This is a genomic window from Micromonospora sp. DT53 (genome assembly GCF_049841535.1).
In the GTDB taxonomy this organism is placed as follows: domain Bacteria; phylum Actinomycetota; class Actinomycetes; order Mycobacteriales; family Micromonosporaceae; genus Micromonospora.
Window position 1 is genome coordinate 229,115 of record NZ_JBNCKM010000011.1, and the last position, 57,671, is coordinate 286,785.

The following is a 57,671-nucleotide window of genomic DNA, read 5'->3' on the forward strand; positions in this document are numbered from 1 at the left end:
CAGCCGCTCGGTGGCGGTCGCGAAGGTGCCGGACCGCCCGCCCGCCGCACCCTCGGAGCGGGGGAAGAACTCGTACCAGGCCGAGTAGAGCGCCCGCTTGCGGTCAACCCAGATCGAGTACGTGTCACCGGCGGTGACGAACTCCCGCACCGGGTGCTCCCAGAGCAGGTCGGCCAGGGTCAGCGCCGGGTCGACCCGCTGCGCCAGCGGCAGGTCGGTGTCGACAAGCGCGGCGAGCGCGTCGGCGACCCGGGGCCGGTCGGCGGCCGGGACGAGGCCCCGGGCGGCGGCGAGCACCCGCGCGCCCTCGGCCAGGTCGTTGGCCAGGTCCTCCGGCCCCTGCCCGGCGGCGATCTTCTTGGTCACCGCGTTCTGCCAGGTCAGGTACGGGTCCTGGAACGCCTCCACGGAGAAGGCCCACGAGCCGACGGCGTCCGGTGCGATGGTGGCGTGCCAGCGGTCCTGGCCGGGCTCGCCGGGGCGCATCCGGGTGAACGGCCGGCTCGCGCCGTCCGGACCGGCCCACACCACGTTGCAGCCCAGCGCGTCGTGCCCCTCCCGGTAGGCGCGCGCCGACACCGGAACCGGCTCGTCGACCACCGCCTTTGCCGGGTATCGCCCGCACGAGACGACGGGGGAGACGTCTTCGATCGGGAACCGTCCAGTCACTCCGCCAACCTACTGCGCGAGATCCGTTCGCGCGCGGCCAAGCACCCTGGTCCATCCCACCCGCTGCGAGCGCTCGGCAAGATCCGCGCACTTCCGGGGAAGTTGCTGCCTCAACGCTCGTCGACCCAGCAACTTCCCCGAAGTTGCGCGGATCTCCGCGCTTGTCGGCCCCGCGTTTTGGGCAGCCCGGCAGGGACCCGATCCGCGCGCGCCCCACAAACGGGGCAGGTCGACAGCGCACACTCCAGCAGCAGGCAGCAGGCAGCAGGCAGCAGGCAGCAGGCAGCAGGCAGCAGGCAGCAGGCAGCGGGCAGCACGCCGAGGTGCCGTAGCCTCCGGCCATGATCGAACGGGTGAGGGTCGCGGTTGTCGGGGTCGGCAACAACACGTCGGCATTGCTGCAAGGGCTTGCCCTCTACCGCCAGAGCGGCAGCCTGGTCGGAATCCGCAGGCCGGTGATCGACGGCCTCGGGGTGGGGGATATCGACATCGTCGCCGCCTTCGCCACCTCCGAGGAGAAGATCGGTCGGGACCTGACCGAGGCGATCTTCCTGGCGCCCAACAACTTCCCCCGGCTGGACTGCGACCTGCCCACATCGGGTGTGCCGGTCACGAAGGGCCTCGTCGACGCGACCGAGGTGCGGCGGGTGGCAGCGGTGCTGGCCGGGGCGGAGGTGCTGCTCTACTCGGCGCCGAGTGGCCGGCCGGAGACCGCCCAGGCGTACGCCGAGGCAGCTCACACGGCGGGTGTCGCGTTCATCAACACCACGTCCGACCCGGTCGCCCGCGATCCCCGCCGGATGGCGAGGTTCGAGGCGGCCGGCCTGCCGCTGCTCGGTGACGACCTGGCCAGCCAGTTCGGCACCTCGGTGCTACACAAAGCGCTGTTGCGGTTACTCGAGGAGCGGGGCCTCACCCTGGTCAGCTCGTACCAGGTCAACCTGGGCGGCACCGAGGACTTCCGCAACCTGGTCGAGAACCCCGACACCAAGAAGCAGTCCAAGCTCAACGCCCTGTCGACGGCCGACAAGGCTGCGGCCGACACCGTCGCGGTGGCCCCGCTCGGCTACCTGCCGCATCTCGCGTCGCAGAAGATCGCCCACCTCAACGTCGAGGCACAGGGTTGGGGCGGGACGGCGGTGAGCCTCGACGTGAAGCTGACCGTGCATGACCCGAGTGGCGCTGCGGGGGTCAACATCGACCTGATCCGCATCGCCGCGAGCGCTCTCCGGAACGGGCGCGGTGGTCACTCCGCCGAGGCGACGTCGTTGCTCAAGTCCCCGCCGGGGACGGCGATCTGAGACCGGCGGTGAGTAGGTGCCTGATCCGCGCGTACTCGGCGGCCATCTCCGGGGTGGCGAGGACGTCGTCGAGGTCGGCCGAGACCTGGATGTCGACCTCCTCGACGGAGCGGATGGCCAGCTCGTAGATCTCGCCGCGCTGGCCCTCCTCCAGGTAGGTGGTCCAGTGTTCGAGCGCGGTGAGGACGATCAGGATGCCCTGATCCAGGTCGCCGTCGGCGAGCACGCCCGCGTCGATCCGCTCCAACTGGGCCCGGAGTTCCGCCGCGGTGGCCGTCTGGACGGTCTCGCGGGCGGCGGCCAGCGCCGCCCACGCGTCCTCGTCCAGTTCGTCGTCCACGGCGCTGTCGAGCAGCTCGCTGCGGACCAGCCGGCTGACCGTCTCCAGGCCGAAGACGCGCAGCGCGTTCTCGTCGGCCGCGACGACCAACTCACGGATCGCCGCTTCGAGTTCGTCGTACCGCATGTCGTCGGTCTCCCTCAGGCCGCGCCGACGGAGCGGTAGACCTCCAGGGTCTGCCGGGCGATGGCGTCCCAGGAGAAATGCTGCACCGCGCGCTGCCGGCCGGCCAGGCCGAACCGGTCGGTGCGCGCCGGGTCGGCGAGCAGCGTGTTGATCGCCGCGGCCAGGTCGGCGACGAACTTCTCCGGTGCCAGCGGCCGGCCGGACCCGTCGGTGGCCTGCTCGATCGGCACCAGCAGACCGGTCTCGTCGTCGGCCACGACCTCGGGGATGCCACCGGTCGCGGTCGCCACCACGGCCGTCTCGCAGGCCATCGCCTCCAGGTTGACGATGCCCATCGGTTCGTAGACCGACGGGCAGACGAAGACGGTGGCGTGCGTGAGCACCTGGATCACCTCGGGCTTGGGCAGCATCTCGGCCACCCAGACCACGCCGGAACGGTTGGCCCGCAGCTCGGCGACCAGCCCCTCCACCTCGGCGGCGATCTCGGCGGTGTCCGGCGCACCGGCGAGGAGCACGAGCTGGGTGTCGGCCGGCAACTCCCGGGCGGCCCGCAGCAGGTACGGCAGCCCCTTCTGCCGGGTGATCCTGCCCACGTAGACCACGCTGGGGCGGGACGGGTCGACGCCGAGCCGGTCGAGCACGTCGGTGTCCTGATCCGGGGCGTACTGGATGGTGTCGATGCCGTTGTAGACCACCCGGACGCGGTCGGGGTCGATCTGCGGGTACGCGGTGAGCACGTCGTTGCGCATCCCGCCGCTGACCGCGATCACCGCGTCGGCGGCCTCCATCGCGGTGCGCTCGATCCAGGAGGAGAGCGCGTAACCGCCGCCGAGCTGCTCGGCCTTCCACGGCCGCAGCGGCTCCAGGCTGTGCGCGGTCACCACGTGCGGCACCCCGTGCAGCAGCTTCGCGGTGTGGCCGGCCAGGTTCGCGTACCAGGTGTGACTGTGCACCACGTCGGTGCCGGCCGCGCCGGCGGCCATCTCCAGGTCCACGCCCATCGTGCGCAGCGCGGCGTTCGCGCCGGTCAGGCCGGGCGGTTCGGCGTACGCGGTGACGCCCGGCTCGGTGCGCGGCAGGCCGAAGCAGTGCACGCGTACGTCGGTGCGGCGGCGCAACTCCCGGGCCAGGTACTCGACGTGCACGCCCGCACCGCCGTAGACCTCCGGTGGGTACTCGCGGGTGAGCAGATCGACGCGCAGGGATCCGGTGGCCGGGGAGGAGTCGGTCATGTGCGCACCCTAGTGCAGAAGACTCCCCGTACGAGTGGTGAAGTGCGACGCGGATGGATAGCGTCGGGGCATGGCTGCCAAGGTGCTCGCGATCGTCCTGGCGGGTGGGGAGGGCAAGCGCCTGATGCCACTCACCACGGATCGGGCCAAGCCGGCCGTCCCGTTCGGCGGGATGTACCGCATGGTCGACTTCGTCCTCTCCAACCTGGCCAACGCCGGCTATCTCAAGATCGTCGTGCTGACCCAGTACAAGTCCCACTCCCTCGACCGACACATCACCAAGACCTGGCGGATGTCCACGCTGCTCGGCAACTACGTCACCCCGGTGCCCGCGCAACAGCGTCGCGGCCCGTGGTGGTTCGCCGGCTCGGCCGACGCCATCTACCAGAGCTTCAACCTCATCAACGACGAGCAGCCCGACTACGTGATCGTCTTCGGCGCCGACCACATCTACCGGATGGACCCGCGGCAGATGGTGGAGGACCACATCGCCTCCGGCGCGGCGGTGACCGTCGCCGGCATCCGCCAGCCGCTGTCGATGGCCGACCAGTTCGGCGTCATCGAGGTCGGCGAGGACGGCAAACGGATCCGGGCGTTCCGTGAGAAGCCCACCGACGCGGTCGGCCTGCCCGACGCACCGGACGAGATCTACGCCTCGATGGGCAACTACGTCTTCACCACCCGGGCGCTCTGCGAGGCGGTCGAGCGCGACGCCGAAGACAAGACCAGCAAGCACGACATGGGCGGCAGCATCATCCCGATGCTCGTCGAGCGCGGCGACGCCAACGTCTACGACTTCCGCGACAACGAGGTGCCCGGCAGCACCGACCGTGATCGCGGCTACTGGCGGGACGTGGGAACGCTCGACTCGTTCTACGACGCGCACATGGATCTGATCAACGTGCACCCCGTCTTCAACATGTACAACTTCGACTGGCCGATCTACACGGAGCAGCCGCCGTGGCCACCGGCGAAGTTCGTCCACCAGTGGGGTGAGCGGGTGGGCCGGGCGGTCGGCTCGATGGTCTCCCCGGGCGTGGTGATCTCCGGCTCGCTGGTGGAGAACTCGATCGTCTCGCCGAAGGTGCGCGTGCACTCCTGGGCCCACGTCGAGGGCTCGGTGCTGATGGAGGGTGTGGAGATCGGCCGACACGCGGTGGTCCGGCGGGCCATCCTGGACAAGAACGTCTTCGTCCCGGAGGGCGCCGAGATCGGCGTCGACCTGGAGAAGGACCGGCAGCGCTACACCGTCTCCGACAACGGCATCGTGGTGATCGGCAAGGGCCAGAAGGTCGAGCCGTGACCGATCCGTACTCCCCGAGGAGGTTCCCGCAGTGACCCACCCCCGTGCCGGCCAGCCCGCCGAGCCCGCCGACCTGGTCGACGTGCCGCGCCTGGTGACCGCCTACTACGCCGAGCATCCGGATCCCGCGGACCCGGCGCAGCAGGTCTCGTTCGGCACCTCCGGCCACCGCGGCTCCAGCCTGCGCAACGCGTTCAACTCCGACCACATCCTGGCGGTCACCCAGGCGCTCTGCGACTACCGACGCGAGCAGGGGCTGGACGGGCCGCTCTTCCTCGCCCGGGACACCCACGCGCTCTCCGCGCCGGCCGCGGTGGACGCCCTGGAGGTGCTCGCCGCCAACGGGGTCACCGTGCTGGTGGACAGCCGCGACGGCTACACCCCGACCCCGGCGCTGTCGCACGCCATCCTCACGCACAACCGGGGGCGGACCAGCGGGCTCGCCGACGGCATCGTCATCACCCCGTCGCACAACCCGCCCGACGACGGCGGTTTCAAGTACAACCCCACAAACGGCGGGCCGGCCGACACCGACGTGACCCGGTGGATCCAGGACCGGGCCAACACCATCCTCGCCGCCGGGCTCAAGGAGGTCCGCCGGATCACCTACGCGCGGGCGCGGGCCGCCGACACCACCGGGGAGTACGACTTCCTCGCCAACTACGTCGACGACCTGCCGGCGGCGATCGACATCGACGCCATCCGCGACGCCGGGATCCGGATCGGCGCGGACCCGCTGGGCGGGGCGAGCGTGGCGTACTGGGGTGAGATCGCCGAGCGACACCGTCTGGACCTGACCGTGGTCAACCCGACAGTCGACCCGACCTGGCGGTTCATGACCCTGGACGGCGACGGCAAGATCCGGATGGACTGTTCGTCGCCGAACGCGATGGCGTCGCTGATCGCCGCACGCGCCGACTACCAGATCTCCACGGGCAACGACGCCGACGCCGACCGGCACGGCATCGTCACCCCGGACGCCGGGCTGATGAACCCCAACCACTACCTGGCGGTGGCGATTCGTCACCTGTTCCGCACCCGTACGGAGTGGGGGCCGGCCGCCGCGGTGGGCAAGACCCTGGTCTCGTCGTCGATGATCGACCGGGTCGCCGCCGACCTGGGCCGGCCGTTGTTGGAGGTGCCGGTCGGCTTCAAGTGGTTTGTGCCCGGCCTGCTGGACGGCGCGGTCGGCTTCGGCGGTGAGGAGAGCGCCGGGGCGTCGTTCCTGCGCCGCGACGGCTCGACCTGGACCACCGACAAGGACGGCCTGCTGCTCTGTCTGCTCGCCGCCGAGATCCAGGCCACCACCGGCCGCAGCCCGAGCGAGCACTGGGCGGAGTTGGCCGAGCGCTTCGGCGCGCCCGCGTATGCCCGGATCGACGCCCCGGCCACCCGGGAGCAGAAGGCCGTGCTGGGCAAGCTCTCCCCGGAGCAGGTCACCGCCACCGAGCTGGCCGGTGAGCCGATCACCGCGACGCTGACCACCGCACCCGGCAACGGCGCACCGATCGGCGGCCTCAAGGTCAGCACCGAGTCCGGCTGGTTCGCCGCCCGCCCGTCCGGCACCGAGGACGTCTACAAGATCTACGCCGAGTCGTTCCAGGGGCCGGAGCACCTTCGCCGTCTCCAGCAGGAAGCCCAGGATCTGGTCACGCAGGTTCTCGGCTGAGCGACCGCGCCTCGTCTCGACCCGCAGCGGGGCCGACGCCACAACGGCGTCGGCCCCGTTTGCAGCGAGGTCAGCGGGCCAGCGGTATGCCCGGGCGCCGTTGTGGGAGCGGGCTGTGCAGGATGCCGCAGAGCCGGGCGAGCTGATCGACGACCTTGGCAGGTTCGGCGAACGGATCCAGTCCGGTGACCTCCAGGGGGTCCAGGGCCGGAACGGTCACCTGCGAGATCAGCGGGTGCAGCGGTCGGTGGTCGGCCTCGCCCTTACCGAGCAGGTCCTCGTGCAGCTTCTCCCCGGGGCGCAGCCCGGTGTAGACGATCGGGACCGGGCTGGCCGCCTGCTCGACCATGCGGCGGGCAAGGTCGTCGATCCGGACCGGCTCGCCCATGTCGAGCACCAGGGCCTCCCCGTCTCGGCCGATGGCTGCGGCCTGAAGGACCAGGTGCACCGCCTCCTGCACCGTCATCAGGTACCGGGTCACGTTGGGGTCGGTGACGGTCAGCGGCTGCATCGCCTCGATCTGCCGTTGGAAGGCGGTCACCACCGAGCCCCGGCTGCTCAGGACGTTGCCGAACCGGACGCTCAGGAAGGTGCCCGGGTAGGTCGCCGCCGCGTGCGCGGTCAGCATCTCGGTGATGCGCTTCGAGTAGCCGAGCACGCTGATCGGGTCGGCGGCCTTGTCGGTGGAGATGTTGACGAAGCGGGCGACGTCCCGGCACGCGTCCAGGACGGTGAGCGTCCCCCAGACGTTGGTCTTGACCGCCTCGCCCGGGTGACGTTCCAGCAGGGTCAGGTGCTTCAGCGCGGCGGCGTGGAAGACGATCTCGGGGCGGCGTTCCCGCATGATGCGTCGGATACCTTCGTCGTCCCGAAGGTCGGCGAGGATGAGTTCGGGCCCGTCCAACAGCGCGCGTCCGGTGAGCGACATCTGGAGGCTGTGCAGGGCCGACTCGTCCCGGTCCAGCATCATCAGCTCACCGGGGTTGGCGCGCATGATCTGCCGGCACAGTTCCGAGCCGATCGAGCCGCCGGCGCCGGTGACCAGGACGCGTCGACCGGTGAGCCCGTTGTCGTCCAGGGTCAGGTCGCCGACCACCTGACGTCGGCCGAGCAGGTCACTGATCTGGACATCCCGCACGTCGCTGACCGTGATCCGGTGATCCACCAACTCCCGGACCGGAGGCAGGACCTTGAACGCGGCACCGGTGCGCAGGGTCGCCTCCCGCACCTCGCGGATCAGCGTGGCGTCGGCGTTGGCCACGGCGAAGATCACCGTGGTGGCGCCGGTGCGGCGGATCACCTCGACGAGGTGCTGCCGGCTGCCCAGCACCGGGACACCGGCGATGCGCAGGTCGTGTTTGCCCGGGTCGTCGTCGAGCGCGCCGACGGGCAGGTAGCGGCCCTTCGGGTCGCTGAGCATCGCGCGCACCAGCCCCTGCCCGGCCTCGCCGAGACCGAAGAGCAGCACCGGGGTCGCCGAACGGGCGTCCGGTCGCATCGCACGGTCCCGCCGGTGGCGGTGCAGGAGACGACAGCTGAGCATCAGTAGCAGCGCCAGCGCACCACCGATCACGGGGGTGCTGGCCGGCACCGGGCGTTCGCCCAGCGCGAGAAGGGCGACGAGGACCATTGCCGCAGTGGTGGCGGTGGTGCCGGCGAGGCCACGAACCTCCTCGACGGTGCCGAGGGGCTGGCGACCGGAACGAATGCGACGCAGTGCACTGACGCCGACGTGCAGCACGGCAGCCCCGCCGCCGAGCATTACCGCGTTGATCGCCTGGTCGATGGTGAGAGCTAGCTCGTACCTCGCCCAGCCCGCGACCGTGAACCCGCCGACCCAGCCGAGGGCGTCGGCGGCGAGGAAGATGGCGGTCCGACGACGACTCACCCTGGCCCGGCCGACGGCCGTTGATGTCGTTGGCTCAACCCGTTGTATCTCCGGCGGCATCTACGACTCCCTGTCCTGTCCGTGGCCGGCAGTGACCCAGGGCAGGTCAGGGAGCCACGTACGTCCCCTAACTGCTTAGCGGAATATGCTCCCTAGAATCCGGTTTTCACGTTTGTATGGCCGGTTGTCTGATTTCGTGTCGGCAAACCAGACGAGAGCGCCGCTACCGGCGAGGCTCCTCGCGGCGGCCGAGCTGGCGACGCAGGCTCTCGGGGAGCAGCTCGCGAAGCTGCTCCGGCAACAGGGGCAGATCCAGCAGCCCCAGCTTGAGCTGATTGCGTTCCTGGTGGCGGCGCGGATCGAGGCGGACCACCAGGCCGGCGTCGGGGCGGTAGTGCACCTCCACCGCGCCCGTCGTCGACCTGTTGCGGATCACCCGCCCGTCCACCTCCACCGAGACCGGTCCGGACCCGGGGCGCAGGTCCAGCCGTACCGTCTCCTCCGGCGAGAGCACCACCGACCGGGAGATGCCGGCCATGGGAGCGCTCGGCGTCACCACCACGGCCCGCGTCGCCGGAGAGATCAGCGGCCCACCGGCGGCGTAGCTGTAGGCCGTCGACCCGGTCGGGGTGCACACGACCACCGCGTCACAGCGGTAGTAGCCGTACTGTTGCCCGTCCACCGCCAGGGTGACGCTGACGAAGCCCTGACCCGGATGGCGGACCAGCGCGATGTCGTTGAACGCGACAACGTCGTCGCCGCAGACGGTGCAGGCCAGGCAGCTGTGTGCCTCGAGGGTGTACTCCCCGGTCAGCAGTCGGGCCAGCGCGGCAGGCAGGTCCGGCGGTTCGACCTCCACGAGGAACCCCAGCTTGCCCAGGTGCACGCCGAGCACCGGTTTCGGGTCGCGGACGGCCATCCGCAGCGCGCCCAGCATCGTGCCGTCCCCGCCGATGGCGATCAGCATGTCCGACCCGGAGGCCAGCTCCTCCTCCGGCACCCCCCGGACCACCTCGGGCACCCGGTGCCGGTCCTGTTCGCGAACCGCCAGGGCGGCGTGGTGCTGGGCGGCCCAGGCCACGATCGTGCCCACCACCGGGGACACGTCCCGGGTGGGATGGAGCACCAGCCCGAGCCGGAACTGATCCATGTGCCCAGCTCATCACAGTTTGGGCGGCCGGCACGGCCCTACGCGCAACGACCGCAGACGTAAGGGCGTTTCGCCCGGTCGGTTGGTTCGTTGGGTCAAGAGCGACCAACCACATGCCAAAGGGGGCGCGCGCGATGACCTGGCCCGGGGCTGCCCTCGACCCCGGCGGAGCGACCGGTGCGACCGAGGAGCGGATGGATCAGCCAACCGGCGACGGGGCGTCAGGCGCCCAGCGGGATCTCGTCGGTCGGATGCTCCGCTGCTATCCGGTGACCGTGGTCGTACTCGCCCCGTACGCGCTGATCATCCTGCCGATGGCGGTCTTCTACCAGAATCCCGAGACCGGCTTCATCGCCTCGCTGGTCGGGCTCGCGTTGCTCGGCAGCGTCGCCGTGGAGACGATCGGCCTGCTGTTCGGACGTCCCGACCCGCGCTGGCGGGAGAGCTTCCGGCGTGCCCACGCCCGGTATCCGTGGCTCTACCCGATCGCCGTCGTGATCACGCTGATCAGCATCACCGCGAAACTGCTCGCTGCCCACCTTGGCCGCGGCACCATCGAGAACCAGGTCTCCGGTGACCTGTCCGACGGGCCGCTCGCGATGGTGAGCACGCTCTTCTCGGGTTGGACAGCCCTGAGCTTCGCGTTGCTGGTGGCCAGCCACCTGAGCGGTCGACTGTCGCGGGCGAAGCTGTACGGCTGGCTGGCCGTTCTCGTCGCCGCGGAGTTCTACGTCTCCGTGCTGACGGCTGTCACCGCGCCGCTGATCGCGCTGGTGTTCTTCATGGCGGCCACCGGAGCGCTCTGTGGCGTCTTCCGACTGCGTTACCTGGTGTTCTGCGCGGTGGCGCTCCTGTTCGCGTGGCCGGCCGTGTTCGAGCAGCGCAACGCCATCCGGGCGGATCGCGGCGTCCGGGTGGATAACCAGGTCACCGCCACGGACCGGCTGCGACTGGACAGCCAACTCAGCGCGGTGACGGGCTTCGACACCCCGGTCGACCTGGGGCAGCCCGGGGTCGCCGACTATCTGCGGTACGGGCTGGTGCCCCGGGTGCTCGATCCGGACCGGCCGGCGCTCTCCACCGGGCAGCGAATCAACCAGTACATCGGCGGCGGCTCGACATCGGCCTACACCTTCCTGCTGCTGGGCAACATCTGGTTCTTCGACGGCGCGGTCGGCGTGATCGCCGTGCACGCCTTCTGGGCCGCGGTGGCAGCGGTGCTACTGCGCCGGCGGGGTCCGCCCGGCCCGATCCGGCTGAGCCTCTTCTGCCTGGTGCTCTTCGACCCGCTGCTCTGGTCCAACACCTATCCGGACTCCACGATAAGTTTTCTGCAACACGTGGTGGCGGCGACACCGGTCTTCGCTCTTCTGGCGCTCAGCCGCCGCCCCCTGCACGGGGCTCCCAAGAGTTTGGACACCGGCTGGTCGCCCACCGCCCCCGGTCTGATCCGGTGACCGTACGGGTAGGTCGGCATGCGGTAGGTCGGCATGCGGTAGGTCGGCATGCGGTAGGTCGGACCGGCGCTCCGGTCGGTCCGCGCACCGGTCGCCGTGCTCTGCTCGCGCTGGTCGTCGGCGGGCTTTCCAGCGGCGGCAACCTGCTGTTGGCGATCACCGTGACCCGACTGGAGTCGGTCGGCGGGCTGGGTCAGTTCGCCCTGGCGTTCTCGTTCTACATCGTCGGTTCCGGGATGGTACGGAGCACCGTGACCGACACCGTGCTGGCCACCGGGGTCGGGGTCGCGTCAGCCGCCCGGCGGGCGATCCTGCTCGGCCTCGTCGGAGGCAGCCTCGTCTGCGCGGCCGGCGCGGCGTACAACTCGCCCTACCTGCTGTTCGCGGGCCTCGCCCTGCCCGGGTTGGTCCTCTACGACTACACCAAGGCGGTCGCCGTCGGCATCGGCGCTCCCTCAGCGGCGATGGCCCAGGAGATCGCCTGGGCGGCGCTCACCGGCTGTGCCGCGCTGGCCGGCCTGCTCCGAATGATCGACATGCCGTACGTCTTCGCGCTGTGGGCCGTCGGCGGCGGTCTGATCGGCGTGGTCGTCGCTGCCCGACGCCGGTACGCGCTGGTGCCCGGCTGGCGGGTCGGGCGAGCCGAGACGCGCGTCGCGGCGGGGTTCGGTGCGCAGTTCCTGCTGACCACCGGGTCGGCGCAGCTCGCGCTGACCGCGGTGGCGCTGGTCGCCGGCACGGCCGTTGTCGGCGCGTTGAGCGCCGGGCGCACGCTGCTGGGGCCGGTCAACCTGGTGCTGTCGACGGCGGCCACGCTGATCCTGCCGCAGTTGGCCGGCACCCGAGCCGAGTCCCGCGCGGTGCGGACGCGGGTGGCTGTCCGGCTGGCACTGCTGGTGGCCGCCGCCGTCCTGCCGTTGACCATCGCGGTCGCGCTGCTGCCGGACGCAGTGGGGAAGGAACTGCTCGGCGCCAACTGGACCGTCGCCCGGAGCCTGCTGGTGCTGCTCGCGCTGGAGAGTCTGCTCGCCGTGCCCGCCATGATCGGTTTCGCCGGGCTGCGGGTCGAGCAGGCGAGCCGGCGGGCGATCGTGCTCGGCATCCTGCTCGGCGCGCTCCGCGTGCCGGCGGTCGTCGCCGGGGCGGTCCTGTTCGGCGCGCCCGGCGCGGCCGGCGCGCTGGTCCTGCTGGCCCTGTTCAGCGCGGTCGCCTGGGGCGGCAGCTATCTCCTGCTGCTCTCCGACCGCGCGGCGGACCGCCCACCGGCGGTCCAACCGGTCTGACCGCGACCCGTGTCTGACGCCCGGCCCGCGCCGACGGGGTCCGCGCGGGCCGGGCGTCAGGTCAGGCGATGGTCGCCAGGGCGGCGCGGACGCGCTCCACCACTGCCTTGACCGCCGGTTCGGTCAGATCGGCGTACGTGGGCAGGTTGATGCCGCGCCGACTCAGGTCCTCGGTCACCGGACAGTGCGCGTCCGGATCACGATGCGCGGGCAGATCCGGGATCGGCACGAAGAACGGGCGGGTCTCCACGCCGAGCCGGGCGAGCCCACGGGCCAGCGCGTCCCGGGACGTCGCGTCCCCGTCGGCCCCGACGAGGAAGGCCGCCATCCAGGGCGCGCGGCGAACTCCGGCGGCCACCGGCTGCGCCGACAGTGCCGGCTCGTCGGCCAACTGTTCCTCGTAACCGGCGATCACCCGGTCCCGCAGGGCGATGATCTCGTCCGCCCGCTCCAGTTGGGCGCAGAGCAGTGCGGCGCACAGGTTCGTCATCCGGTAGTTGTAGCCCAGCACCGGGAAGTAGTACCGCCGCTGCGGATCCATGCCCTGGTTGCGCAGCAGGCGCATCCGATCGGCCAGTGCCGCGTCGGAGGTGGTCACGCAGCCGCCCTCACCGGAGGTGAGCACCTTGTTGCCGAAGAACGAGAAGGTCGTGACGTCGGCGAGTGAGCCGGTGGGTCGCCCGTCGAGGGTGGCGCCGAACGACTCCGCCGCGTCGGCGACCAGGAGCAGACCGTGTCGGTCGCAGAGGTGGCGCAGGGCGGTGTAGTCGGCCGGGTGCCCGTACAGGTCGACGGCGATGATCGCCCGGGTACGCGGGCCGATCGCGGCGCGTACCGCGGCGGGGTCGACACACCAACTCTCCGGCAGGACGTCCACACAGACGGCACGCGCGCCGCAGTACGCGACGGCGTTGGCCGTCGCCACGTAGGTCAGCGCGGGGACGATCACCTCGTCCCCCGGTCCAATGCCGGCCGCCGCGAGGACCAGGTGCAGTGCGACGGTGCCGTTGCTGGTCGTCAGGGCGGTGTCGGCGGCGCAGCGACGGGCGAAATGCTCCTCGAAGTCCCGCAGGTACGGGCCCTGCGAGGAGATCCACCCGCTCCGCAGCGCATCGACCACGTACCGTTCCTCCAACGTGGAGAGGCTCGGTCGGGCAACCGGATAGGTGTCGTCCGCGATACTCATGACCCATCTCCTCGGCTGGTGGCCGCGTCGTTCGCGGCCTCCGCGAACGGAGACCGTGGCACCGGTCCGGATCCGCCCCGCGCGGCCCAACCCAGGACGTCCAGATAGTCGCGGCCGGTGGCCTCCCAGGTGCGACCGGCCAGCCGATCGTTCGCCCGCCGGGAGGCGGCGGCGTAGCGGTCCCGCTCGTCGAGCAGGTGCCGCACCGCGTCGGCGAGGGACTGCGGATCCCGTCCCCGGAAGATCGCCGCCTCGGCGCCGTTGAACTCCAACTGGTCGCGCAGCGGCTCGACGTCGGCGCAGGCGACCGGGAGACCCCAGGTGAACGCCTCCAGCATCGCGCCACTGGCCGCCTCCCAGAGCGAGGGTACGACCACCGCGTCCGCCCGGGCATAGATGTCGTTCAGCTCGTCCAGGCTGACGAAGCCGGGGAAGGACACCCGGCCGCGTAGGTCGGGTTGCGCCGCGCGGGCCAGCAGTCGGCTCGCCTGGGGCTCGACCAGCGGCCCCGGGCAGATCAGCCGGCAGCCCGGCAGCAGCGCCATGGCCTCCAGCAGGGTGATGTGGTTCTTGTGCTCCGCGGTGGACGACGGATAGACCAGCAGCCCCGGTTCGGGCCGTGCGTGTGCGCGCTCCGGCGCTGGTTGGAACGTCGGTGTCGGGATGAGCACGGTCCGCTCCGCGGCCTCCGGGAAGAGGCGCAGGGCCTCCCGGTACGGATGCGGCCAGGTGACCACGATCGCCGCCGCACGCGCCACGTTCTCCCGGACCACCGCCGCGTAGCCGGGGGCGTGGAACTCGGCCCCCAGGTGGCGCAGGTCATGCAGGACGACCACCGACTTGCCCGACCCGATCGGGGCGCAGTGGAACGGGAACAGGGTGACGTCGACGTCGGTGTGTCGCACGACGGACCGTTGTCGGACCGCGTTGACGGCCGTGCGAACCGTACGGGAGTCGCGCATCACCCGCGGTGTCCACCGCCGTAGCAGTTGGCCTGTGGGGTTGTCCGAGCGGAGCGGCTGCGCCACCTCGGTCCAGGCGATCCGCGCGTCGGGCACCTGGTCCCGCCACTCGGGAAGCGTGCCGCGCAGGACGTTCACCCGCAGATCGCAGGAGTCGTCGGCGACCATGCCGGTCAACAGGCCGTACGTGAAGGCTTCGAGCCCCGCGGCGTGACCGGGACGGATGGGTGCGGCGTCGACCGCGACTCTCACCGGTCCACCCGGATCAGTCGACCCATCCGCTCGTCCTCGAGGAGCTGCCGGTCGGCGTCGACCATGACGCGGACCAGATCGCTGAAGAGCGTCTTCGGTGCCCATCCCAGGGTGCGTCGGGCCTTCGAGTAGTCGCCGATGAGCGCGTCGACCTCCGCCGGACGGAAGTAGGCGGGGTCCAGCCCCACGTACCGCTGCCAGTCCAACCCGACCCGGTCGAACGCGGCCTCGACGAACTCACGCACGGTGTGGCCCTCGCCGGTGGCGACCACGTAGTCGTCCGGAGTGTCCTGCTGGAGGGCGAGCCACATCGCCTCGACGTACTCCGGTGCGTAGCCCCAGTCCCGAACGGCGTCCAGGTTGCCCAGGTAGAGCTTTTCCTGAATGCCGGCCTCGATCCGGGCCACCGCACGGGTGATCTTGCGGGTCACGAAGTTCTCGCCCCGGCGAGGGCTCTCGTGGTTGAACAGGATGCCGTTGGCGCAGAACATGTTCCAGGATTCGCGGTAGTTCACCGCCGACCAGTAGGCGTACACCTTGGCGCACGCGTACGGGCTGCGCGGGTGAAACGGGGTTTCCTCGCGCTGCGGGGGCGGGGTCGAGCCAAACATCTCCGACGAGGAAGCCTGGTAGAACCGGCAGCCGACGTCGGCGGACCGGGCCGCCTCCATCATGCGCAGCGCCCCGAGCCCGGTGACGTCGGCCGTGTATCCGGGAATGTCGAAGGACACCCGCACATGACTCTGCGCGCCCAGGTTGTAGATCTCGTGGGGGCGGATGTCCCGGATGAGCGCGGACAGCGAGGCCGGATCGGAGAGGTCGCTGTAGTGGAGGAAGAGGCGGGCGTCGCCGTTGCGCGGATGAACGTCCACCTGGTCGATCCGCTCGGTGTTGAAAGAGGACGACCTCCGTTTGATGCCGTGCACCGTGTATCCCTTGTCGAGCAGGAACTCCGACAGGTAACTGCCGTCCTGACCTGTGATGCCGGATATGAGTGCCACTCGTGACATACGGTCCCTCCCCTGCTGGCTCAATTTTCCCCGCGGTTCCTCTTATCCCTATCGGCGTCGGCACTCCTGAAGTAACTGGCGGAATTAATTTTTTGCGGGGCGGTTCAGAGAATGACTCAGTCACGGATCGAGTTCCCGATCGTTAGGTGAATCGATCCTGTGGCACGAGCGAGGAGTGAGGATGGCCGGCGACCCCACCCCCGCGACGGACACCCGAGAAAGGCCGACGGCGCTCGACGAGAACAAATTCCACGTCCTTGTCACTGCCGGCTATTTCGCTCCCGGTTGGCGGGCCGGAGGGCCAGTCCGGTCCATTTCCGAGGTGCTCGCCCTGGCCAGTGACGACATTGAGACGTCCATGCTGACCCGCGACCGCGACCTCGGTTGCCGCGACCCCTATCCGGGGCTCTCCGGTCGCTGGGCCCGGGTCGGCCGGACGAACGTCTTCTATCTCGGCGTGCGTCGGTTGGGGCACTGGCGGTCGCTCTGGCGCTCGCTTCGCGCCGGCCGTTTCGACCTGCTGTACGTCAACAGCGTCTGGTCGACCTTCTCCATCCTGCCCATGGCCGCGGCTCGGCTCGGTCTGCTGCGGGTGGGCCGCATCCTGGTCGCCCCCCGAGGTGAGTTCGGCGTAGCCGCTCTGCGGGTGCACCGACTCCGTAAGCGAATCTTCCTGGCGGCCTGGCGGTGGATGCTGCTGGACCGTCGGGTGCTGTGGCACGCCACCACACCTGTCGAGGCCAACGACATCAAGCGGGTGCTGCCCCGGGCGCGGATCGATGTCGTCGCGGTCAGCCGGGGCCCCGAGCCGGAACTGGCGCCGGTCGAGAGGCCCACGACCCACCACGCGCGGCTGGTCTTCATCGGCCGGATCTCCCCGATGAAGAACCTCGACCTGTTGCTGGCCGCGCTCGCCCTAGTACCGGTGCCGGTGCGGCTGGACATCTACGGGCCGGTGGCTGACCAGGCGTACTGGCGACGCTGCCGGGAGCACCTGGCCGGCCTCCCCGACTCGGTCGTCGTCAGCTACCGGGGTGAGCTGCCACCCGAGCAGGTCCGCGCGACCTTCTCCGGCTACGACGCGTTCGTCATGCCGACCCGGGGGGAGAACTACGGCAACGCCATCGCCGAAAGCCTGTCCGCGTGCTGCCCGGTGCTCTGCTCCGACCGGACACCCTGGACGCCGGTGCTGCGCGACGGCGGCGGGTTGGTCCTCACCGAGTTGACCGCGACGGCGTTGGGTGCCCTCGTCACCCAGGTGGCCAGCGCCACCCCCGAGCAGCGACACGCGGCGCGGGTCGAGGCGGGGGCAGCCTACCGCCGGTGGCGGGAGAGTGTGGCTCCGGTCAGCGTTCTCGACCAGGCGTGGCAGGTGATTCGCGACCCGGCGTACCGGGTGCCGCCGCAGGGACGGACCCCCTGAAACGTGTTCAACCCCGCCCAGCACAGCAGCCAACCAGGAGGCGTCAAGTGACCCGCGTGATGACCGTCGTCGGGACCAGGCCGGAGATCATCCGGCTGGCCCGGGTGATTGACACACTCGACCGGACCGTGGACCACACACTGGTGCACACCGGGCAGAACTGGGATCCCGCGCTCTCCGACGTCTTCTTCAGCGAGTTGGGTGTCCGAGCGCCTGACCTCTTCCTGCGGGCCGACACCCGATCGCTCGGCAGCCTCCTCGGCGCGGTCCTGGTCGGTACGGAGAGGGCGATCACCGAGCTGCGCCCGGACGCGCTGCTGGTGCTCGGTGACACCAACAGCGCGATCTCGGCGCTGATGGCCCGGCGGATGAACGTGCCGGTGTACCACATGGAGGCCGGCAACCGTTGCTTCGATTTGAACGTGCCGGAGGAGACCAACCGGTGCATGGTCGACCACATCGCCGACTTCAACCTGGTCTACTCGGAGCACGCCCGGCGCAACCTGCTCGCCGAGGGGTTGCACCCGCGCCGCATCCTGCACACCGGCTCACCGATGCGCGAGGTGCTCGACCACTACCGGCGGCAGATCGAGCGGTCCACCGTGCTGGCCCAACTCGAACTCGAACCGGGAGGCTACTTCGTCGTCAGCGCGCACCGGCAGGAGAACGTCGACCACCCGGACCGGCTCCGTCGGTTGCTGGACTGCCTGCGGGCGGTCCGTGACGAGTGGCGGCTGCCGCTGCTGGTCTCCACGCATCCTCGTACCCGCAAACGGCTGGAGGCGCTCGCGGGCGACGGCCTGCACCTCGACGGCGTCGCCTTCCACGAGCCGTTCGGCTTCTTCGACTACGTGACCCTGCAACGGCATGCCCGATGCACCCTCTCCGACAGCGGCACCGTCAGCGAGGAGGCCGCGATTCTCGGGTTCCCGGCGGTGACCCTGCGCGAGTCCATCGAGCGTCCCGAGGCACTGGACAGCGGGGCGATCGTGATGACCGGCCTGGAGCCCGACGGGGTGGTCGAGGCCATCCGGGTCGTGGTCGCGCAGGTGGCCGACGGCTCGGTCGCCTGCCCGCTCGACTACCAGGTCCCCGACACGTCACGCCGGGTGGTCGACTTCATCCTGTCGACGGTGCGCCGCCATCACGACTGGGCGGGCATCCGCCGCTGACCGGTCCACCGGCCGGGCCGGCACACCTGTGACCACGAGGCCCGGGGCGACGTCGCGGGTCACGCAGGCACCGGCGCCCACTGTGGCGTCCCGGCCAACTGTCAGCTTCGGCAGGATCGCGGCCGTGGTGCCCACCAGGACGCCGTCCTCCAGCCGGCAGTAGCCGGAGACCGCAGCGAGCGGATTGATCGATACATGGTCGCCGAGCACTGTGTCGTGTCCCACCGTGCAGTTCTGATTGAGGTGCACGTGCCGCCCCATCAGCACGTTCGTCGTCACCCGGGCGCCACCGGCGGCGAACAGCCCCTGCTGGTGGACGCAGTCGGGGCCGATCTCCGCGGTCGGATGCACCACTGTGGCGGCCGGTAGGCCGTACCGGGCAACGGCCTGGTCGGTCTCGCGACGCAGCCTCGGATGTCCGACGCCGAGCACCACGTGAGTGCTGGCCGGTTGGGCGGCCAGCCACCGGGTCGGGCCGAGGAAGGCAACGCCGAGGCGCTGTACCGAATCGACGTTGGACTCGGTCGGGTAGTCGTCGACGAAGCCCAGAACCCGCCACGGCGGTGCACCGTCCGCAATGGTGTTCAATAGCCAAATAACGCCATATACCTCGCGGCCCATCCCACCCGTGCCTACGATCACTACGTCGGTCGTCAACCGCGGCTCCCTCGGCTCCGGAGAACGCTGGCCGCTCTCCGTCAACTGAACCGGTTACCGGTGCCGATGGTGACGGGTGGGTGGTGACGCCTTGGTCAAGCCTCGCGCGTTCCAGGTGCCGGCGGGCCCGTGCCGACGCCGGGACAGCAGTCTGGAAGGTGGGCCGAAGGTGAACGATCTGACAAAGTCGCGTCTCCCCGACAGCGAAGAAACACCGAGCGGGTCAGCGCGGTCCGCGACCACCGCGGGGTACCGGGTGCTCGCCACCGCTCGCGTGTTCGAGCCGGGCTTTCGGGGTGGCGGGCCGATCAGGTCCCTGCGGTTCATCCTCGACACCCTGCCGGACGACCTCGACGTCACACTGGTCACCGGAGACCGGGACCTCTCCTCGTCCACGCCCTACCCGGGACTGTCCGGGCGGCTGGTGCGCCGCGACGACCGCTGCGCCGTCTTCTACCTCGGCTCGTTCGCGATGCGGCACTGGGTCCGACTGGCGCGGCACATCCGGTCCCGCCCGCTCGACCTGATCTACGTCAACAGCCTCTGGTCGCTCTTCTCGGTGCTGCCGATCCTGGCGGTGGCGCTGCGGTTGGTGCGCGTCCGCGCGATCATGCTGGCCCCGCGCGGCGAGCTCTCGCCCGGCGCGCTCGCCATCAAGGCGCGCAAGAAGCGGCTCTTCCTGGCGGTCTGGGCCCCGCTCCTGCGTCGGCTGGACGTGCGCTGGCAGGCGTGCAGCCGGTTGGAGGAGGACCAGATCCGCGCCAACATGCCATGGGCCCAGATCATGCTGAACGGCAACGAGTGCCCTATCCCGGAGCAGCCGGCGCCCCGGGCCGTCGCGCACGACGGACCGCTGCGGTTGGTGTTCGTCGGCCGGATCTCCCCGATGAAGAACCTCACCAGGGCATTGGAGGCGGTCGCCGGCGCAACGCGCCCGCTGGAGTTCGACATCTACGGTCCACGGGAGGACGAGCAGTACTGGGCGTGTTGCCGACGCCTCCTCGACGCGATGCCCGACCATGTCCGGGTCCGCTACCTCGGGGAACTCAAGGCGGACGAGGTGATGGTGACCTTCAGACGATATGACGCCTTCCTCTTCCCCACGCTGGGCGAGAACTACGGGCACGTCATCCTGGAGAGCCTGGCGTCCGGCTGCCCGGTGGTCTGCTCCGACGCGACGCCATTCAGCGAGCTGATCGCCGCCGGCGGAGGAGCGGTGGTCCGGCCGGCGACGGCGGCCGCCCTGAGCGAGACCCTCGACCGGCTGGCCGACCGGTCCGCCGGGGAGCGCGCCGAGGCGAAGGAGACCGCGGGTCGGCGGTACCGGCTCTGGCGACAACAACTCCGAGAACTCAACGTGCTGGACCACGCCAGGCGATTCTGCGGCTGATCCGGCCGGCCGCGACCCTGCGGCTGATCCGGCCGGCCGCGACCCTGCGGCTGATCCGGCCGGCCGCGACCCTGCGGCTGATCCGGCTGGCCGCGACCGCGTCACTCGGGCTGGAACTGCCTCGTTGCAATGGCTGGGCCCGCGCGATGGGTCCGTCGTCCGTCACCCCGATAGGCCCCGATGAGCGAGGACAGCACGTGCCCAGTCGCGTTCGTACGATGGTCCGACGAGTCCAGGACCACCTGGCCGCCACCCGTGACCCCGAGGCGTTCGCGCGGTCCCTCGGGGTGAACCTGACCGGACGGGTCCGCTTCTACGGGATCAGCCGGGCGATGTTCGGCTCGGAGCCATGGCTGATCACCATCGGAGACAACGTCTACATCACCTCCGAGGTGCAGTTCGTCACCCACGACGGGGGGACGTTGATCCTGCGCAAGGACCACCCCGACCTGGACTGGACCGCCCCGATCACGATCGGCGACGACGTCTACATCGGTATGCGGTCGATGATCCTGGCCGGCGTCACGATCGGAAACCGGTGCGTCATCGGGGCGGGCTCGATAGTCACGCGTGACATCCCGGACAACACGGTGGTGGCCGGTGTCCCGGCGCGACCGCTGCGGACCACCGACGAGTACCTCGAACGGTTGCAGGCCAAGTCGCTGGGCATCGGGCACCTTCCCGTCCCGGAGAAGCACGAGGCGATGAGGAGGATCTACGGGGTCACCACCGTCTGACCCGTGCGCCGGGCGCGACGGTCCGTTCAGGCCCGCCGGTACGCGACTCGTGGTGGCGGCAGTTGGTGGACGCCGGCGATGGTGATCGCTCCCAACGCGCCTGTCGTCCCGGTCACCACGTAACCGAACCGGTCCCCGGTCATCGCCGCCGAACTGGTGCCGAGGTTGAGGGTGGTGGCGGCGCCGGCGCTGCTGACCCGCAACGTGGGCGGGGTGACACCGTTGGTCTGCCAGACGTGCCCATACCAGTGCCAGCCGGCGGGCAGCATCACGGGAGCGGTCAACACCGACTCCCGTACACCCACCGACGTGACGGTGACGGTGTCGAAGTCGGCGATCGGGCCGAGGACGGCGGGACGGCCGGTCGCCGGATCGTGGGCGTACACGCCGTGGCGCACCACGCCGGTGCCGGCCACGGTGACCTCGACGCAGACCCGGTCGACCGGGGTGGGTTCTGCCAGGTACACCGGGTGCAGCAGGAGCGACTGGTAGCTACCGGTGTAGGTGACGGTCTGGGTCGGGCCAGCGAGGGGGAGGAAGTAACTGCCGCGCGGGCAGGTCGCCCCGGGTAGCGGCCCCACCGGTGCCGGGTCGGGCTCCGCGCGCCACATCCCGTACCCGGTGGGGACCGTCATGCCGTACGAGATCCCGGTGACGGCGACCCGGTCCGGCACGGTGAGGTTCGTCGGGCCGGCCGGGACCAGCAGCCGGTGGAACAGCTGGGGCGCTGCCATCTGGGTCTGGGCGACGGGGTCGACCCGTTCGATCATCACGAAGTCGTGGGTGGAGTCCGAAACGACGATCTCCGTGGCCGCCGAGGGCGGCGCCAGGTAACGCCGGTAGGCGGTGCCGGTCACGGATTCGCCGGCTTCGAGGGTGCGACCCCACACCAGCTGCGGGTAGTTCTTCTTCTGGGTGGAGCTGATGAACCAGCCCTTGGCCGTGGTGTGCCGGGCCCGGATCTCGGGCACGCCGTCGGCGACCGGCAGCAGACCGACGGCGATGCCCCACTGCTGGACCTGGCCGCTGGTGACCACCCACTGGGTCATGCTGCTCGCCGGCATCAGCCGGTTTTTCAGGGTCGCCGGGGTGAAGTCGGTGAGGGCCGGCAGCGTGTCGATGTTCGCCCACACCGACCAGTTCAGGCCGCCGGCCGCGCCCACGTTCGGCATGAACTGCAGGCGGGTGCCGCCGGCCACCGGGGTGAGCGGCTGGCACTGGGTCACCCCGGCGTTCACTGCGAAGCGCTCCAGCGCGGCCACCGTCTGCCCGACCACCAGACCCCCCTGCGACCAGCGGTAGACGTTGGAGATGCGGCACAGGGACGGGATCCGGGACATGATCGTGGCGATCGGTGTGCCGATGTTCGCCCGGGCGGTGTCGATCATTCCTCGGTAGGACGGGATCAGGTACGACTCCCGGATCGTCAGCTCCTGCCCCGTGGACCGGCCGTCCGGTACCGGCCGCCCGTCGAGTTCGACAGTCACCGTGTGGGAGTGGGTGGCCGGGCGGATCTGCACGTCGGGCGTCAGACCCGTGATCGGCACGGTGGCTGTGTGGGTCGCCCCCGACAGGTGGGTGAGGGGCGCGGCCGGCTTGACCCGGGCGCCCTGCGCGATGCCGTCGACGATCGTGTACGGGTTGCCGAAGAGCAGGCTGTCCGCGCTGGTGATGGCCAGCAGGGTGAAGGTGCGCGTCCCGTCGGTCCACTGCGAGCCCACGTCGACTGTCGTCTTGCCGTGGTTGGTGACGACGATCTGGTTGCCGACGTTGTAGCCGTGGTTGCCGCCGACGTACGACCAGCCGGTGTTGATCGGGCAGTTGTCGTCGGCGGTGTCGTGGATCTTCGTTCCGACTGCGGACATCACCGGCCACACCTGGGCGTCGGTCGCCGTCGAGGGCACCAGCGTGACCTGGGGAAGACCCGAGTGCCACATGCCGACCATCGACTCGGCGTACGCGAGGTTGGCCGGCATGACCAGGTCCCTGGTGCTGTCGAAGCGCGACCGGACGGACATCAGGGCATTGAACCGGTAGACGATCAGCTCGGGCATTGTCGGCACCTCCACCGCGAACGCACTGACGACGAATTCTCACTGTGCGCCGTCGAGGCAGGGAGGTCGTTCTCACGGTCAGCACCCGGACAGGGTGAATCTGTCGTCGACACCAGCACGTTGTCCGTTTTGAGTCTATAAGCTGGCTTTCACGCGTAAACGGGGGGTTCTATGCGCACTTTGATCACCGGCGGAGCCGGTTTCATCGGGTCCAATCTGGCCCGTGCCGCGATGGTCGATCCCGCCGTCCAGGGGGTTACCGTCCTCGACGACCTCTCGATCGGGCTGCGGGCCAACCTCGACGGCCTGGACGTCGAGCTGATCGAGGGCTCGATCCTGGACCCGGCCGCCCTGGACGTGGCGATGGCGGGCTGCGAGGCGGTGGTCCACCTGGCCGCGCTGCCCAGCGTCCCCCGCTCGCTGAACGACCCGTTGGCCTCCCACCACGCGAACGCGACAGGCACTCTCATGGTGTTGGAGGCGGCGCGGCGACACCGGGTCGGGCACGTCCTCGTCGCCTCGTCCTCGTCGGTGTACGGCATGAACCCGGCGCTGCCCAAGACCGAGCTGACCTGGACCCGCCCGATGAGCCCGTACGCGGCCAGCAAGCTCGCCACCGAGGCGTACGCCCTGGCCCACCAGGCGTCGTTCGGGCTGCCGACGTTGGCCTTCCGCTTCTTCAACGTCTTCGGCCCGGGCCAGCGACACGACCACGCCTACGCGGCCGTCATCCCCCGCTTCGTGCACGCCGCCCTGCGCGACGAACCCGCAGTGGTGCACGGCGACGGGACGCAGTCGCGCGACTTCACCTACGTCGGCACCGTCTGCGACGTCATCCTCGACGCGCTCCGCCGCCGGGTACACCACCCGCACCCGGTCAACCTCGCCTTCGGCGCCCGGGCCAGCCTGCTGCGGGTCCTCGACGAGCTGGAGTGGTTGTGCGGCCGGCCGATCGCCCGCGAGTACGCGCAGCCGCGCACCGGCGACGTCGCGCACTCCCTGGCCGACAACGCCACGCTGCGGCAGCTGTTCCCGGACGTCGCACCGGTCGCCCGCTCGGAGGGCCTGCGCGCGACAGTCGAGTGGATGGCCGGTCGGTTGGACGCCGAGCGTGCCGTAGCCGCCGCACCTCGGTGACCCAGGCAGCGAGTCGGGCCGTACCGGAGCCGGTGGCCTCGGTGGCGGCGGTTCCGGCCGCCGCGGCACCTGCCGACACCACTGTCGCGCCCGCCGCCTTGACCCCGGCGGCGTCGAAGGATCGGGACCGCACGGTCACCGTGGGCATCGCCGCCGCGATGGTGGCGAAGGGTATCGGCCTGGCCGCACCACTGGTCATCACCCCGGCCTGCTTCCGGTTCCTCGGCGACCAACGGTACGGCCTGTGGATGGCGGTCACCGCCCTCACCGGGATGGCGTGGTTCGCCGATCTGGGGCTGGGCAACGGGCTGCTCACCCGGCTCAGTCACCTGGCCGACGACCCCCGGCAACAGGCTCGCGAGGTCTCCAGCGCGTTCGCCACCCTCGGGGTGGTCGCGGTGGCGCTGCTGGCGGGTCTCCTGCTGGTCGTTCCCGTGGTGCCCTGGGCCGCGCTGTTCAACGTCAGTGACCCGGGTGTCGCCGCGGAGGCGCCCGCCCTGGTCCTGCTCTGCTTCGGCGCCTTCGTGGTCAACATTCCGCTCTCGCTGATCCAGCGGATCCAGTACGCCCGTGGCCAGGTGGTGCAGAGCAACGTCTGGCAGTCGGCCGGGGCGCTGGTGGCCATGGCGGCCGTGCTCGGCGCCATCGCCGCCGGGTGGGAGCCACTGGCGGTCATCGCCTGCGCGGTGCTGGCCGTGCCGGTGACCAACCTGCTCAACTGCGTGACCTACTTCTGGTTCCAGGATCGCGGACGGCGGCCGGGCCCGAAACTCGTGCACCGGACCACCGCCGTCGGTCTGCTCCGGCTGGGTCTGCGGTTCTTCGCGCTCACCGCGATGTCGGCGATCGCGCTGAACGTGGACAGCCCGCTTGTCGCGAACGTCCTCGGGCCCACCACTGCGGCGCACTACGCGGTCGTGGGGAAGCTGTTCGGCGTCCTCTCGATCTTCGTCGGGCTGGTCGGTATGACGGTCTGGCCGGTCAACGGCGCCGCTCTGGCCCGGGGTGAGGTGGCCTGGGTGCGCCGTAACACGCGCCGCATGGTGCTGCTCTACGGGGTGATCGTGGGGGCGGTCGGGGTCGTGCTGGTCGGCTACGGCCACCAGCTGATCGACAGGTGGGTGGGTGGCATCGACAGCACCGAAATCCCCGTCACGGTCCTGGTCGGGCTGGCGAGCTGGTCCCTCCTGATCGCGGTCACCTCCCCGCTGATCCTGGTGCAGAACAGCATCGGGCTGCTCCGGCCGCAGTTCGTCGGCTGGGCCACGTTCCTGCTGCTGGCGACCGCGCTGAAGATCTGGGGGCTGCGGCAGTTCGGGCTCGCCGGCCTGCCGGCGGCGGCCTGCGTCGCGTACGTGCTCACCATGTGGCCGGCCGTGCTGGTGGGATACCGCCGGGCCCTCCGCAGGGGAGAGCCGACGTGACCGGGGAGTGCCGGGTGCTGCGCGTCGTCGGCGAGCTGAACTTCGGCGGCACCGAGATGCGGACCGCGGAACTGCTACCCCGGCTCGCGGCGGCCGGTGTCCAGGTGCACCTGGTGACGCTCAGCGAGCGGATCGGTCCCGGCCCGCTGGCTGGCGTGGTCAGTCGGCACGGCGGCTCGGTCACCCCGATCCCGCTCGACCTCCGCTTCGCCACCCGCTTCCTGGGCCTGCTGCGGCGGCTGCGACCGGACGTGCTGCACGTCGACTGCGCCAACTTCTCCGGGGTGCTGCTCGCGCTCGCCGCCCTGTGCGGTGTGCGCGTCCGCGTCGCCCACTTCCGGGGAGACGACAACCAGCACCGCAACCTGCGCCGACGCGTCTACCGGTGGATCTGTAAAGGGCTGCTGTGGGCCTCCGCCACCGACATCCTCGGCGTCTCGTCCAGCTCGCTCACCTTCGCCTACGATCCGCGCTGGCGCGATGACCCCCGCTGCCAGGTGGTCCTCAACGGACTAGACCTGGACCGGCTGCGCCTACCCAGCCAGGACGACCTACGTGAGTTGATCGGCGCACGCCCGGCCGAACTGGTCTGCGTCAGCGTCGGTCGGGCTTCGCCGGAGAAGCGGCGCTGGCTCCTGCCGCCGATCCTCGCCGAGCTGCGGGCTCGGGGAGTGGAGGCCCACGCGGTCCTCATCGGGCCGGGCGACGACGCCGACGACGAGCGTGTCCGGGTGGCGGCGGCCGCCGCCGGTCTCGCCGACCGGGTGCATCTGCTGGGCCCGCGCGACGACGTGGGCGGGCTGCTGAGCCAGGCCGACGTGGTGGTCCACCCGTCCTGCCTGGAAGGGCTGCCCGGGGGCGTGCTGGAACCCGTCGCGTTGGGCATCGGCACGGTGGCCGCCGACCTGCCGGGGGTCCGCTTCATCGGCGAGCACCTACCCGGCGTGACAATCGTCGACACCGACGCCCCACCGAGGCGCTGGGCGAGTGCGGTGTGCGCGGCGGCGTCGTACACCGAGCAGACCTTGGCCTCGGCGGCGGCCGAGCGGTTCACGGGCAGCGTCTTCGCCATCGACACGGCGACCACCACCCACCTGACGATCTACCGACGGTGGGTCTCGGCCCGCCCGCACCACCCGGTGCAACCCCGACCGCCAGCCTTCTCGACACGGGGAGAGAAATGAACCATCAGACAACCGTCATCCGCCGGCGACCACGGCTGGACGCCGGGGCGGCCGGGCGGGCTGAGCGGCCGCGTCCAATGCTCGTGGGCGCGTACGCGTTTCCGCACGGGGACGCCACCTCCAACCGGCTGTTGCAACTCGCCCGCTCCGCCGCGCCCGACGGCGCGCAGACGCTTGTCGTCAACGACTGGCCCTGCGAGGTGGCCGTTCCGGCCGGGCAGCCCGACGTGGCCGGCATCGACCTGGTCACCATGCGGATCCGGGGTCGGCACCACCTCACCCGCGCGTCGGCCCGGCTGGCCCGACCGCTGCGGGTGCTACGGGCGGTCCGCCGGGCCGGCGTGGGGCGCGGCGAGGTGAGCGCCGTGCTGTTGCCGATGGCCCTGCTGACCCTTGGCAACTGGGCGACCCTGCGCCTCGTGCTGCGGTGCCCGGTGGTGGTGGACGCCAGTGAGCGCCACGACCGACGGCAGTTCCGCCACGGCTGGCTCACCCCGTACTTCGTCCGACATCGCTGGTCGACGTTCCTGGCGACCCGGCTCGTCGACCGGGCCACGGCGGTCTCCACCACGCTTGCCGACTACCTGACGGGCCACGGCCTGGAGGTGCTGGTGGTGCCTCCGCAGGTGGACTGCGACGAGTACCGGGCGCCACAACCACAGCCGATCAGCGACGGCCTGCGGCTGCTCTACGCCGGCACCCCCGAACGTAAGGACATGCTCGACGTGATCCTGCGGGGGATCAGCCGGCTCGCCCCGCAGCACCAGCGGCGGGTCAGCCTCACCATCGCCGGCGTCAGCGCCGCCGACGCCGCCGCCCACTCGGACCTGGACGTCGGGGTGCTGGACGCGGTCTCGGCCGACGTCCGGTTCCTCGGTCGCGTCCCGCGGGAGACGGTGCTGACCCTGCTGTCGGAGTCGCACTTCTCGATGCTCGTCCGCCCCACCGGCGGGTACGCGGCCAACGGGTTTCCGTCAAAGGTGCCGGAGAGTCTCGCCGCCGGGTGCCCGGTGCTGCTCAACCACACAAGTGACCTGGCCACCTATGTGCACGACGGGGTCGAGGGGTTGGTGCTCGACGGCAACGGCCCGGACGACGTCCGTAACGCCATCGAGCGGGCGCTGCGGCTGCGCGACGAGGAGTGGATGGCGATGAGCAAGGCGGCCCGGTCGCGGGCCTCGGAGTCGTTCGACCACCGGGCCTGGCGGGACCGGGTGAGCGCCTTCGTGACGGCCGGTCGGGGCAACTGAGCTGACGCCCACGGGTGCACGCGTCCGGGCGTCCCGGTGGCAGCCGTCGGCGGGCTCTCAGCGCAGCAGGCCCGCGGGTTGCCGCGGTGCTTTGTCGTCGAACACGCCGGCCCGCTGCTGGCGTGCCTCCGTGTGCGGCAGGTTGGCGTGGGCGGCGGCGTCCCGGTCGGTGGGGTCCGGCCTCTTCGGCAGGTGCAGCAGCGCGGCGGCGACCACGGACCAGAACACGTACGGGTAGGTCTGGCCCGTGCCGAACATGGCCGACTCGGTGACCTGGATCAACAGGCCGGTGACGACCAGCCAGACGAGACCCGCGTCGGCTCGGCGCACCGGGGCCCGCAGGACGACCCGTCCGGCGGCCACGAGCAGCAGCACCAGCGGTACCACGGCGGCGAGCCCCAGCTCCAGCAGCAGTTGCAGGTAACTGTTGTGCACCACGCTGACGCCGGCGGTCCCGAAGAACTCGTCGGCGCCGGCGAGCTCGAACAGGTGGTTGCGCGACGCGTACCCGAAGCCCTGCATGGGGTGGTTCTGCCACCACAGGTCGATGGTCGTCTGCCACATCTGGGTCCGCCCGTTGGACAGGTCGCCGTCGGTGGGGTCGGTGAAGCGCAGGACGAACTGGCGCATCCAGGGTGCGGCGAAGATGGTGGGCAGCAGGTTGAGCAGGTGTGCCACCAGCAGCAGGGCGGTCACCCCCGCGGCCAGGCGGACCATCCGGCCGAGCCCGTAGCGCAGCACCAGCCAGAGCGCGCCGACGAGCACGGCGATCAGCGCGGTACGCGACTGGGACAGCAGGAGGCTGGCGGCGGCCGGCACCATGCCGACAAGTGCGATGTGCCGGCGGGACTGCCGGTAGACGGCCCAGCCCAACGGAATCGTCAGGGCGCAGACGATGCCGAGCATGTTCGGGTTGTTGTAGAGGCCCTGGAACCGCGTGACGCTGGAGGTCGCGGCGACGAGTGAGCCGTCGACGAGCCCGATGCCGAGACTGACCACGATGGACGCGGCGAGGACCAGGTAGACCACGCGCAGGTCGGCCATCATGACCGCCCGGTCGGGCCACCGGCGCTGGACGAGTACGTGCACCAGGGCGGCCAGCAGCAGCAGCGCGACGCCTCGCTGGAGGGTCTCCATCGGCACCACCGACCAGGCGAAGCTCACCGTGGCGAGGCCGCCCATCGCCCAGAGCGCGGCGACGAACACGCGGGTCCAGACATCGGTGCGTGTCGGCGTCCGGCCCGGAAGGCAGAGCCCCCAGAGGACCAGGCCGGCGACCGCCGCGTACCGGGGATAGAAGCTGGCCTCGACCAGCGCCGGCACGTTCGACGAGGCGCAGACCAGAAGGCTCATGGTCAGGGCCAGCATCCACCGCCAGCCGTCCACCCGCCGGGAGAAGGCGAGCAGCAGCACCAGCCCCACCAACCCGGTCGCGACCAGCGGGACGTTGATGGCGGCGATGGTGGTGATAACCACCAGACACGTCGCGCCGACGAGCAGGCCCAGTTGACCCATCCGGTTTCCCACGTGATGTTCCTTTGAAGTCCGGCCGCCGGCGTTGCCGGCGGTCGTCGGGTGGACAGCCCTCAGCGAGGCACGTCCTGTAGGCCCGGTTGGGCCGGTTCGACAGCCCAGCGGGCCCTGGCGGCGTGCATCGCCCGGATCATGTCCGGCCAGTTCGGCGGCCGATAGCCGGTGGCCTGGGCGAGGGCGTCCGCTTTCATCGACCGGTCGCAGGTGAACTCGTCGTCCGGCACGATGTCGCCGGGCCACTCGTACACCTCGGCGATCAGGCGGAGCAGGTCGTACTTGGAGATCGGCTCGGCGGCCACGTGGTAGAGCCCGGTCAGCTCCGGCCGGGGCAGGATCACCGTACGGAGCAGTCGGGCGAACTCGACTGTCGTCACGCCGCTGTAGATGGCCCGGGTGAAGCCGCGTACCCGCACCCGCTGCGACAGGAACCAGTCCACCAGCGAACGGTTCGTGACCAGCTCGTGCCCGATGATCGACGTGCGGAGGGTGAGCGCGGAGACCCCGCGCGCCTCACCCAGCAGCTTGGACCGCCCGTACAGGTCGGGCGGGTCCGGCAGGTCGTCCTCGACGTAGCCGCCCCGTCGGCCGGAGAAGACGCAGTCGGTGCTGACGTGGATCAGGCGGCTGCCGAGTTGCCCGCAGGCGTCGGCGAGCAGATGGGGAAAGAGCGCGTTGATGGTGACCGTCCGCACCGCGTCCTGCACGTCCGGCCGTTGCTTGATCACACCCACGCAGTTGATCACGACGTCCGGCCGCAGGTCGTCGATGAGCTGCCGGACCTGGCCGAAGCGGGTCGCGTCGACGGCCGGGGTGATCCGGTCGAGCAGCCGCTGGGGGTAGTACCCCGCGCGGTCCTCGATGCTCCGGGCGATGCCGTGGACGTCGAGCTCCGGATCGTCGCCGAGTTCGCGGATGACCGCGTGGCCGAGCATGCCGGTGACGCCGACGACGAGGACCCGTCGCGTCGGGCGAGGGTCGTTCTCGCCGGGAACGCTGCGTCGACGGGGGACCAGTTCCGGTCGCCGTCCGCCGGTACCGGTGCTCATGCCGTTACGACCGCCGTCGCCGCGGCCTCGACCTGCGTCCGGACCTCGGGCAGCGTCAGCAGCAGCGCCTCGATCTCCGGTACGGACAGCCGCCGGGCGTTGTGCGAGTGGAAGTCGGCCATGCTGCCGCCCTCGACGTCGCCCTCCTCGAAGTAGAGGGAGTAGTTGAGGTCACGGCTGTCCACCGGCACCCGGAGGAACTCGCCGAGATCCTCGACGTGGGCGAGTTCCTCGCGGCTGGCCAGGGTCTCGTACAGCTTCTCCCCGTGCCGGATGCCGAGCACGTTGAACTTCGCCGGGACCCGGAACAGGTTGCACAGCGCGGTGGCCAGATCGCCGATGGTGCAGGCGTCGGCCTTGCGGATGAAGACGTCACCCGGCTGGCCGTACCGGAAGGCGTGCTCCACCAGGTCGACCGACTGCGGCAGGGACATCAGGAACCGGGTCATCGACGGCTCGGTCACCGTCGGCAGCCCGCCGCGCAGGATCTGGTCGATGAACAGTGGGATCACCGATCCGCGCGAGTACATGACGTTGCCGTAGCGCACGCAGCAGACCCGGGTACGGGCTTGGGGATTGTTGCGGGAGTGCGCCTGCGCGACCTTCTCCATGAGGGCCTTGGTCATGCCCATCGCGTTGACCGGATAGACGGCCTTGTCGGTGCTCAGCAGCACCAGCGCCTCGACGCCGACCCGCTCGCAGGCGTCCACCACGTTGGCGCTGCCGAGCACATTGGTGCGCACGGCCTCCAACGGGAAGAACTCGCACGAGGGAACCTGCTTGAGGGCCGCGGCGTGAAAGACGAACTCCATTCCCCGCGCGGCCTTGAGCACACTGTCGTAGTCCCGGACGTCACCGACGTAGTAGCGGACCCGGTCGTCACCGAGGCGGTGCCGCATCGCGTCCTGTTTCGACTCGTCACGGCTGAGTACGCGCACCTCGGCGGCGCCGGCGTCGAGCAGTCGGGAGACCATCGTCTGGCCGAATGATCCGGTGCCACCGGTGATCAGGAATCGCCGGTCCGAAAGCGAGGAAATCACATCTTCTCCTGCCTGTTTCCCGGGGGGATCCTCGGGAATCGGATTCTCGTCGAACGCGACCCTACGCGTGCATAAGAGGCGCCGTGGCTTCTTCCGCTAAGAGGAATCCGAGTCGCGTTCGCTGTTCGTGGCGGCCCGTTCGACAAATACGCGAACGAGGATCGGCGTTGCCGAAGTAGCCGTTCGGCCCCCCATTGTCGACGCGCCGAAGTCGTTAGCGCTAAAGACGGAGTTGGTGCTCTGGAAAGGTGGTATGCGTACTCCATGCCAAAAGTTGCTCTCCACGCGGCGTACCCGCGTGCTGGTGCTTCCGACCTGCGGACCGGTCGGGAAAAACCTCGGGACGGCACCACGACACGGCGACCGTACGATCGCTGGAAGCGGCTTCTCGACGTGCTCGGCGCTCTTCTCGTCCTGCTGCTCGGCGCTCCCGTGCTGGCCCTGGTGGCCCTGGTCGTGCTGGTGGCGCACGGGCGTCCGGTGCTGTTCCGGCACACCCGCCCCGGCCTGCACGGCGAACTCTTCGAGGTGGTCAAGTTCCGGACCATGCGCCACCCCGACCCGGACCGGGGGCTGGTGAGCGACGCGGACCGCCTGACCCGGGCGGGCCGCTGGTTGCGGGCCAGCAGCCTCGACGAGTTGCCGGAGTTCTGGAACGTGCTGCGGGGCGAGATGAGCGTGGTCGGACCCCGCCCGCACCTGGTCCGCTATCTCAGCCTCTACAACCCGGAACAGGCCCGCCGGCACGACGTGCGGCCGGGCATCACCGGCCTGGCCCAGGTGCGTGGCCGCAACGCGCTGGACTGGGACGCGAAGTTCACCTACGACGTCGAGTACGTCGACCGCCGTTCCTTCCTGCTGGACCTGCGGATCGTCCTGGCCACGATCTGGGTGGTGCTCAGCCGCCAGGGGATCTCCGCTCCGGGTGCGGCCACCTGGCACGAGTTCACCGGCAACCCGCCCGCGCGGGCGACCGCCGAACACGACCCCGCCCACCGGCGATGAGCCGGGTCCTGCTCCTGGGCGCCGGTGGATTCCTCGGCCGGCACATCCGCACGGCGCTGGCCGCCCACAGCACCGTCCGGTCGATCACCCGCGCGGAGTGTGACCTGGTCCGGGTCGAACTGCGCGACCTGACCGCGCTGGTCGCCCGGGAGCGACCGGACGTGGTGGTGACGGCGGCCGGGCGGATCGTCGGCTCCGGGTACGACTTCGTGCAGGCGCACGTCGTTGCGACCGCGAAACTGATCGAGGCGGTGGCCGCCGCCGCCCCCGGAGCCCGCCTGATCCGGATCGGCTCGGCCGCCGAGTACGGCGCCGTGCCGCACGGCCTCGCCGTCAGCGAGGACTACCCGGGCACACCCGTCAGCGAGTACGGGCTCAGCCACCTTGCCGCCACCCGGTTGGCGGAGTTGGCGGGTGATGCCGGCCGACTCGACACGATGGTATTGCGGATCTTCAACCCGGTCGGGCCGGGAATGCCGCCGGGCAACGTGCTCACTCGGGTGACCGCGATGGTGAGGTCGGCGGTCGCCACCGGAATGGGGGAGATCGCCGTGGGCCTGCACGACACGTACCGGGACTTCGTCGACGTGCGGGACGTCGGCACGGCGGTCCTCGCCGCGGCGCGCTGCCGGCCGGGGCCCACGCGGGTCTTCAACGTGGGCAGCGGCAAGGCGGTGGCGACGCGCGACGTCGTACAGCTGCTCGCCGAGGTGTCCGGCTTCACCGGCGACATCCGCGACGGCAGCTTCGCGCCGGACGCCAGCCGCTCGGCCGCCGTGCCCTGGATGTGCGCCGACGTCGAACGCGCCAACCGGGTGCTCGGGTGGGCGCCCGCGTACGACCTCGGTGAATCGCTGACCACGCTGTGGCAGGCCGACGGCGAGCGGTCCGCCCGCCCCGTCGCCGGCTCGGCGGCGAGGTGAGGCCCATGCGGATCGGCATGCTCACCCAGTGGTACGACCCGGAGCCGGGCGCCGCCGCGCTCCCCGGGATGCTCGCCCGGGCCCTCGCCCGCCGAGGACACGAGGTCCAGGTCCTCACCGGCTTCCCCAACTACCCGACCGGCGAGTTGGCGCCCGGCTACCGGGTGACACGCCGCCTCGACGAGGTCGACGGGACGACCCGGATCCGCCGGGTGGCCCTCTATCCCAGCCACGACCGCTCCGCGCTGCGACGGATGGCCAACTACGGCTCCTTCGCCACCTCCGCGCTGGTCTCCGGCACGCCGGCCCTGCGCGGCCTGGACGCCCTCTGGGTCGGGAACTCACCGATCAGCGTCGCCCTGCCCATGTGGTTCACCAGATACGTGCAGCGGGTGCCGGTGCTACTGCACGTCCTGGACCTGTGGCCGGACAGCGCGTTGGCCAGCGGCTTCCTCGGCACCGACCGGGTGTCGCGGATGATCGAGCGGGGAATGGCCGGCTGGTGCGGTGGGATGTACCGCAGCGCCGGCCGCGTCGCGTACGTCTCGCCCGGCGCCGCCGACCTGCTCGCCAGCCGGGGCGTGCCCCGGGAGAAGCTCGTCCACATTCCGGTGTGGGCCGACGAGACACCGCAGACCGGCGTCGCGGACCTCCGCGCGGAGCTGGGGCTCCGCGCGGACCAGGTGGTGCTGGTGTACGCCGGCACGCTCGGTGAGGCGCAGGGGCTCGACTCGCTCATCGACGCCTGCGCCCGGATCCGCGACCCGCGGCTGGTCTGTCTGATCGCCGGCTCCGGAACCACCGAGGAGCGGCTACGACGGCGGGCCGAGGAGCTGAAAGCGACTCATGTGCGTTTCCTCGGGCGGCTGCCCCGGGAGCGGATGCCCGCGCTGATGGCCACCGGCGACGCCCACTACGTGAGCCTGCGACCCGGCGGCATGTCGGCGTACACGATGCCCAGCAAGGTACAGGCCACCCTCGCCGCCGGGCGGGCCCTGCTTGTCGCCGCGGAAGGGGACGCCGCCGCCGTCGCGCGGGACAGCGGCGCCGGTATCACCGCTCGACCTGGTGACCCCGACTCGATCGCCGACGCCCTACGGGAACTCTGCGGCCTGGGCCGAGAGAAGCTGGAGCTGCTCGGTCAGGCCGGCCGGGCGCACTACGACCGGGCCTTCTCCGTCGCCGCCGGTGCCGAGCGGGTCGAGCGGGCGCTGTGCGAGGCGATGGAGAGCCACCGACGGCGTTGACCCCGGTGCGGCGTCAACGCCAGTCGTCGCCCGCCGCGAGGCGCTGGCTCAGCAACGCCTCCAGCGGCATGGACTCGCCGTCGCGGCCACCCCGGCCGATCACCAGCGGCGGCGGGGACGGCTCGGGCGTCGCGCCGAGCAGCAGCGAACGCAGGCTGGCCGGCACGGTCAGCAGGTAGAAGCGCCCCTGGGTGTCGACCGCCCGGCTGCGGGCCCGGTCGACGTACCAGCCGGTGAGGCTGGTGCGATACCGCTGCCGGCCATCGTAGGACGTCGCGCTGAGCCGCACCGGACGCAGCCCGCGCTCGGTCGCCTCGGCGGCGAAGCGCGTCACAAGCGTCGCCGCCGTGGCCTGCTCGGCGGCGCGGGCCCGAGCGTCCGCGTCGGCATGCGCGCGCACCGCCCGTTCCCGCCGGTCCCGCCAGTTCTGGTCGTCGCCCACCACGGCAGCCACGGTACGCGACCAGATTCAGTCGAGGACGGCCAGCAGAGTGTGCCGGGCGATGCCGGCCATCACCGGGTTGGTGTCGACGTAGTAGGGCAACGCGTTGATCGCCTGCTCCAGGGCCCAGCCGCGCCCCCGCTGCCAGGTCGCGTCGTCCACGCCCAACGCCCGCCGGTACGTCTCCCGGGAGCCCGCGTCGAACAGGTTCCACGCCGGCATCAGGTCCACCGCGGGGTCGCCCACGCCGACCGCACCCAGATCGATGACCGCAACCAGCCGGCCGTCGCGGACCAGCAGGTTGCCCGGCATCAGGTCACCGTGGATCCACCGGTCGGCGGCGTCGTCGCGGCGCGCGTCCCGGCACCGCTCCCACACCTCGATGAGCGCGGTGGTGTCGGTGAGCGCGCCGCTGACCGCGAGCGCGGCCCGTACGCTGGCGTCCTCGGCGGCCAGCGGCCCACCGCGCCCGTTCCCGGACCAGACCCGCCCACCGGTGTCGATGCCGCGCAGGGCCGTCACCACGCTGGCCAGGTCGCGGGCGAAGACGTCGAGGTCGTCGATCCGGTCGCGCTGGGCCGTCTCCCCCGGGATGAACTGGTACGCCGTCCACGGCCCGGGGTACCCGTCGCCCGGCTCGCCGAGGCCGAGCGGTTCGGGCACCGCGACCGGCAGGCGCGCGGCGAGCAGCACCGCGTACTCCTGCTCGCGCCGCAGCTCGGCGCGCAGCTCGGGGTCGGTCGAGGGGAGCAGCGGGAACCGCAGCACGATGTCCGGGCCGAGCCGGAACAGGGCGTTCACCGTGCCGGTCGAGGGGAGCGGCCGGATCGGCAGGCCCCGCCACCGCGGAAACTGCTCGGCCACCAGCGCGGTAACCACGTCCACGCTCACGTCCACCTGATCGGCGTGCATTCTCACCGCGAGATCATCACCCCGAACCCCACCGCCCCGCGAGCGCATTTTCCCCCGGCCGCGCCCGCGCCGATCTTCTAGTTTTGGTCGTCGAGATAGGTGGAATGCCGGCTTATGTCGGGACGGTAAGTGCAAGATCGACGGAGAAGGGCAGCTCGGCTTTGTCGATCATGGAGTTGTGGTGCCTGGTTTGGCTTCATGCGGGCGGTTTGTCGCCCACCACAACTCCATGATCGACGGGACGGCGCGGGGTTGACGTGTTGAATGGGGTCAGGCCAGTCCGGCGCGGCGCAGGGCTTCGGCCATCGCGTCGTTGGCCGGCGCCGGTGCGCCCTGCCGCTGCTGCCCGCCGCGACCGCCGTGCCCGGCGCCGCGACCGGCCTGGCCTTCGCGACCACCCTGCCCGCCGCGACCGGCCTGGCCTTCGCGACCACCCTGCCCGCCGCGACCGGCCTGGCCTTCGCGACCGCCCTGGCCGCCGCCGCGACCGCCCTGCGGCGCGCGCTGCGCCGGGCCCCGGCCCTCCTGGCCGGTCCGGCTGCTACCACCACCGTCGCCGGTGGCCGGCTCGTCGTCCAGGCGCAGGGTCAGCGAGATCCGCTTGCGGGGTACGTCCACGTCGAGCACCCGGACCTTGACCACGTCGCCGGACTTCACCACCTCGCGGGGGTCCTTCACGAAGGTCCGGGACATCGCCGAGACGTGCACCAGACCGTCCTGGTGCACGCCGACGTCGACGAACGCCCCGAACGCGGCCACGTTTGTGACCACACCCTCCAGCACCATGCCCGGCGTCAGGTCGCCGATCTTCTCCACCCCTTCGACGAAGGTGGCGGTGCGGAACTCCGGGCGGGGATCCCGGCCCGGCTTCTCCAGCTCGGCGAGGATGTCGGTCACGGTCGGGAGGCCGAACCGGTCATCGACGAAGTCGGTGGCCCGCAGCCCTCGCAGGATGCCGCTCCTGCCGATCACCGAACGCAGGTCCTGCCCGGTGGTGGAGAGGATCCGGCGCACCACCGGGTACGCCTCGGGGTGCACGCTTGAGGAGTCCAGTGGGTCGTCGCCGTCCGGGATGCGCAGGAAGCCGGCGCACTGTTCGAACGCCTTCGGCCCCAGCCGGGCCACCTTCTTCAGCTCGGTACGCGAGCGGAACGGCCCGTTGGCGTCCCGGTGCAGCACGATGTTCTCGGCCAGGCCGGCGCCGATCCCGGAGACCCGGGTCAGCAGCGGCGCGGAGGCGGTGTTGACGTCCACCCCGACCGCGTTGACGCAGTCCTCCACGACAGCGTCCAGCGACCGGGACAGCTTCACCTCGGACAGGTCGTGCTGGTACTGACCGACGCCTATCGAACGCGGATCGATCTTGACCAGCTCCGCGAGGGGGTCCTGGAGGCGGCGGGCGATGGAGACCGCGCCGCGCAGCGACACGTCCATCCCGGGCAGCTCCTGCGAGGCGTACGCGGAGGCGGAGTAGACCGACGCTCCGGCCTCGGAGACCATCACCTTGGTCAGGTTGAGCTGCGGGTGCCGGGCGATCAGATCACCGGCGAGCTTGTCGGTCTCGCGGGAGGCGGTGCCGTTACCGATCGCGATCAGCTCCACCCCGTGCGCGCCGGCCAGCCGGGCGAGGGTCTCCACCGACGCGTCCCACTGCCGGCGCGGCTCGTGCGGATAGATGGTGTCGGTGGCGACCACCTTGCCGGTGGCGTCCACGACGGCCACCTTCACCCCGGTCCGCAGGCCCGGGTCCAGGCCCATCGTGGGCCGGGTGCCGGCCGGCGCGGCGAGCAGCAGGTCCCGCAGGTTGGTGGCGAAGACCCGCACCGCCTCCTCCTCGGCCGCCTGCCACAGCCGCATCCGCAGGTCCGCGCCGAGGTGGATGAGGATCCGGGTACGCCACGCCCAGCGGACCGTGTCGGTCAGCCAACGGTCGGCCGGGCGGCCCGCGTCGGACACCCCGAACCGACCGGCGATGGCCGCCTCGTACCGGGTCGGGCCGGTCGGTACGGCGTCTGCCTCGCCCGCCTCCTCCGACTCCATGGTCAGGTCGAGCACGCCCTCCTTCTCGCCCCGGAACATCGCCAGGATCCGGTGTGAGGGCAGCTTCGGGTACGGCTCGGAGAAGTCGAAGTAGTCGGCGAACTTGGCGCCGGCCGCCTCCTGACCCTCGCGTACCCGGGAGACCAGACGGCCCCGCGACCACATCTGCTCGCGCAGCGTGCCGATCAGGTCGGCGTCCTCAGCGAAGGTCTCGATGAGGATCGCCCGCGCGCCCTCCAGCGCGGCCGCGACGTCGGCGACGCCCTTCTCCGGGTCGACGAACCGGGCGGCGGTGGCGCGCGGGTCCTGACCCGGATCGGCCAGCAGCGTCTCGGCCAACGGCGCCAACCCGGCCTCGCGGGCGATCTGCGCCCGGGTCCGCCGCTTCGGCTTGTACGGGAGGTAGATGTCCTCCAGCCGGGACTTCGAGTCGGCGGCCATGATCTGCGCTTCCAGGGCGTCGTCCAACTTGCCCTGCCCGCGGATCGACTCCAGTACCGCGGCCCGCCGTTCGTCCAGCTCGCGCAGGTAACGCAGCCGCTCCTCCAGGGTGCGCAGCTGGGTGTCGTCGAGCAGGCCGGTGGCCTCCTTGCGGTAGCGGGCGATGAACGGCACGGTGGAGCCGCCGTCGAGCAGCTCCACGGCCGCCCGCACCTGACGCTCGGCCACGCCGAGCTCGTCGGCGATCCGCTGATGAACAGACTGGGTCACGATCTCGATCCGCCTTCGACTCGATCCGCCTTCAAAGAGCGGGTACGCCTGCATTCTGCCGGGCGCGCCGGTGCGCTGTCGCCGCGCCCGGCCGGGGCGGGGGACTGATCCGACGGGTCCCGGCCGGGGCGGGCGACGCGTCCCGGCCGGGGCCGGGGATCGAACCACCGCGCCCGGCCGGGGTGACCTGCGGCGGCCCCGTCGGGCCTGCGCTAGCGTGGCGATCATGGAATCTGCTGCGGAGCCGCGCGCCCGGCGGCTCTTCGGCGGCAGCGCCCGGGCCCTCGGCGACCTCACGGCCAACCCGTTCCGCGCCGACCGGGACCGGATCGTCGGCTCGCCGTTCTTCGCCCGCCTCGGCGGTGTCACCCAGGTGATCAGCCCGGTCGGCTCCGGGCTGCTGGTACACAACCGGCTCACGCACAGCCTCAAGGTCGCCCAGGTGGCCCGTGCGGTCGCCGAACGGTTGAACGCCGACGAGCGGTGGCGTGACCTGCTGGACAGGCTCGGCGGCTGTGATCCCGACGTGGTGGAGGCGGCGGCGCTCGCCCACGACCTCGGCCACCCACCGTTCGGGCACCTGGGGGAGCGGGTGTTGGACCGGCTGGCCCGCCAGCGCCTCGGCCTCTCCGACGGTTTCGAGGGCAACGCGCAGTCGTACCGGATCGTCACCAGCACCGAGATCCGCGGCGCGGCCACCACCGGGTTGGACCTGACCGCGGCGGTCCGCGCGGCCATGTTGAAGTACCCGTGGACCCGCCTGGACCACCCCGACCCGCACCCCCGCACCATGGACCCCCCGCCGCGCGGAGCCACCCCGCCGCCGGACGACCCGGACAGCGGCTCGTCGAAGTTCGGCGCGTACCGGACCGAACTGGACGACCTACGGCAGGCCCGGGAGCCGTTCGCCGGCCGCATCCCGGACTGGCAGCAGACCGTGGAGGCGTCCGTGATGGACACCGCCGACGACATCGCGTACGCCATCCACGACGTGGAGGACTTCTACCGGGTCGGCGTGCTCCAGCAGGGTTCGGTCTCCGCCGAGTTGATGGCCTGGCAGCGCGAGAGCGGGCACTTCCGGGCGATCACCGACGCGGCGCTGGCCACCGCGGCCCGGCGACCCGGGGCGGCGATCGAGCGGCTGCGCCGGCAACTGCACCGCAAGGACGCCTGGATCGCCGACGACGACGCGTTCGCCGCCGCCGTCGAGCACGTCCGCGAGGAGTTGGTGGACGGGCTGCTCGCGATGCCGTTCGACGGCTCGATCGAGGCCGAGCAGTACGTGGCGCGGTTCTCCGCCCGCTGGTCCACCCGCTTCGTCGAGGCGATCACCGTCACCGACCAGCCGTCGGTGCGCTCCGGGCACGTGCTGCTGGGCTGCGCGCAGTGGCACGAGGTGCAGGTGCTCAAGTTCGTCCACCACCGGTTCGTGCTGGCCCGCCCGGACCTCGCCCTGCACCAGCGCGGCCAGGCCCGGCTGCTGGGCACCCTTGTCGAGGCGCTCTGGGAGTGGCTGCTCGACCCGGAGGAGGAGTCCCGGCTGCCCCGCCGACTGCACGACCTGGTCGAGTTGGCCGAGGCGGAGCTGCACCCGCGTACCCCGGACCGGATCGGTCGCGCCCGGGGGCGAGCCATCGTGGATTTCGTCGCGCAGCTCACCGACGGTCAGGCGGTGGCCATGCTGGACGCCCTCTCCGGCCGGTCCGGCGCGCTCTGGACCGACGCGTTCGTGCTCTGACCCGGCTCAGGCGGTGCCTGCTCTGGCCTGACTCAGGCGGTGCCTGCTTTGGCCTGACTCAGGCGGTGCCTGCTTTGGCCTGACTCAGGCGGTGCCTGCTTTGGCCTGACTCAGGCGATGGCCTGCCACCAACCGTCGACGGCGGGCGGCTCGTCCACCACCACCCGCTCGCCCGGTCGGGGCACGGCGAGCCGCACGTCGCGGGCCTTCGCCTCGGCCCACAACCGGTCGACCGGCTCCGACCAGTCGTGCAGCGCCAGGTTGAACGTCGCCCAGTGCACCGGCATGAACAGCCCGCCGCGCAGGTCGAGGTGGGCGCTGACCGCCTCCTCCGGGAACATGTGGATCGTCGGCCAGGCCCGGTCGTACGCCCCGATCTGCATCAGCGTCACGTCGAACGGCCCGTGCTCGGCGCCGATCTCGGCGTACCCGTCGAAGTAACCGGAGTCGCCGGTGTAGAAGACCTTCCGGCGCGCCCCGGCCACCACCCACGAGCTCCAGAGCGTGCCGTCGCGACGCAACCCGCGACCGGAGAAGTGCTGGGCGGCGGTTGCGGTGATCTCCAAGCCGGCGACCTGGTGCGACTCGGACCAGTCCAGCTCGATGATCCGCTCGGCGGGTACGCCCCAGCGGTCCAGGTGCGCGCCCACGCCGAGCGGCACCAGGAACGGCGCGGACTGCCCGGCGAGCAGCGCCCGCACGGTGGCCATGTCGAGGTGGTCGTAGTGGTCGTGCGAGATCAGGATGGCGTCCAGCGGGGGCAACTCGTCGATGCCGACCGGTGGCTCGTGCAGCCGGCGCGGGCCGACCAGGCCCGAGGGGGAGCACCTGTCGCTCCACACCGGGTCGAGCAGCACCCGCCGCCCCTCGATCTCGATAAGCGTCGAGGCGTGGCCGTACCAGACGATGTTGAGCTCGTCGGCGGCCTCCGACGCGCCCGTGCTGGGGCGCACCAGCGGAACCGGCGCGGTCGGACGCCGCTTCTGCTTGCCGAAGATCAGCTCACGGAGCAGGTTGCGCCCCGGCTCGGCGATCATGGTGCGGGTGCCGGCCCGGTTGTGGAAGGTGCCCTCGCGGAACTGGGGCGAGCGGGCCGCCCGTTCCGCCCGTGCCCCGCTGAGCCGGCCACCCAGCGCGGCCGGCACATCCCGGGCGACCCAGGCCAGGCCGGCCAGCGCGGCCAGGCCCGCCGCACCCCGCATCCGCCGCCCGAGCGACCGTTCGACGTCCGTGTTCTGCGCTCGTGCCATTGCCGTCCCTCCGACGTGTCCGCCCTACACGGTAGTCACCCGGACCGACCCGTGCCTCGGCGGTCGCCACGCCGGGTCGGTCGCCGGCAGCGGCGACCGACCCGGGACGGGCCCACGGTGTGCCTAGCCGCCGTTGCTGGGGCGTCGGGCGGTGATCCGGAACGTCCTGCCCACGCCCGCGATCCGGTCCACCGCGGCCAGGAACTTGGGCCCCATGGCGGCCCGGGCCTGCACCGCCGGGTGGGTCGCGCCGAAGTCGTCCGGGTTGGCCTGCCCGTCGGCGAAGAGCGCGTACGTGAGCACCGCCGCGCCGGAGCGGTCGAAGATCACACCGGCCTCGTGCCGGGCGTCGGCGTACCAGCCGGCCTTGGTGGCGATCCGGGCCCGCTCGTCGGAGGACATCGTGCGCCGGATGCCGTCGGTGAACGCCACCGGGGAGCGCAGGATGCCCAACAGGTACGTCGTCGAGGCGGGGGAGAGCAGCGTGCCAGCGACCAGGGCGCGCAGCAGGTCGTGCGTCTCCCGAGGCGTGCTGGTGCCGAGGAAGAACCGGTTCGGGTTGGCCACCGGCTGGACCTGGGTGTTCGGGAAGCCCTTGGCGACCAGGATGGAGTTGATCTCGGCGGCCGGGGCGACCAGGCCGCACAACCGCACCGCCGTGTCGTCCGAGACGGTCAGCAGGTTGGCCAGCACGTGCCCGATGGTCACCAGGCTCGGGTACGCGCCGTCCAGGCTGAAGATGCCGTCCCCACCCGGTACGATGATCGCCGCGCTCACCTCGACCTGCTGGTCCAGGGTGAGCAGCCCGCGGTCGACCTTGTCGAGCACCGCCGTGGCAACGGCGATCTTGTTGACGCTGTACGCCTCGATCCGCCGGTCCGCGTCCGCCTCCACCGCGACCACCGGCGTGCCGGCCGGGTCGGCGACGCTGACGTACGCCTGCCAGTTGCCGCCGGCCTCGGCGCTGTGCTTGTCGAAGACCGAGGCGACCCGACGGGCGGCCCGAGCGGGGGTGGTCGGCGACGCCTCGGTGGTCTCGGCGGCGCTCGCCGGGGCGGCGGCGCCCAGCACCGTGCCGGCGGTGGCCACCGTGCCCAACCCGAGCGCGGTTCTGCGGTTCAGTCGCATGGTCAATCGTCTCCCCGATCGTGGTGCGCCAGAGCGCTTGCTGGCCCACCACCCTAGGCGAGTTGATCGATGCACGATGCCCCCGAATTTGTCCCGAACAGTCCCGAACAGGTCAGCCGAATCGTCGGCGCAGTGCGGCGCCCACCGCGCCGACCGGTCCGAACACGAGTCGCCGTAGGCCGGGCGCGTGACCGCCGCGTACCGCCTCACCGGCCGGGTTCGGAGCGAAGACGCTACCGTCGTTCGCCGCGACCGGCCGTCCACTCAGGCCGGCCAACCGCATCAGCGGCCCGACGAGGACGTCGTACACCCCCGGCAGCACGGTGAAGCCGGCGCGCAGCACCACGTTGAGCCGGCCCACTGACACCTCCCGACGGGGTCGGTCGACGCAGTCCACGATGGCCCGGGCCACCCGCTGCGGGCTGGCGACCGGCGCCGGCGGCCGCCCGACCCGGCCCAGATAGTTGGCCGCCTGCTGGTAGACGGGCGTGTCCACGCTGCCCGGGTTGACCAGACACAACCGGATCTCCGGGCTGCCGCGCAACTCCTGCTGCACCGTCCGGACCAGACCCTGCAACCCCCACTTGCTCGCCACGTACGCGCTCATGTACGGCGCGGTGACATGCCCGAGCACCGAACCGGTGAGGATCACCGTGCCGGCCCCGGCGGCCCGGAAGTGCCGCAACGCCACCCGCACCGAACCGGCGGCGCCGAGCAGATCGGTCCGTACCACCTGGTCGAAGACCCGCCCGGGCAGCTCGTCGAAACGCCCGTAGGCCATCACCGCCGCCGTGTGCACCCACACGTCGACACGGCCGAAGCGGTCCATCGCCGCGACCGCGAGAGCGTCCAACGCGTCCGGCCCGGTCACGTCTGTCGACACGGTCAGTACGTCGACGTCGGCGCACTCCGCGCGTACCTCGGCCAGGGTCGTGGCGGCGCGAGCGGCGAGGACCAGGCGGTCGCCGCGCTCGGCGAACGCCCGGGCCGTCGCCCGGCCGATCCCGCTGCTCGCGCCAACGATCACGACCACCCGGCTCACGGCGTCAACTGCGCTCGTGACTGCGGGGCTCGCAACCCCGGCTCACTCCTCGCACTCATGGTTCGAGCACGACCTTGATGCAGCCGTCCTCCTTCTTCTGGAACATCTCGTACGCCTGCGGCGCCCGGGCCAGCGGCATCCGGTGGGTACGCAGATCCTCCACGCCCAGCGGGTCGTCGTCACCGGCGAGCAGCGGCAGGATCTCGTCGGTCCACCGGCGCACGTGACACTGCCCCATGCGCAGCTGAACACCCCGGTCGAACATCTCCATCAGCGGCATCGGATCGGCCTCGCCGCCGTACACCCCGGAGATCGACACGGTGCCGCCACGACGGACCCCCTTGACCGCGGCGTGCAGGACGGACAGCCGGTCCATGCCGACCCGGTCGGTCATCGTCTGGGCCAGCTTGTCCGGCAGCAACCCGACCGCGGCGTGGGCCAACTTCCCCGCCGGCGAACCATGCGCCTCCATCCCCACCGCGTCGATCACCGCGTCCGGGCCGCGCCCGTCGACCAGGTCGATCAACGCGCCCGGCACATCGGACAGCTCAGTGACGTCGAGCACCTCGATGCCGTGCCGGCGGGCCAACTCCAGCCGCTCGGGCACCAGGTCCAGCCCGATCACCCGGCCCGCGCCGAGATGGCGGCCGATCCGCGCGCAGAACTGCCCGACCGGGCCCAGGCCGAACACGGCCAGGGTGCCGCCCGGCGGGGTGTCCGCGTACTTCACCGCCTGCCAGGCGGTGGGCAGAATGTCGGACAGGTAGAGGTAGCGCTCGTCCGCACCGGTCTGGGGGATCTTGATCGGCCCGAAGTGCGCCTGCGGGACCCGCAGGTACTCGGCCTGCCCGCCCGGCACCGAACCGTAGAGCGAGGTGTAGCCGAACAGGGCCGCACCCTTGCCCTCGCTGGTGACCTGGGTGGTCTCACACTGGGCGTAGAGCTGGCGCTCACACATCCAACAACTGCCGCAGGCGATGTTGAACGGCACCACCACCCGATCGCCCGGCTTGAGCCCGGTCACCTCCGACCCGACCTCCTCGACGATGCCCATCGGCTCGTGGCCCAGGACATCACCAGGCTTCAGGTACGGTCCGAGCACCTCGTACAGGTGCAGGTCGGAACCGCAGATAGCGGTCGAGGTGATCTTCACGATCGCATCGGTCGGCTCCTCGATCCGGGGGTCCGGGACCTCCTCGACCCGTACGTCTCGCTTGCCCTGCCAGGTGAGCGCCTTCATGTCCCTCATCCCTTCTCACTGCCGTCTCGGAAGACTGCTACCCGGGCTCGGGCACTTGAACCGGCCGCCTGTCCCGGTCCTGTCTCGCGGGCTCGCCTCGGGCCCGCCTCGCGCTCGCCTCGCGCTCGCCTCGCGCTCGCCTCGGGCCCGCCTCGGGCTGGTCGGTGGTTGCGGTGGGGCTGTGGGCCGGGCCGGGCCGGGCCGGGCCGGGTCGGGTTTGTGGGCCGGGCCGGTAAGCCGGGTTCGCGGTCCCGGCCGGTGGGCCGGGCTCGTGAGTCGGTCTGCTGTGGGGTCGGGTCCATGGATGGCTACTGCTCGTGCGCGTCGTGGGTGGGGCCGATGAGCCACACACCGTGCGGCGATTGCACGCCTTTACACCCTTTGTCGCCCTGGGGTGCGGCTCATCTTGGCCGAGATGGAGTTGATCCACTCGCGTTCCTTGAAGTCGCGGTATCCGAGGCTCGGTGACAGGCCGACTTCCTGAAACCCGAGTGGATCATGCGATGCGAGAGGGCAAGGCAAGGCTCGACAGGGGAGACGGAGCGCGAGCGGGCGGCACGAAGCGTGGCGGGGTGACGTGACGGGGCGAGCCGATGGGACGGAGCGTGAGGACGGCACGAAGCGTGGCGAGAGGGCGGGACGACGCGACGGGGGTCGCTGAAGCGGGCGACCAACGATGCGGCGACACCGCCGCGATCCCCAACGACGCCGCGTGGGCGAGAGCCACCCGCCGCGCCCGATGGGGCGGAGCACGAGGGCGGCGCGGCGTGGCCGGAGTGGGCGCGGGGTGGGTTCGCCGGGCTGGCTAGCTGGGCGCGTCGGTGGTGGAAGCTGCCGACGTACCCCAGCAGGAGCGCAACGTGCGGACGAACCGTGACAAGGGTCAGGGCTGGGGCGACCGTGCCCGGCGCAGGGATCAAGCCTGACCGCCCGGAGCCGGGGACGGTCGCCCCAGCCCCAGCCCTCACCGCAACCAAAGACCAAAGACCAAAGGCCAAAGCCTCAAGCCCAAAACGCCAAGACCGCCGTACCCCTGGGAAAAGCGCGGGGTACGGCGGTCTGGCGGCGGATCTCAGGAACCGGGGGTGTTGTTGGCTCCCTTGGCGGTGGCCGTGAGGTAGTCGCGGTTGAGGCGGCCGATGGTGTTCAGCGGGATGCCCTTCGGGCAGGCCGGGGTGCATTCGCCGGCGTTGGTGCAGCCGCCGAAGCCGGCCTCGTCGTGCGCGTCGACCATGCCGATCACCCGGGTGTAGCGCTCGGGCTGGCCCTGCGGCAGCAGCGAGAGCTGGGTGAGCTTGGCGGCGGTGAAGAGCATGCCGGAGCCGTTCGGGCAGGCTGCCACGCAGGCGCCACAGCCGATGCAGGCCGCCGATTCGAAGGCGGCGTCCGCGTTGGCCTTGGCGACCGGGGTGGAGTGGGCTTCGGGCGCGCTGCCGGTCGGGGCGGTGACGTACCCGCCGGCCGCGATGATCTTGTCGAAGGCGCCCCGGTTGACCACCAAATCCTTGATGACCGGGAAGGCGCTGGCCCGCCACGGTTCGATGTCGATGGTCTCGCCGTCCGTGAACTGCCGCATGTGCAACTGGCACGCGGTGGTGCCGCGCTGCGGCCCGTGCGCGTCGCCGTTGATCATCAGGCCGCACATGCCGCAGATGCCCTCGCGGCAGTCGTGGTCGAACGCCACCGGGTCCTCGCCCGCGAGGATCAGCCGCTCGTTGAGGACGTCGAGCATCTCCAGGAACGACATGTCCGGGGACACGTCGTCGACCGGGTAGGTCACCATCCGACCCTTGTCCTCGGGGCCCTTCTGGCGCCAGATGCGCAGGGTCAGGTTCACTTGTAGCTCCGCTGCGTGGGGTGGACGTACTCGAACTTCAGGTCTTCCTTGTGCAGCACCGAGGGCTCACCGGTGGCGGTGAACTCCCAGGCCGCCACGTACGCGAACCGGTCGTCGTCGCGCTGCGCCTCACCGTCGGGGGTCTGGTGCTCGGCCCGGAAGTGGCCGCCGCAGGACTCCTCGCGGTGCAGGGCGTCGATGCACATCAGCTCGGCCAGTTCGAAGAAGTCGGCCACCCGGCCGGCCTTCTCCAGCGACTGGTTGAGTTCCTCGCCGGTGCCGGACACCTTGACCCGCTGCCAGAACGCCTCGCGCAGGGCGCGGATCTCGTCGATCGCCTTGCGCAGCCCGGCCTCGCTGCGTTCCATGCCGCAGTGTTCCCACATGATCTGGCCCAGTTCCCGGTGGAACGAGTCCACGGTCCGGTCGCCGTCGACCGCGAGCAGCCGCTGGACGCGGTCCTCGACGTCGGTGCGCGCCTCGACAGCAGCCGGGTGGCTGGCGTCGACCTTCTCCAGTGGACCGGAGGCCAGGTAGTTGGCGATGGTGGTGGGCAGCACGAAGTAGCCGTCGGCGAGGCCCTGCATCAGTGCCGAGGCGCCGAGGCGGTTGGCGCCGTGGTCGGAGAAGTTGGCCTCACCGATCACGAACAGGCCGGGGATGTTCGACTGGAGGTCGTAGTCGACCCACAGGCCGCCCATCGTGTAGTGCACGGCGGGGTAGATGCGCATCGGCACCTCGTACGGGTCCTCGCCGGTGATCCGCTCGTACATCTCGAAGAGGTTGCCGTACTTGGCCTCGATGGCCTTGCGGCCCAGCCGGCCGATCGCGTCGGCGAAGTCGAGGTAGACGCCGAGCTTGGTCGGCCCGACGCCCCGCCCCTCGTCGCACACGTTCTTGGCGGCGCGGGAGGCGATGTCACGGGGGACCAGGTTGCCGAAGGAGGGGTAGATCCGCTCCAGGTAGTAGTCCCGCTCGTCCTCGGGAATCTCCCGAGGGTTGCGGTCGTCGCCCTTGGTCTTCGGCACCCAGACCCGGCCGTCGTTGCGCAGCGACTCGCTCATCAGAGTGAGCTTCGACTGGTGGTCGCCGGAGACGGGGATGCAGGTCGGGTGGATCTGCGTGTAGCACGGGTTGGCGAAGTACGCGCCCTTGCGGTGTGCGCGCCAGGTGGCGGTGACGTTGCAGCCCTTGGCGTTTGTGGAGAGGTAGAAGACGTTGCCGTAGCCGCCGGAGGCGAGCACCACGGCGTCGGCCATCTCGGTGCTGATCTCGCCGGTGACCAGGTCCCGGACGACGATGCCCCGGGCCTTGCCGTCGACGAGGACCAGCTCCAGCATCTCGTGCCGGGCGTTCATCTCCACGTTGCCAAGGCCGATCTGCCGCTCCAGGGCCTGGTACGCGCCGAGCAGCAACTGCTGGCCGGTCTGGCCCCGGGCGTAGAAGGTGCGCTGCACCTGGGCGCCACCGAAGGAGCGGGTGTCCAGTAGGCCGCCGTACTCGCGAGCGAACGGCACGCCCTGGGCGACGCACTGGTCGATGATGTTGACCGACACCTCGGCGAGCCGGTGCACGTTCGACTCGCGGGAGCGGAAGTCGCCGCCCTTGACGGTGTCGTAGAAGAGCCGGTGCACGGAGTCGCCGTCGTTGCGGTAGTTCTTCGCCGCGTTGATGCCGCCCTGTGCCGCGATGGAGTGCGCCCGGCGGGGGCTGTCCTGGTAGCAGTAGGACTTGACGTGGTAGCCCTGCTCGGCCAGGGTGGCGGCGGCCGAGCCGCCGGCCAGGCCGGTGCCGACCACGATCACCGTCATCTTGCGGCGGTTGGCGGGGTTGACCAGCTTGGCCTCGAAGCGCCGGGTCTCCCAACGCTTCTCGACCGGGCCGGCGGGAGCCCTGGTGTCGGCGATCGGGTCGCCCTCGGTGAAGAGTTCCATGTCAGGACACCAATCCGGTGAGTACGGCGAACGGGACCACCAGGTACCCGGCGCAGAGCAGCACGGCGAAGACCAGAGCCGCGGTACGCGCCCTGCGCTCGCCGCGCGGCGTCTGCTGGCCGAGGCTGCGGAACGCGCTGAACGCGCCGTGGCGCAGGTGGAAGCCCACCGCGAGGATGGCGAGCGTGTAGAAGAGCGTGACGTACCAGCGTTCCGGCGCGAAGTCGGCGACGACGTTGCCGTACGGCTTGCTGGCGTTGCCGACCGGGTTCAGCGTGCCGGTGGTCAGGTCCAGGAGGTGGTAGATCACGAAGAGCAGGATGATCACTCCACCCCAGCGCATCGTGCGGGCCGCGTAGCTGCCGTTGACCTTCTTGCGGTGGGCGTACTTGACCGGGCGGGCGGCGCGGGCGCGCCGGGCCAGCACGGTGGCGGCGACGATGTGGGCGACGACCGCAACCACCAGCCCGGTGCGCAGGATCCACAGGAACCAGACGCCGGGCAGCAGGGGCTTGCCGATGTCGCGTAGCCAGTGCGCGTAGTGGTCGAACGAGGTTGCCCCCGTGAACACCTTGAGGTTCCCGAGCATGTGGGCGATGAGGAACAGCGCCAGCAGGATGCCCGTCACCGCCATGACGGCCTTGAGGCCGACGTTCGAGCGGATGGGCGACCGAGTTTTCGTGATTACCACAGGACCGACGCTAGGAGCACTTCGATCAGTCGTCCAATGCATCAAACTCGCAGTGTTGATAGCCGTAAGCTATTTAGATGCAGCTCCATCAGCTCCGGTACTTCGTCGCGGTGGCCGAAGTACGACATTTCACCCAAGCCGCCGACATCGTGGGCATCACGCAGCCCTCGCTCAGTAAGCAAATTCACGCTCTGGAGGCCGACCTCGGAGCGCCGCTGTTCGAGCGGGTAAGGGGCAATATCGCACTCACCGCGGCGGGTGAGGTGCTGCTGCCGTTGGCCACCCGCATCCTCGCCGACGTGGAGACCGCGACCCGGGAGGTCCAGGAGTTGGTCGGGCTGCGCCGGGGCCGCGTCCGGCTCGGGGCCACCCCCAGTCTGGCCACCTCGCTCGCCCCGCCGGTGCTGCGCCGGTTCCGCGACGCGCACCCCACCATCGACCTGCGCGTCGAAGAAGGCGGCTCCCAGGACCTGGTCCGCGATCTGCTGCGCGGCGACCTCGACCTGGCCCTGATCATCATGCCGGCGCAGGGCGCCGACCCGGGGCTGCGGGTCGACCCGATCCTGCGGGAGAGCCTGGTGGTGGCCTCGGTGGGGGAGGTGCCCACCGCGTCGACCACCGGCGAGCTGCGCATCACCGACCTACGGGACCAGCCGATGGTGATGTTCCGGGAGGGGTACGACCTGCGCGACGCGACCATCCAGGCATGTCGGGAGGCGGGCTTCGAACCGACCTTCGCGGTGGACGGCGGCGAGATGGACGCCGTGCTCAGCTTCGTTGAGGCGGGGCTCGGCATCGCGCTCGTGCCCGGCATCGTGCTGGCCCGCCGGCCGGGAGTGCGGATCACCCCGCTCGCCCCGCCCGGGGTGCGACGGACCATCGCGGTGGCCCGCCGACGCGACGTCGTACCCACCCACGCCGGTCGGGAGCTTCGGCGCATCCTGCTCGACTACATCCAGTCGGCGATCGACAGCGACGAGCTCCCGCCCGGGGTGGATCCGCTCTGAGCGGTGTCAGCGGCCCTCGGCGTCGTCCATCGCCCGGTAGATCCGCTGCTCGGAGACGGGGTACGGGGTGCCCAGCGCCTGGGCGAACACGTTCACCCGCAGCTCCTCGATCATCCAGCGGATCTGCCGGACGGCCGCCTCCTGGCGGCGGGCCGGCGGCAGGTTGGCGAGCAGGTCGGCGTACTCCTTCTGCACCACAGCGATCCGGTCCTGCTGCTGGCGGTCCCGCTGCGGGTTGCCGCCCAACCGTTCCAGTCGACGTTCGATGGCGGTGAGGTAGCGCAGCAGGTCGGGCAGCCGCGCGTACCCGGTCTCGGTGATGAAGCCGGCGTGCACCAGCCCGGCGAGCTGGCCGCGGATGTCGGCCAGCGCCGCCACCACGGCGAGGTTCCGGGTCGCGCCGAGCCGCTGCTCGACGGCGTACGCGGCGGCCAGGACCCTGCGGACCCGGTCCATCACCTCGACCACTGTGTCGACCAGGTCGGCGCGGACCTTCTCGCGCAGGGCCGCGAAACCGTCGGCGTCCCACGCCGGGCCGCCGGCCGCGCCGATCAGCCGGTCGATGGCCGCGCCCGCCGCGTCCTCGATCAACTCCTGGACGCCGCCGTGCGGGTTGCGACTCAGCGCCAGCTTCGCCTCGTTGTCGAGTCGTCCCTGCAGGAACCGCGCCGGGGACGGCACGGTGAGCCGCAGCAGCCGGCGGGTGCCGGCCCAGTGCGCCGCCTCCGCCTCGGCGGGGGAGTCGAACACCCGCACCCCGACCGTCGAACCCTCGTCGACGAGCGCCGGGTACGCGGTGACCGCGTACCCCGCCCGGACCTGCTCGATGGTCCGTGGCAGCGTGCCGATGCTCCACTCGCGCAGCCCGGTCCGGGCCACCTCCGGAGCGGCGGCCGCCACCACCTGGCGTACCTCCTGGCGGAGCTGACGTTGCAGGGCCGGCAGGTCCTTGCCCTCGGCGACCGGCTTCTCGTCGTCGCCGAGGACCCGGAAGGTCACCCGCAGGTGCGCCGGGAGCTTGCCCGGCTCCCAGGCGTCGCGGGGCACTGTCACCCCGGTCATCCGGCGCAGCTGCCGGGTGAGCGCGTCCAGCAGCGACTCCTCGCCGGGAGTGATCGCCGCCAGGGCGGCCCGGGCGTAGTCCGGCACCGGGACGAAGTTGCGACGGATCGCCTTGGGCAGCGAGCGCATCAACGCGATCACCGTCTCCTCGCGCAGCCCCGGCACCTGCCAGTCGAAGCTCTCCGCCGGCACCTGGTTGAGCAGCGGCAACGGGATGTCCACTGTGACGCCGTCGTCAGGCGTGCCCGGCTCGAACCGGTAGGTCAGCGGCAGGCTCACCCCGTGGGCCTGCCACTCGTCCGGGTAGTCGTCCTCGTCCACCCCCGGCTGGCCGTCGTTGACCAGCAGGTCGCGGGTGAAGGTGAGCAGGTCGGGTTGCTCCCGGCGGGTCTTCTTCCACCAGCTGTCGAAGTGCCGGCCGGAGGACACGTCGGCCGGGATCCGCTGGTCGTAGAAGCCGAAGATGGTCTCGTCGTCGACCAGGATGTCCCGGCGTCGGGCCCGGCTCTCCAACTCCTCGATTTCGGCGAGCAGCCGCTTGTTGTCCGTCCAGAACTGGTGGTGGGTCTGCCAGTCGCCCTCGACGAGGGCGTGCCGGATGAACAGCTCCCGGCTCAGCGTCGGGTCGATCCGCCCGAAGTTGACCTTGCGGGCGCTGACCAGCGGGACGCCGTACAGGGTGACCTTCTCGTAGGCCATCACCGCGGCCTGCTTCTTCTCCCAGTGCGGTTCGCTGTAGCTGCGCTTGACCAGGTGCTGCGCGAGCGGCTCGACCCACTCCGGCTCGACCCGGCCGGCGATGCGGCCCCACAGCCGGGAGGTCTCCACCAACTCGGCGGCCATCACCCAGCGCGGCGGCTTCTTGAACAACGCCGATCCGGGGAAGAGGCCGAACTTCGCGCCCCGCGCACCCAGGTACTCGTGTTTCTGGGCGTCCTTGAGGCCGATGTGCGACAGCAGGCCGGGCAGCAGCGACTGGTGCACCTTCGGGGTGTCGATCTCCTCCGGCAGGTCCGCGCCACCCCGGCGGCCCGCACCCCGGCCGGCGTCCGCGTCGCCGGCGGCGTCGCGCGCCGGCCGCCCACCACGCCGGTCACCGTCGGCCGGGGTACGCAGCACCTGCCGCAGCTGGCTGACGATGTCCTGCCACTCGCGGATCCGCAGGTAGTTCAGGTACTCCGCCTTGCACATCCGGCGGAACGCGCTGGAGGAGAGCTCCCGCTGCTGCTCACGCAGGTAACGCCACAGGTTGAGGTAGGCGACGAAGTCCGACTCCTTGTCGGCGAACCGGGCGTGCGCCTGGTCCGCCTGGGCCTGCTTCTCGGCCGGCCGCTCCCGCGGGTCCTGGATGGACAGCGCGGCGGTGATCACCAGCACCTCGGTGGCGCATCCGTTGCGTTCGCCCTCGACCACCATCCGGGCCAGGCGCGGGTCGACCGGCAGTTGGGCCAGCCGCCTGCCGAGCGCGGTGAGCCGCTTCGCCGGGTCGACCTCGGTCGGGTCCAACGCGCCCAGCTCGTGCAGCAGGTTGACGCCGTCGGTGATGTTGCGCTTGTCCGGTGGGTCGATGAACGGGAACGCGGCGAGGTCGCCGAGCCCGATCGCGGTCATCTGGAGGATGACCGACGCCAGGTTGGTCCGCAGGATCTCCGGGTCGGTGAACTCGGGTCGGGACAGGAAGTCCTGCTCGTCGTAGAGCCGGATGCAGATGCCGTCCGACGTACGGCCACACCGGCCCTTGCGCTGGTTGGCCGACGCCTGGGAGACCGGCTCGATCGGCAGCCGCTGCACCTTCAGGCGGCTGGAGTAGCGGGAGATGCGGGCGGTGCCCGGGTCCACCACGTACTTGATCCCGGGCACGGTCAGCGAGGTCTCCGCGACGTTTGTGGCGAGCACCACCCGGCGCGAGGAGTGCGCGGCGAAGACCCGGTGCTGCTCGGCGCTGGACAGCCGCGCGTACAGCGGCAGGATCTCGGTGCCGAGCAGCGAGCGCTTCGTCTGCACCAGCTTGCCGAGCGCGTCGGCGGTGTCCCGGATCTCCCGCTCACCGCTGAGGAAGACCAGGATGTCGCCGGGACCCTCGGCGGCCAGTTCCTCGACGGCGTCGCCGATCGCCTGGATCTGGTCGCGGACGTTCTCCTCGTCACCGTCGCCGTCCTCCTCGCCCTCGGCGAGCTCGACGAGGGGCCGGTAGCGCACCTCCACCGGATAGGTGCGCCCCGACACCTCGACCACCGGCGCGGGCGCGCCCTCCGGCTCGTCGGCCGTGGGCGGGCCGGCGAAGTGCCGGGCGAACCTGTCGGTCTCGATGGTCGCCGAGGTGATGATCACCTTGAGGTCGGGTCGTCGGGGCAGCAGCTCCCGCAGGTACCCGAGGATGAAGTCGATGTTGAGGCTGCGCTCGTGCGCCTCGTCGATGATCAACGTGTCGTACTGGCGCAGCATCCGGTCGGTCTGCAACTCGGCCAGCAGGATGCCGTCGGTCATCAGCTTCACCAGGCTGCGCTCGCTGACCTGGTCGGTGAAGCGCACCTTGTAACCGACGACGTCGCCCAACTCGGTGCCCAGCTCGTCGGCGATCCGGTCGGCCACCGTGCGGGCGGCCAACCGCCGGGGCTGGGTGTGCCCGATCAGGCCGTGCACCCCGCGCCCCAACTCCAGGCAGATCTTGGGAATCTGGGTGGTCTTGCCGGAGCCGGTCTCGCCCGCCACGATCACCACCTGGTGATCGCGGATGGCGGCGGCGATGTCGTCCTTGCGCTCACTGACCGGCAGACCCACCGGGTACGTGATCACGGGCACCGCCGCCTGGCGGGCAGCGAGCCGTTGCTCGGCCCGGACCAGGTCGGCGGTGATCTCGGTCAGCGCCGCCTCCCGACGCTGCGGGTCGCGCAGCTTGCGGGCACCGTCGAGGCGCCGCTGGAGCCGGCGCTGGTCGCGGAACATCAGAGGTGTCAGGCGGCGGTGCAGCTCGCGAACGGGGTCGGACGCGACGGAGGCGGTTGGATTCTGCATGTCGTGCCCAAGGATAGGCAGCCCGGCGGCGCACCGCCCCCGGGTTACCGGGCGGCCGGCTCTCCGACGGCCACCTCCCGTCCCTCGACGGCCCCGAGCGGGCCCCTAGAGTTGGCGGCCGACGTCGAGCGCTGGGGGAGCCGGGATGGAGATGCGTGACACCGACCGCGCGTTGGTGCAGGCCGCCATGGCGGTCTCCAAGCTGCGCTGCCGCAGCCAGCACCACACGGTCGCGTCGGCGGCCCGGACCGCGGACGGCCGGGTCTTCACAGGCGTGAACGTCCGGCACGCCACCGGAGGGGCCTGCGCCGAGCTGGTCGTGATCGGCACGGCCGCCACGCAGGGCGTCACGGCGCTGGAGACGATCGTCACGGTCGCCGACCGTGGCCGCGAGGTCGTCGCGCCCTGTGACAGGTGCCGGCAGGTGCTGCGGGACCACTTCCCGGAACTGCTGGTGATCGTCGGTCCGATGGAGGCCCTGCGGGTGGTCCCGCTCGGCGAGCTGTCGACGGAGGCCGGGAGCGGCGCGGCCGGCTGACCGGGCCTGGCGTCAGTCCCCGGCGGCCGCCTCCAGCATCGACTGCGGCACCGGCACGCTCTCGAACCGCAGGTTGCCCTCGGGAAGCAGCCACGTCGTGACCCGCGCGACCAGGCGACCGGCCCGCACGGCCGGGTCGTTGGCGAAGAGCGCACGTGCCTCGTCCGGCGCGATGGACAGCACCACGAAACCCCGCAGCTCGTCGTCGTCGGGGTGCAGGAACGGCCCGGCCGCGAGCACCAGCCCCTGCTGCACGAGGCCCGCCTGGTGGGCCAGGTGCGCGTCCCGCAGCCGGTCGATCGCGTCCTGCGGCAGCTCCGGCGGGTCCGACGGCCGGGTCAGCAGGACGACCGTGTGCTGGTCGAATCGCATGTCCACACCCTATGGCGCGAATCTTCCTCTTCTGGGTGTCATCTGCCATCTGTCCGCCCTGTCATCGTCTGCGAATCTCATTCTCATACCGAGGTTCGGAGTGATTGGGAGGTGCGGCATGGTCACCAGACGACAGATGCTCGCGGCCGGTGCCGTCGGCGGCGCCGCGGTGCTGGTCCCGGCGGGCGGGACGGCGTCGGGCCGGGCGCTCGCCGCCGCGGCGGCGGCGCTGCTGGACGCTCGCGAGATCCCGAAGTACGTCACGCCGCTGCGAATCCCACCGGCCATGCCGGCCGTGGCGACCGGACCGGAGCGGGACGAGTACGTGATCGCGGTACGACAGTTCCGCCAGCAGATCCTGCCGCCGTCGTGGCCGCGCACCACCGTGTGGGGTTACGGCTCCACCGCCCACCCCGGCAGCTTCGGTTACCCGGCGCCCACCATCATGGCGCGGGTCGGCCACCCGGTACGGGTGACCTGGGTCAACCAGCTCGTCGACGACCGGGGCGACTACCTGCCGTACCTGCTGCCGGTGGACCCCACCCTGCACTGGGCCAACCCGGCCGGTGGCATCGAGCACCGGGACCGCCATGGGCAGTGGGACGGCAGCCCGCAGGGTTATCGCGGTCCGGTGCCCCAGGTGGTGCACCTGCACGGTGGGCACAGCACGCAGGAGAGCGACGGACACTCCGAGGCGTGGTACCTGCCGGTGGCCCGCGACATCCCGTCCGACTTCGCCGTGACCGGCAGCGCGTACCGCGAGTTCCGGTCCCGCTTCGCCGAGGGTTCCGGCCTGCGCTGGGCACCCGGTTCGGCCACCTTCGAATACGCGAACGACCAGCGCTCCTGCACCCTCTGGTACCACGACCACACGCTGGGGCTCACCCGGGAGAACGTCTACGCCGGGGCCGCCGGGTTCTATCTGCTCGGCGGTGGGGACGAGCTGCCGGAGGAAGCGCTGCCCGGCCCGGCGCCGACCCGCGACGATCCGCCGAACGCCTCGTACTACGACATCCCGCTGATGATCCAGGACCGCAGCTTCACCGCTGAGGGTGAGTTGCGCTACCCGAAGCGGTACTCCGCCGGCGGCGACGGGCCACCGGTGTGGGTGTCCGGGTTCTCCGGCTCCGCAATCGTGGTCAACGGCCGCACCTGGCCCACGTTGACGGTCCAGCGTCGCCGTTACCGGTTCCGGCTGCTCAACGGCTGTAACAGTCGGTTCCTGCTGCTGAGCGTGGTCTCCCACGCCACCGCGCGGCCGGCCCGGCCGGTGCTGCCGGTCTGGCAGATCGGCAGCGACGGCGGTCTCCTGCCCGAGCCGGTGCCGCACGAGCGGGTGACCCTCGGCCCGGCCCAGCGGGTCGACGCGATCGTCGACTTCAGCAACGTGCCGGCCGGCACCGAGCTGTACCTCGTCAACGAAGGGCCGGACGGGATGTACGCAGGCGGTCGGCCCGGGGTGGACTTCGATCCCGCCGATCCGCACACCACCGGCCAGGTGCTGCGCTTCGTGGTCACCGAAGCGGCCAGCGCGGACCCGAGCGTGCCACCGGAGCAGCTGCGGCTACCGGCGCACCCGCGGCTCGGCCCGGCCCAGCGGGTACGCCGGTTGTCGCTCAACGAGCGGATGTCCGACGGGTCGATGGCGATGCTGCTGGGCGT

Annotated in this window: 45 protein-coding genes (2 of these 45 running past the window's edge); 20 read left to right on the forward strand and 25 right to left on the reverse strand. The window is 71.1% G+C overall.

Translation table 11 applies throughout. From position 1 onward, the window contains the following. On the reverse strand, nucleotides 1–669 hold the 5' end (the start) of the coding sequence (locus ACLQ3B_RS29480) for a maltotransferase domain-containing protein (protein WP_425783958.1). Its footprint begins 1,602 nt before the window's first position; only the first 669 of its 2,271 coding nucleotides appear in the window; its start codon is at nucleotides 667–669; its stop codon lies off the left edge, out of view. 341 nt (nucleotides 670–1,010) lie between these two features. On the opposite strand from ACLQ3B_RS29480, the gene ACLQ3B_RS29485 reads away from it, so the two are divergent. Continuing rightward, the gene (locus ACLQ3B_RS29485) at nucleotides 1,011–1,970 is read left to right on the forward strand and encodes an inositol-3-phosphate synthase (protein ID WP_425783959.1); all 960 of its coding nucleotides are present in this window, start codon (nucleotides 1,011–1,013) and stop codon (nucleotides 1,968–1,970) included. Here ACLQ3B_RS29485 and ACLQ3B_RS29490 read toward each other — a convergent pair. Further along, nucleotides 1,942–2,436 carry a hypothetical protein gene (locus ACLQ3B_RS29490; RefSeq protein WP_425783960.1) on the reverse strand — a complete coding sequence of 165 codons (495 nt, stop codon included), beginning with the start codon at nucleotides 2,434–2,436 and terminating at the stop codon, nucleotides 1,942–1,944. The two genes, ACLQ3B_RS29485 and ACLQ3B_RS29490, sit on opposite strands and share 29 nt — an antisense overlap. A gap of 14 nt (nucleotides 2,437–2,450) precedes the next feature. Further along, complete coding sequence (glgA, locus tag ACLQ3B_RS29495; RefSeq protein WP_425783961.1) at nucleotides 2,451–3,668, reverse strand: glycogen synthase; 1,218 nt, start codon at nucleotides 3,666–3,668, stop codon at nucleotides 2,451–2,453. Between the two features lie 70 nt (nucleotides 3,669–3,738). Here glgA and glgC point away from each other — a divergent pair, with 70 nt between their 5' ends. Together glgC and pgm are read left to right on the forward strand one after the other, a co-directional pair. After that, nucleotides 3,739–4,971, forward strand: coding sequence for a glucose-1-phosphate adenylyltransferase (gene glgC / locus ACLQ3B_RS29500; RefSeq protein ID WP_425783962.1), 1,233 nt, complete (start codon nucleotides 3,739–3,741; stop codon nucleotides 4,969–4,971). Between the two features lie 31 nt (nucleotides 4,972–5,002). Continuing rightward, nucleotides 5,003–6,640 carry a phosphoglucomutase (alpha-D-glucose-1,6-bisphosphate-dependent) gene (gene pgm, locus ACLQ3B_RS29505; protein WP_124823457.1) on the forward strand — a complete coding sequence of 546 codons (1,638 nt, stop codon included), beginning with the start codon at nucleotides 5,003–5,005 and terminating at the stop codon, nucleotides 6,638–6,640. 70 nt (nucleotides 6,641–6,710) lie between these two features. Here pgm and ACLQ3B_RS29510 read toward each other — a convergent pair whose 3' ends face one another. Further along, the gene (locus ACLQ3B_RS29510; protein ID WP_425783963.1) at nucleotides 6,711–8,528 is read right to left on the reverse strand and encodes a polysaccharide biosynthesis protein; all 1,818 of its coding nucleotides are present in this window, start codon (nucleotides 8,526–8,528) and stop codon (nucleotides 6,711–6,713) included. 223 nt (nucleotides 8,529–8,751) lie between these two features. Next, nucleotides 8,752–9,678, reverse strand: a complete 927-nt coding sequence (locus ACLQ3B_RS29515; RefSeq protein ID WP_425783964.1) for an NAD(+)/NADH kinase — start codon at nucleotides 9,676–9,678, stop codon at nucleotides 8,752–8,754. Nucleotides 9,679–9,872: 194 nt separating this feature from the next. Between ACLQ3B_RS29515 and ACLQ3B_RS29520 the strand changes: the two genes are divergently transcribed. Both ACLQ3B_RS29520 and ACLQ3B_RS29525 read left to right on the forward strand, forming a co-directional pair. Then, the gene (locus tag ACLQ3B_RS29520; protein WP_425783965.1) at nucleotides 9,873–11,135 is read left to right on the forward strand and encodes a hypothetical protein; all 1,263 of its coding nucleotides are present in this window, start codon (nucleotides 9,873–9,875) and stop codon (nucleotides 11,133–11,135) included. Next, a complete protein-coding gene (locus ACLQ3B_RS29525) occupies nucleotides 11,132–12,418 on the forward strand; it encodes a hypothetical protein (RefSeq protein ID WP_425783966.1) in 1,287 nt (428 codons plus the stop codon). Before ACLQ3B_RS29520 ends, ACLQ3B_RS29525 begins: the two co-directional genes overlap by 4 nt. Nucleotides 12,419–12,479: 61 nt before the next feature. Here ACLQ3B_RS29525 and ACLQ3B_RS29530 read toward each other — a convergent pair whose 3' ends face one another. The 3 genes from ACLQ3B_RS29530 to gmd are packed head-to-tail and all read right to left on the reverse strand — an operon-like array spanning nucleotide 12,480 to nucleotide 15,828. Next, nucleotides 12,480–13,604: a DegT/DnrJ/EryC1/StrS family aminotransferase gene (locus ACLQ3B_RS29530; protein WP_425783967.1), complete on the reverse strand. Its 1,125-nt coding sequence runs from the start codon at nucleotides 13,602–13,604 to the stop codon at nucleotides 12,480–12,482. Continuing rightward, nucleotides 13,601–14,818, reverse strand: coding sequence for a glycosyltransferase (locus tag ACLQ3B_RS29535; protein ID WP_425783968.1), 1,218 nt, complete (start codon nucleotides 14,816–14,818; stop codon nucleotides 13,601–13,603). The genes ACLQ3B_RS29530 and ACLQ3B_RS29535 overlap by 4 nt, the downstream gene beginning before the upstream one ends. Beyond that, a complete protein-coding gene (gmd, locus tag ACLQ3B_RS29540; RefSeq protein WP_425783969.1) occupies nucleotides 14,815–15,828 on the reverse strand; it encodes a GDP-mannose 4,6-dehydratase in 1,014 nt (337 codons plus the stop codon). Before gmd ends, ACLQ3B_RS29535 begins: the two co-directional genes overlap by 4 nt. A 181-nt stretch (nucleotides 15,829–16,009) precedes the next feature. On the opposite strand from gmd, the gene ACLQ3B_RS29545 reads away from it, so the two are divergent. Both ACLQ3B_RS29545 and wecB read left to right on the forward strand, forming a co-directional pair. Then, nucleotides 16,010–17,251: a glycosyltransferase gene (locus ACLQ3B_RS29545; RefSeq protein ID WP_425783970.1), complete on the forward strand. Its 1,242-nt coding sequence runs from the start codon at nucleotides 16,010–16,012 to the stop codon at nucleotides 17,249–17,251. Nucleotides 17,252–17,298: 47 nt separating this feature from the next. Next, nucleotides 17,299–18,423 (forward strand): non-hydrolyzing UDP-N-acetylglucosamine 2-epimerase, encoded by a 1,125-nt coding sequence (gene wecB, locus ACLQ3B_RS29550; RefSeq protein ID WP_425783971.1) that lies wholly within the window; start codon nucleotides 17,299–17,301, stop codon nucleotides 18,421–18,423. Here wecB and ACLQ3B_RS29555 read toward each other — a convergent pair. Then, entirely contained in the window at nucleotides 18,352–19,065 is a 714-nt protein-coding gene (locus ACLQ3B_RS29555) for an acetyltransferase (protein ID WP_425784007.1), read from the reverse strand. The genes wecB and ACLQ3B_RS29555 overlap by 72 nt on opposite strands. A gap of 184 nt (nucleotides 19,066–19,249) precedes the next feature. Between ACLQ3B_RS29555 and ACLQ3B_RS29560 the strand changes: the two genes are divergently transcribed. Together ACLQ3B_RS29560 and ACLQ3B_RS29565 are read left to right on the forward strand one after the other, a co-directional pair. Continuing rightward, nucleotides 19,250–20,470, forward strand: coding sequence for a glycosyltransferase (locus ACLQ3B_RS29560; protein ID WP_425783972.1), 1,221 nt, complete (start codon nucleotides 19,250–19,252; stop codon nucleotides 20,468–20,470). Nucleotides 20,471–20,688: 218 nt separating this feature from the next. Further along, nucleotides 20,689–21,207, forward strand: a complete 519-nt coding sequence (locus ACLQ3B_RS29565) for an acyltransferase (RefSeq protein WP_425783973.1) — start codon at nucleotides 20,689–20,691, stop codon at nucleotides 21,205–21,207. A gap of 26 nt (nucleotides 21,208–21,233) precedes the next feature. Here ACLQ3B_RS29565 and ACLQ3B_RS29570 read toward each other — a convergent pair whose 3' ends face one another. Then, nucleotides 21,234–23,261 carry a hypothetical protein gene (locus ACLQ3B_RS29570; protein ID WP_425783974.1) on the reverse strand — a complete coding sequence of 676 codons (2,028 nt, stop codon included), beginning with the start codon at nucleotides 23,259–23,261 and terminating at the stop codon, nucleotides 21,234–21,236. Between the two features lie 171 nt (nucleotides 23,262–23,432). Here ACLQ3B_RS29570 and ACLQ3B_RS29575 point away from each other — a divergent pair, with 171 nt between their 5' ends. The 4 genes from ACLQ3B_RS29575 to ACLQ3B_RS29590 are packed head-to-tail and all read left to right on the forward strand — an operon-like array spanning nucleotide 23,433 to nucleotide 28,256. Continuing rightward, complete coding sequence (locus ACLQ3B_RS29575; protein WP_425783975.1) at nucleotides 23,433–24,398, forward strand: NAD-dependent epimerase/dehydratase family protein; 966 nt, start codon at nucleotides 23,433–23,435, stop codon at nucleotides 24,396–24,398. Beyond that, nucleotides 24,395–25,822: a lipopolysaccharide biosynthesis protein gene (locus tag ACLQ3B_RS29580; RefSeq protein WP_425783976.1), complete on the forward strand. Its 1,428-nt coding sequence runs from the start codon at nucleotides 24,395–24,397 to the stop codon at nucleotides 25,820–25,822. Before ACLQ3B_RS29575 ends, ACLQ3B_RS29580 begins: the two co-directional genes overlap by 4 nt. Further along, on the forward strand, nucleotides 25,819–27,006 hold the full coding sequence (locus tag ACLQ3B_RS29585; protein WP_425783977.1) for a glycosyltransferase: 1,188 nt from the start codon (nucleotides 25,819–25,821) through the stop codon (nucleotides 27,004–27,006). Before ACLQ3B_RS29580 ends, ACLQ3B_RS29585 begins: the two co-directional genes overlap by 4 nt. Beyond that, complete coding sequence (locus ACLQ3B_RS29590) at nucleotides 27,003–28,256, forward strand: glycosyltransferase (RefSeq protein WP_425783978.1); 1,254 nt, start codon at nucleotides 27,003–27,005, stop codon at nucleotides 28,254–28,256. Before ACLQ3B_RS29585 ends, ACLQ3B_RS29590 begins: the two co-directional genes overlap by 4 nt. Nucleotides 28,257–28,313: 57 nt before the next feature. On the opposite strand, the gene ACLQ3B_RS29595 is transcribed toward ACLQ3B_RS29590, so the two are convergent. Genes ACLQ3B_RS29595 through ACLQ3B_RS29605 form a run of 3 tightly spaced genes read right to left on the reverse strand, consistent with a single transcriptional unit; the run spans nucleotide 28,314 to nucleotide 31,875 of the window. Beyond that, the gene (locus ACLQ3B_RS29595; protein ID WP_425783979.1) at nucleotides 28,314–29,783 is read right to left on the reverse strand and encodes an O-antigen ligase family protein; all 1,470 of its coding nucleotides are present in this window, start codon (nucleotides 29,781–29,783) and stop codon (nucleotides 28,314–28,316) included. A gap of 59 nt (nucleotides 29,784–29,842) precedes the next feature. After that, on the reverse strand, nucleotides 29,843–30,835 hold the full coding sequence (locus ACLQ3B_RS29600; protein WP_425783980.1) for a dTDP-4-dehydrorhamnose reductase family protein: 993 nt from the start codon (nucleotides 30,833–30,835) through the stop codon (nucleotides 29,843–29,845). Further along, nucleotides 30,832–31,875 (reverse strand): polysaccharide biosynthesis protein, encoded by a 1,044-nt coding sequence (locus ACLQ3B_RS29605; RefSeq protein ID WP_425783981.1) that lies wholly within the window; start codon nucleotides 31,873–31,875, stop codon nucleotides 30,832–30,834. Before ACLQ3B_RS29605 ends, ACLQ3B_RS29600 begins: the two co-directional genes overlap by 4 nt. Nucleotides 31,876–32,268: 393 nt before the next feature. Between ACLQ3B_RS29605 and ACLQ3B_RS29610 the strand changes: the two genes are divergently transcribed. The 3 genes from ACLQ3B_RS29610 to ACLQ3B_RS29620 are packed head-to-tail and all read left to right on the forward strand — an operon-like array spanning nucleotide 32,269 to nucleotide 35,050. Continuing rightward, a complete protein-coding gene (locus ACLQ3B_RS29610) occupies nucleotides 32,269–32,880 on the forward strand; it encodes a sugar transferase (RefSeq protein WP_425783982.1) in 612 nt (203 codons plus the stop codon). Next, on the forward strand, nucleotides 32,877–33,803 hold the full coding sequence (locus ACLQ3B_RS29615) for an NAD-dependent epimerase/dehydratase family protein (protein ID WP_425783983.1): 927 nt from the start codon (nucleotides 32,877–32,879) through the stop codon (nucleotides 33,801–33,803). The genes ACLQ3B_RS29610 and ACLQ3B_RS29615 overlap by 4 nt, the downstream gene beginning before the upstream one ends. Nucleotides 33,804–33,808: 5 nt before the next feature. Further along, entirely contained in the window at nucleotides 33,809–35,050 is a 1,242-nt protein-coding gene (locus ACLQ3B_RS29620) for a glycosyltransferase family 4 protein (protein WP_425783984.1), read from the forward strand. Between the two features lie 13 nt (nucleotides 35,051–35,063). Here the strand turns inward: ACLQ3B_RS29620 and ACLQ3B_RS29625 are convergent, their stop codons facing one another. The 3 genes from ACLQ3B_RS29625 to ACLQ3B_RS29635 form a co-directional block, all read right to left on the reverse strand. Next, a complete protein-coding gene (locus tag ACLQ3B_RS29625) occupies nucleotides 35,064–35,492 on the reverse strand; it encodes a hypothetical protein (RefSeq protein ID WP_425784008.1) in 429 nt (142 codons plus the stop codon). Nucleotides 35,493–35,519: 27 nt separating this feature from the next. Next, complete coding sequence (locus tag ACLQ3B_RS29630) at nucleotides 35,520–36,404, reverse strand: aminoglycoside phosphotransferase family protein (RefSeq protein ID WP_425784009.1); 885 nt, start codon at nucleotides 36,402–36,404, stop codon at nucleotides 35,520–35,522. Nucleotides 36,405–36,674: 270 nt separating this feature from the next. Then, the gene (locus ACLQ3B_RS29635; protein WP_425783985.1) at nucleotides 36,675–39,209 is read right to left on the reverse strand and encodes a Tex family protein; all 2,535 of its coding nucleotides are present in this window, start codon (nucleotides 39,207–39,209) and stop codon (nucleotides 36,675–36,677) included. Between the two features lie 172 nt (nucleotides 39,210–39,381). On the opposite strand from ACLQ3B_RS29635, the gene ACLQ3B_RS29640 reads away from it, so the two are divergent. Then, a complete protein-coding gene (locus tag ACLQ3B_RS29640; RefSeq protein WP_425783986.1) occupies nucleotides 39,382–40,893 on the forward strand; it encodes a deoxyguanosinetriphosphate triphosphohydrolase family protein in 1,512 nt (503 codons plus the stop codon). Nucleotides 40,894–41,003: 110 nt separating this feature from the next. Here ACLQ3B_RS29640 and ACLQ3B_RS29645 read toward each other — a convergent pair whose 3' ends face one another. The 7 genes from ACLQ3B_RS29645 to ACLQ3B_RS29675 form a co-directional block, all read right to left on the reverse strand. Continuing rightward, a complete protein-coding gene (locus tag ACLQ3B_RS29645; RefSeq protein ID WP_425783987.1) occupies nucleotides 41,004–42,143 on the reverse strand; it encodes an MBL fold metallo-hydrolase in 1,140 nt (379 codons plus the stop codon). 123 nt (nucleotides 42,144–42,266) lie between these two features. Next, on the reverse strand, nucleotides 42,267–43,271 hold the full coding sequence (locus tag ACLQ3B_RS29650; protein ID WP_425783988.1) for a serine hydrolase: 1,005 nt from the start codon (nucleotides 43,269–43,271) through the stop codon (nucleotides 42,267–42,269). Nucleotides 43,272–43,383: 112 nt separating this feature from the next. Beyond that, a complete protein-coding gene (locus ACLQ3B_RS29655; protein WP_425783989.1) occupies nucleotides 43,384–44,313 on the reverse strand; it encodes an SDR family NAD(P)-dependent oxidoreductase in 930 nt (309 codons plus the stop codon). A 55-nt stretch (nucleotides 44,314–44,368) separates the two neighbouring features. Continuing rightward, nucleotides 44,369–45,553 carry a zinc-dependent alcohol dehydrogenase gene (locus tag ACLQ3B_RS29660; protein WP_425784010.1) on the reverse strand — a complete coding sequence of 395 codons (1,185 nt, stop codon included), beginning with the start codon at nucleotides 45,551–45,553 and terminating at the stop codon, nucleotides 44,369–44,371. 1,072 nt (nucleotides 45,554–46,625) lie between these two features. Continuing rightward, nucleotides 46,626–47,390: a succinate dehydrogenase/fumarate reductase iron-sulfur subunit gene (locus tag ACLQ3B_RS29665; protein WP_425783990.1), complete on the reverse strand. Its 765-nt coding sequence runs from the start codon at nucleotides 47,388–47,390 to the stop codon at nucleotides 46,626–46,628. After that, a complete protein-coding gene (locus tag ACLQ3B_RS29670; protein ID WP_425783991.1) occupies nucleotides 47,387–49,324 on the reverse strand; it encodes a fumarate reductase/succinate dehydrogenase flavoprotein subunit in 1,938 nt (645 codons plus the stop codon). The genes ACLQ3B_RS29665 and ACLQ3B_RS29670 overlap by 4 nt, the downstream gene beginning before the upstream one ends. A 1-nt stretch (nucleotide 49,325) precedes the next feature. After that, nucleotides 49,326–50,009, reverse strand: coding sequence for a succinate dehydrogenase cytochrome b subunit (locus ACLQ3B_RS29675; RefSeq protein ID WP_425784011.1), 684 nt, complete (start codon nucleotides 50,007–50,009; stop codon nucleotides 49,326–49,328). Between the two features lie 83 nt (nucleotides 50,010–50,092). Between ACLQ3B_RS29675 and ACLQ3B_RS29680 the strand changes: the two genes are divergently transcribed. Then, nucleotides 50,093–51,022, forward strand: a complete 930-nt coding sequence (locus ACLQ3B_RS29680; RefSeq protein ID WP_425783992.1) for a LysR family transcriptional regulator — start codon at nucleotides 50,093–50,095, stop codon at nucleotides 51,020–51,022. A 6-nt stretch (nucleotides 51,023–51,028) separates the two neighbouring features. Here the strand turns inward: ACLQ3B_RS29680 and hrpA are convergent, their stop codons facing one another. Further along, the gene (hrpA, locus tag ACLQ3B_RS29685; RefSeq protein WP_425783993.1) at nucleotides 51,029–55,099 is read right to left on the reverse strand and encodes an ATP-dependent RNA helicase HrpA; all 4,071 of its coding nucleotides are present in this window, start codon (nucleotides 55,097–55,099) and stop codon (nucleotides 51,029–51,031) included. Between the two features lie 145 nt (nucleotides 55,100–55,244). Between hrpA and ACLQ3B_RS29690 the strand changes: the two genes are divergently transcribed. Then, nucleotides 55,245–55,637: a cytidine deaminase family protein gene (locus ACLQ3B_RS29690; protein ID WP_425783994.1), complete on the forward strand. Its 393-nt coding sequence runs from the start codon at nucleotides 55,245–55,247 to the stop codon at nucleotides 55,635–55,637. Between the two features lie 12 nt (nucleotides 55,638–55,649). On the opposite strand, the gene ACLQ3B_RS29695 is transcribed toward ACLQ3B_RS29690, so the two are convergent. Continuing rightward, entirely contained in the window at nucleotides 55,650–56,009 is a 360-nt protein-coding gene (locus tag ACLQ3B_RS29695; RefSeq protein ID WP_425783995.1) for a YciI family protein, read from the reverse strand. Between the two features lie 118 nt (nucleotides 56,010–56,127). On the opposite strand from ACLQ3B_RS29695, the gene ACLQ3B_RS29700 reads away from it, so the two are divergent. Beyond that, on the forward strand, nucleotides 56,128–57,671 hold the 5' portion of the coding sequence (locus ACLQ3B_RS29700; protein ID WP_425783996.1) for a multicopper oxidase family protein. It continues 421 nt past the right edge of the window; 1,544 of the gene's 1,965 nt are visible here — the first part of the coding sequence; it begins with the start codon at nucleotides 56,128–56,130; the stop codon falls past the right edge of the window.

Bases quoted from the DNA above. Each gene is read 5' to 3' on its own strand.
- ACLQ3B_RS29695 (WP_425783995.1), bottom strand. From the start codon at position 56,009: ATGCGATTCGACCAGCACACGGTCGTCCTGCTGACCCGGCCGTCGGAC.
- gmd (WP_425783969.1), bottom strand. From the start codon at position 15,828: ATGTCACGAGTGGCACTCATATCCGGCATCACAGGTCAGGACGGCAGT.
- ACLQ3B_RS29515 (WP_425783964.1), bottom strand. From the start codon at position 9,678: ATGGATCAGTTCCGGCTCGGGCTGGTGCTCCATCCCACCCGGGACGTG.
- ACLQ3B_RS29650 (WP_425783988.1), bottom strand. From the start codon at position 43,271: ATGCGACTGAACCGCAGAACCGCGCTCGGGTTGGGCACGGTGGCCACC.
- ACLQ3B_RS29630 (WP_425784009.1), bottom strand. From the start codon at position 36,404: ATGCACGCCGATCAGGTGGACGTGAGCGTGGACGTGGTTACCGCGCTG.
- ACLQ3B_RS29635 (WP_425783985.1), bottom strand. From the start codon at position 39,209: ATGCAGGCGTACCCGCTCTTTGAAGGCGGATCGAGTCGAAGGCGGATC.
- ACLQ3B_RS29520 (WP_425783965.1), top strand. From the start codon at position 9,873: ATGGATCAGCCAACCGGCGACGGGGCGTCAGGCGCCCAGCGGGATCTC.
- ACLQ3B_RS29680 (WP_425783992.1), top strand. From the start codon at position 50,093: ATGCAGCTCCATCAGCTCCGGTACTTCGTCGCGGTGGCCGAAGTACGA.
- ACLQ3B_RS29660 (WP_425784010.1), bottom strand. From the start codon at position 45,553: ATGAAGGCGCTCACCTGGCAGGGCAAGCGAGACGTACGGGTCGAGGAG.
- ACLQ3B_RS29670 (WP_425783991.1), bottom strand. From the start codon at position 49,324: ATGGAACTCTTCACCGAGGGCGACCCGATCGCCGACACCAGGGCTCCC.
- ACLQ3B_RS29565 (WP_425783973.1), top strand. From the start codon at position 20,689: ATGGTCCGACGAGTCCAGGACCACCTGGCCGCCACCCGTGACCCCGAG.
- ACLQ3B_RS29545 (WP_425783970.1), top strand. From the start codon at position 16,010: ATGGCCGGCGACCCCACCCCCGCGACGGACACCCGAGAAAGGCCGACG.
- glgA (WP_425783961.1), bottom strand. From the start codon at position 3,668: ATGACCGACTCCTCCCCGGCCACCGGATCCCTGCGCGTCGATCTGCTC.
- ACLQ3B_RS29570 (WP_425783974.1), bottom strand. From the start codon at position 23,261: ATGCCCGAGCTGATCGTCTACCGGTTCAATGCCCTGATGTCCGTCCGG.
- ACLQ3B_RS29690 (WP_425783994.1), top strand. From the start codon at position 55,245: ATGGAGATGCGTGACACCGACCGCGCGTTGGTGCAGGCCGCCATGGCG.
- ACLQ3B_RS29600 (WP_425783980.1), bottom strand. From the start codon at position 30,835: ATGAGCACCGGTACCGGCGGACGGCGACCGGAACTGGTCCCCCGTCGA.
- ACLQ3B_RS29645 (WP_425783987.1), bottom strand. From the start codon at position 42,143: ATGGCACGAGCGCAGAACACGGACGTCGAACGGTCGCTCGGGCGGCGG.
- ACLQ3B_RS29620 (WP_425783984.1), top strand. From the start codon at position 33,809: ATGCGGATCGGCATGCTCACCCAGTGGTACGACCCGGAGCCGGGCGCC.
- hrpA (WP_425783993.1), bottom strand. From the start codon at position 55,099: ATGCAGAATCCAACCGCCTCCGTCGCGTCCGACCCCGTTCGCGAGCTG.
- ACLQ3B_RS29490 (WP_425783960.1), bottom strand. From the start codon at position 2,436: ATGCGGTACGACGAACTCGAAGCGGCGATCCGTGAGTTGGTCGTCGCG.
- ACLQ3B_RS29640 (WP_425783986.1), top strand. From the start codon at position 39,382: ATGGAATCTGCTGCGGAGCCGCGCGCCCGGCGGCTCTTCGGCGGCAGC.
- ACLQ3B_RS29575 (WP_425783975.1), top strand. From the start codon at position 23,433: ATGCGCACTTTGATCACCGGCGGAGCCGGTTTCATCGGGTCCAATCTG.
- ACLQ3B_RS29485 (WP_425783959.1), top strand. From the start codon at position 1,011: ATGATCGAACGGGTGAGGGTCGCGGTTGTCGGGGTCGGCAACAACACG.
- ACLQ3B_RS29615 (WP_425783983.1), top strand. From the start codon at position 32,877: ATGAGCCGGGTCCTGCTCCTGGGCGCCGGTGGATTCCTCGGCCGGCAC.
- glgC (WP_425783962.1), top strand. From the start codon at position 3,739: ATGGCTGCCAAGGTGCTCGCGATCGTCCTGGCGGGTGGGGAGGGCAAG.
- ACLQ3B_RS29530 (WP_425783967.1), bottom strand. From the start codon at position 13,604: ATGAGTATCGCGGACGACACCTATCCGGTTGCCCGACCGAGCCTCTCC.
- ACLQ3B_RS29590 (WP_425783978.1), top strand. From the start codon at position 27,003: ATGAACCATCAGACAACCGTCATCCGCCGGCGACCACGGCTGGACGCC.